The 49,566-nt window shown below is 44.9% G+C and carries 51 protein-coding genes, 1 tRNA gene and 1 riboswitch; of the genes, 29 read left to right on the top strand and 23 right to left on the bottom strand.

Features of this window, described 5'->3' with window-relative positions:
• Positions 1–166 precede the first annotated feature (166 nt).
• Positions 167–251, bottom strand: a tRNA-Leu gene (locus tag A142_RS08425).
• A 194-nt stretch (positions 252–445) separates the two neighbouring features.
• Here A142_RS08425 and A142_RS08420 point away from each other — a divergent pair.
• On the top strand, positions 446–922 hold the full coding sequence (locus A142_RS08420; RefSeq protein WP_017058939.1) for an RDD family protein: 477 nt from the start codon (positions 446–448) through the stop codon (positions 920–922).
• Positions 923–986: 64 nt separating this feature from the next.
• Here A142_RS08420 and lptG read toward each other — a convergent pair whose 3' ends face one another.
• Entirely contained in the window at positions 987–2,057 is a 1,071-nt protein-coding gene (gene lptG / locus A142_RS08415; RefSeq protein ID WP_017058938.1) for an LPS export ABC transporter permease LptG, read from the bottom strand.
• Between the two features lie 3 nt (positions 2,058–2,060).
• The gene (gene lptF / locus A142_RS08410; RefSeq protein ID WP_017058937.1) at positions 2,061–3,161 is read right to left on the bottom strand and encodes an LPS export ABC transporter permease LptF; all 1,101 of its coding nucleotides are present in this window, start codon (positions 3,159–3,161) and stop codon (positions 2,061–2,063) included.
• A gap of 192 nt (positions 3,162–3,353) precedes the next feature.
• On the opposite strand from lptF, the gene pepA reads away from it, so the two are divergent.
• From pepA to A142_RS24265, 5 genes are all read left to right on the top strand, one after another.
• Positions 3,354–4,874 carry a leucyl aminopeptidase gene (pepA, locus tag A142_RS08405; protein WP_017058936.1) on the top strand — a complete coding sequence of 507 codons (1,521 nt, stop codon included), beginning with the start codon at positions 3,354–3,356 and terminating at the stop codon, positions 4,872–4,874.
• A 99-nt stretch (positions 4,875–4,973) separates the two neighbouring features.
• On the top strand, positions 4,974–5,423 hold the full coding sequence (locus A142_RS08400) for a DNA polymerase III subunit chi (RefSeq protein WP_019821491.1): 450 nt from the start codon (positions 4,974–4,976) through the stop codon (positions 5,421–5,423).
• A gap of 102 nt (positions 5,424–5,525) precedes the next feature.
• Positions 5,526–8,399, top strand: a complete 2,874-nt coding sequence (locus A142_RS08395; protein WP_019821489.1) for a valine--tRNA ligase — start codon at positions 5,526–5,528, stop codon at positions 8,397–8,399.
• 229 nt (positions 8,400–8,628) lie between these two features.
• Positions 8,629–9,033, top strand: coding sequence for a DUF2061 domain-containing protein (locus A142_RS08390; protein ID WP_019821487.1), 405 nt, complete (start codon positions 8,629–8,631; stop codon positions 9,031–9,033).
• Positions 9,034–9,166: 133 nt separating this feature from the next.
• Positions 9,167–10,072: a bifunctional helix-turn-helix transcriptional regulator/GNAT family N-acetyltransferase gene (locus tag A142_RS24265; protein ID WP_019821485.1), complete on the top strand. Its 906-nt coding sequence runs from the start codon at positions 9,167–9,169 to the stop codon at positions 10,070–10,072.
• Between the two features lie 49 nt (positions 10,073–10,121).
• Here A142_RS24265 and A142_RS08380 read toward each other — a convergent pair whose 3' ends face one another.
• Positions 10,122–10,916: a glycosyl hydrolase 2 galactose-binding domain-containing protein gene (locus A142_RS08380; protein WP_019821484.1), complete on the bottom strand. Its 795-nt coding sequence runs from the start codon at positions 10,914–10,916 to the stop codon at positions 10,122–10,124.
• Positions 10,917–11,040: 124 nt separating this feature from the next.
• Positions 11,041–11,457: a ribonuclease E inhibitor RraB gene (gene rraB / locus A142_RS08375; RefSeq protein WP_017058930.1), complete on the bottom strand. Its 417-nt coding sequence runs from the start codon at positions 11,455–11,457 to the stop codon at positions 11,041–11,043.
• A gap of 576 nt (positions 11,458–12,033) precedes the next feature.
• Between rraB and arcA the strand changes: the two genes are divergently transcribed.
• The 5 genes from arcA to A142_RS08350 all read left to right on the top strand — a co-directional run bounded on the left by arcA (position 12,034) and on the right by A142_RS08350 (position 16,611).
• On the top strand, positions 12,034–13,254 hold the full coding sequence (gene arcA / locus A142_RS08370; RefSeq protein ID WP_019821481.1) for an arginine deiminase: 1,221 nt from the start codon (positions 12,034–12,036) through the stop codon (positions 13,252–13,254).
• A 155-nt stretch (positions 13,255–13,409) separates the two neighbouring features.
• Positions 13,410–14,414 carry an ornithine carbamoyltransferase gene (locus A142_RS08365; RefSeq protein WP_019821479.1) on the top strand — a complete coding sequence of 335 codons (1,005 nt, stop codon included), beginning with the start codon at positions 13,410–13,412 and terminating at the stop codon, positions 14,412–14,414.
• A gap of 266 nt (positions 14,415–14,680) precedes the next feature.
• On the top strand, positions 14,681–15,610 hold the full coding sequence (gene pyrB, locus A142_RS08360; protein ID WP_012604860.1) for an aspartate carbamoyltransferase: 930 nt from the start codon (positions 14,681–14,683) through the stop codon (positions 15,608–15,610).
• 12 nt (positions 15,611–15,622) lie between these two features.
• Entirely contained in the window at positions 15,623–16,084 is a 462-nt protein-coding gene (gene pyrI / locus A142_RS08355) for an aspartate carbamoyltransferase regulatory subunit (RefSeq protein ID WP_017058927.1), read from the top strand.
• A gap of 137 nt (positions 16,085–16,221) precedes the next feature.
• Complete coding sequence (locus A142_RS08350; protein ID WP_004735319.1) at positions 16,222–16,611, top strand: RidA family protein; 390 nt, start codon at positions 16,222–16,224, stop codon at positions 16,609–16,611.
• A 124-nt stretch (positions 16,612–16,735) separates the two neighbouring features.
• On the opposite strand, the gene A142_RS08345 is transcribed toward A142_RS08350, so the two are convergent.
• From A142_RS08345 to mlaF, 8 genes are all read right to left on the bottom strand, one after another.
• On the bottom strand, positions 16,736–17,461 hold the full coding sequence (locus A142_RS08345) for a 1-acylglycerol-3-phosphate O-acyltransferase (RefSeq protein ID WP_029405379.1): 726 nt from the start codon (positions 17,459–17,461) through the stop codon (positions 16,736–16,738).
• A 152-nt stretch (positions 17,462–17,613) separates the two neighbouring features.
• Complete coding sequence (gene murA / locus A142_RS08340) at positions 17,614–18,879, bottom strand: UDP-N-acetylglucosamine 1-carboxyvinyltransferase (RefSeq protein WP_017058925.1); 1,266 nt, start codon at positions 18,877–18,879, stop codon at positions 17,614–17,616.
• A gap of 8 nt (positions 18,880–18,887) precedes the next feature.
• Entirely contained in the window at positions 18,888–19,142 is a 255-nt protein-coding gene (gene ibaG / locus A142_RS08335; RefSeq protein WP_017058924.1) for a BolA family iron metabolism protein IbaG, read from the bottom strand.
• Positions 19,143–19,155: 13 nt separating this feature from the next.
• On the bottom strand, positions 19,156–19,464 hold the full coding sequence (locus tag A142_RS08330) for an STAS domain-containing protein (protein ID WP_019821470.1): 309 nt from the start codon (positions 19,462–19,464) through the stop codon (positions 19,156–19,158).
• A complete protein-coding gene (locus A142_RS08325) occupies positions 19,464–20,066 on the bottom strand; it encodes an MlaC/ttg2D family ABC transporter substrate-binding protein (RefSeq protein WP_198928595.1) in 603 nt (200 codons plus the stop codon). The genes A142_RS08330 and A142_RS08325 overlap by 1 nt, the downstream gene beginning before the upstream one ends.
• Positions 20,067–20,127: 61 nt before the next feature.
• Entirely contained in the window at positions 20,128–20,619 is a 492-nt protein-coding gene (gene mlaD / locus A142_RS08320) for an outer membrane lipid asymmetry maintenance protein MlaD (protein ID WP_019821466.1), read from the bottom strand.
• Positions 20,620–20,621: 2 nt separating this feature from the next.
• Entirely contained in the window at positions 20,622–21,401 is a 780-nt protein-coding gene (mlaE, locus tag A142_RS08315) for a lipid asymmetry maintenance ABC transporter permease subunit MlaE (protein ID WP_008220420.1), read from the bottom strand.
• A gap of 1 nt (position 21,402) precedes the next feature.
• Positions 21,403–22,197: a phospholipid ABC transporter ATP-binding protein MlaF gene (gene mlaF, locus A142_RS08310; RefSeq protein WP_019821464.1), complete on the bottom strand. Its 795-nt coding sequence runs from the start codon at positions 22,195–22,197 to the stop codon at positions 21,403–21,405.
• A gap of 265 nt (positions 22,198–22,462) precedes the next feature.
• Here mlaF and A142_RS08305 point away from each other — a divergent pair, with 265 nt between their 5' ends.
• The 12 genes from A142_RS08305 (at position 22,463) to mgtE (ending at position 31,735) form a co-directional block, all read left to right on the top strand.
• Positions 22,463–23,428: a calcium/sodium antiporter gene (locus tag A142_RS08305; RefSeq protein WP_019821462.1), complete on the top strand. Its 966-nt coding sequence runs from the start codon at positions 22,463–22,465 to the stop codon at positions 23,426–23,428.
• Positions 23,429–23,462: 34 nt separating this feature from the next.
• Complete coding sequence (gene kdsD, locus A142_RS08300) at positions 23,463–24,434, top strand: arabinose-5-phosphate isomerase KdsD (RefSeq protein WP_017063736.1); 972 nt, start codon at positions 23,463–23,465, stop codon at positions 24,432–24,434.
• Positions 24,434–24,991 (top strand): 3-deoxy-manno-octulosonate-8-phosphatase KdsC, encoded by a 558-nt coding sequence (kdsC, locus tag A142_RS08295; protein ID WP_019821458.1) that lies wholly within the window; start codon positions 24,434–24,436, stop codon positions 24,989–24,991. Before kdsD ends, kdsC begins: the two co-directional genes overlap by 1 nt.
• Complete coding sequence (gene lptC, locus A142_RS08290; protein ID WP_019821456.1) at positions 24,988–25,551, top strand: LPS export ABC transporter periplasmic protein LptC; 564 nt, start codon at positions 24,988–24,990, stop codon at positions 25,549–25,551. The genes kdsC and lptC overlap by 4 nt, the downstream gene beginning before the upstream one ends.
• Complete coding sequence (lptA, locus tag A142_RS08285; protein ID WP_017058914.1) at positions 25,532–26,026, top strand: lipopolysaccharide transport periplasmic protein LptA; 495 nt, start codon at positions 25,532–25,534, stop codon at positions 26,024–26,026. The genes lptC and lptA overlap by 20 nt, the downstream gene beginning before the upstream one ends.
• Positions 26,027–26,028: 2 nt before the next feature.
• Positions 26,029–26,754, top strand: a complete 726-nt coding sequence (gene lptB / locus A142_RS08280; protein WP_004735304.1) for an LPS export ABC transporter ATP-binding protein — start codon at positions 26,029–26,031, stop codon at positions 26,752–26,754.
• A 54-nt stretch (positions 26,755–26,808) separates the two neighbouring features.
• Positions 26,809–28,269, top strand: a complete 1,461-nt coding sequence (locus tag A142_RS08275; RefSeq protein ID WP_019821454.1) for an RNA polymerase factor sigma-54 — start codon at positions 26,809–26,811, stop codon at positions 28,267–28,269.
• A gap of 62 nt (positions 28,270–28,331) precedes the next feature.
• Positions 28,332–28,619, top strand: coding sequence for a ribosome hibernation promoting factor (gene hpf, locus A142_RS08270; protein WP_009847742.1), 288 nt, complete (start codon positions 28,332–28,334; stop codon positions 28,617–28,619).
• Between the two features lies 1 nt (position 28,620).
• Positions 28,621–29,082: a PTS IIA-like nitrogen regulatory protein PtsN gene (gene ptsN / locus A142_RS08265; protein WP_004738707.1), complete on the top strand. Its 462-nt coding sequence runs from the start codon at positions 28,621–28,623 to the stop codon at positions 29,080–29,082.
• A 1-nt stretch (position 29,083) separates the two neighbouring features.
• Positions 29,084–29,953 (top strand): RNase adapter RapZ, encoded by an 870-nt coding sequence (gene rapZ / locus A142_RS08260; protein ID WP_019821448.1) that lies wholly within the window; start codon positions 29,084–29,086, stop codon positions 29,951–29,953.
• 2 nt (positions 29,954–29,955) lie between these two features.
• Complete coding sequence (locus A142_RS08255) at positions 29,956–30,231, top strand: HPr family phosphocarrier protein (protein WP_017066670.1); 276 nt, start codon at positions 29,956–29,958, stop codon at positions 30,229–30,231.
• A gap of 148 nt (positions 30,232–30,379) precedes the next feature.
• Complete coding sequence (mgtE, locus tag A142_RS08250; protein WP_017632278.1) at positions 30,380–31,735, top strand: magnesium transporter; 1,356 nt, start codon at positions 30,380–30,382, stop codon at positions 31,733–31,735.
• A 105-nt stretch (positions 31,736–31,840) separates the two neighbouring features.
• Here mgtE and pmbA read toward each other — a convergent pair whose 3' ends face one another.
• Complete coding sequence (pmbA, locus tag A142_RS08245; RefSeq protein ID WP_017058910.1) at positions 31,841–33,184, bottom strand: metalloprotease PmbA; 1,344 nt, start codon at positions 33,182–33,184, stop codon at positions 31,841–31,843.
• A 118-nt stretch (positions 33,185–33,302) separates the two neighbouring features.
• Between pmbA and yjgA the strand changes: the two genes are divergently transcribed.
• Positions 33,303–33,827 (top strand): ribosome biogenesis factor YjgA, encoded by a 525-nt coding sequence (gene yjgA, locus A142_RS08240; protein WP_017058909.1) that lies wholly within the window; start codon positions 33,303–33,305, stop codon positions 33,825–33,827.
• A gap of 108 nt (positions 33,828–33,935) precedes the next feature.
• Here the strand turns inward: yjgA and thiQ are convergent, their stop codons facing one another.
• The 5 genes from thiQ to mpl all read right to left on the bottom strand — a co-directional run bounded on the left by thiQ (position 33,936) and on the right by mpl (position 39,566).
• A complete protein-coding gene (thiQ, locus tag A142_RS08235) occupies positions 33,936–34,640 on the bottom strand; it encodes a thiamine ABC transporter ATP-binding protein (protein WP_020628668.1) in 705 nt (234 codons plus the stop codon).
• Positions 34,640–36,253, bottom strand: a complete 1,614-nt coding sequence (gene thiP / locus A142_RS08230) for a thiamine/thiamine pyrophosphate ABC transporter permease ThiP (RefSeq protein ID WP_019821439.1) — start codon at positions 36,251–36,253, stop codon at positions 34,640–34,642. Before thiP ends, thiQ begins: the two co-directional genes overlap by 1 nt.
• An 83-nt stretch (positions 36,254–36,336) precedes the next feature.
• On the bottom strand, positions 36,337–37,329 hold the full coding sequence (thiB, locus tag A142_RS08225) for a thiamine ABC transporter substrate binding subunit (protein WP_019821437.1): 993 nt from the start codon (positions 37,327–37,329) through the stop codon (positions 36,337–36,339).
• 53 nt (positions 37,330–37,382) lie between these two features.
• A riboswitch (TPP riboswitch) is annotated at positions 37,383–37,502 on the bottom strand.
• Positions 37,503–37,545: 43 nt separating this feature from the next.
• Positions 37,546–38,169, bottom strand: coding sequence for a flavin prenyltransferase UbiX (locus A142_RS08220; RefSeq protein WP_019821434.1), 624 nt, complete (start codon positions 38,167–38,169; stop codon positions 37,546–37,548).
• Positions 38,170–38,207: 38 nt separating this feature from the next.
• Entirely contained in the window at positions 38,208–39,566 is a 1,359-nt protein-coding gene (gene mpl / locus A142_RS08215; RefSeq protein WP_019821433.1) for a UDP-N-acetylmuramate:L-alanyl-gamma-D-glutamyl-meso-diaminopimelate ligase, read from the bottom strand.
• A 270-nt stretch (positions 39,567–39,836) separates the two neighbouring features.
• On the opposite strand from mpl, the gene fbp reads away from it, so the two are divergent.
• Entirely contained in the window at positions 39,837–40,847 is a 1,011-nt protein-coding gene (gene fbp, locus A142_RS08210) for a class 1 fructose-bisphosphatase (RefSeq protein WP_017097551.1), read from the top strand.
• Between the two features lie 89 nt (positions 40,848–40,936).
• On the opposite strand, the gene A142_RS08205 is transcribed toward fbp, so the two are convergent.
• The 3 genes from A142_RS08205 to tamA form a co-directional block, all read right to left on the bottom strand.
• Positions 40,937–41,290 (bottom strand): gamma-glutamylcyclotransferase family protein, encoded by a 354-nt coding sequence (locus A142_RS08205; protein WP_019821430.1) that lies wholly within the window; start codon positions 41,288–41,290, stop codon positions 40,937–40,939.
• 67 nt (positions 41,291–41,357) lie between these two features.
• Positions 41,358–45,116, bottom strand: a complete 3,759-nt coding sequence (gene tamB, locus A142_RS08200) for an autotransporter assembly complex protein TamB (RefSeq protein ID WP_019821428.1) — start codon at positions 45,114–45,116, stop codon at positions 41,358–41,360.
• On the bottom strand, positions 45,113–46,825 hold the full coding sequence (tamA, locus tag A142_RS08195) for an autotransporter assembly complex protein TamA (protein WP_019821427.1): 1,713 nt from the start codon (positions 46,823–46,825) through the stop codon (positions 45,113–45,115). Before tamA ends, tamB begins: the two co-directional genes overlap by 4 nt.
• 195 nt (positions 46,826–47,020) lie before the next feature.
• Here tamA and msrA point away from each other — a divergent pair, with 195 nt between their 5' ends.
• Positions 47,021–47,650: a peptide-methionine (S)-S-oxide reductase MsrA gene (msrA, locus tag A142_RS08190; protein ID WP_019821425.1), complete on the top strand. Its 630-nt coding sequence runs from the start codon at positions 47,021–47,023 to the stop codon at positions 47,648–47,650.
• A 110-nt stretch (positions 47,651–47,760) separates the two neighbouring features.
• Here msrA and A142_RS08185 read toward each other — a convergent pair whose 3' ends face one another.
• Positions 47,761–47,961, bottom strand: a complete 201-nt coding sequence (locus tag A142_RS08185; RefSeq protein ID WP_019821424.1) for a DUF1107 family protein — start codon at positions 47,959–47,961, stop codon at positions 47,761–47,763.
• A gap of 253 nt (positions 47,962–48,214) precedes the next feature.
• Between A142_RS08185 and A142_RS08180 the strand changes: the two genes are divergently transcribed.
• The 3 genes from A142_RS08180 to A142_RS08170 all read left to right on the top strand — a co-directional run.
• Complete coding sequence (locus tag A142_RS08180; protein WP_017078800.1) at positions 48,215–48,766, top strand: YtfJ family protein; 552 nt, start codon at positions 48,215–48,217, stop codon at positions 48,764–48,766.
• 90 nt (positions 48,767–48,856) lie between these two features.
• Positions 48,857–49,147, top strand: a complete 291-nt coding sequence (locus tag A142_RS08175; RefSeq protein ID WP_019821420.1) for a DUF2607 domain-containing protein — start codon at positions 48,857–48,859, stop codon at positions 49,145–49,147.
• A 41-nt stretch (positions 49,148–49,188) separates the two neighbouring features.
• On the top strand, positions 49,189–49,566 hold a 378-nt coding region (locus A142_RS08170; protein WP_019821418.1), incomplete at its 3' end, for a ZrgA family zinc uptake protein.

Here is a 49,566-nt window from a genome sequence, read left to right as displayed (position 1 = left end):
TCCAGATACAACAAAGCCCCAACTTTCGTTGAGGCTCTGTCTTAAAATATGGTACCGGTAGGCGGACTGATTGGACAGGCATTCCTGCCGCCACCGCGAAGGCAACGCTTTCCAGACTCCAGATACAACAAAGCCCCAACTTTCGTTGAGGCTCTATCTTAAAATATGGTACCGGTAGGCGGACTTGAACCGCCACGCCCGAAGGCAACGGATTTTGAATCCGTCGTGTATACCAATTTCACCATACCGGCATTATCTTGGGGCATTGCCCTTTCGATGTTTGGCATTATACGTATGCGAACTGATGTGGCAAGTATAAAAACTTGAATTCATGTGTGTTTGCCGATAATTTCGCCACTAAGTCATAAGCTGTGCGTCATGTCTCTTTTCACGCTAAGCCTTAAACTATATTCTGACGCCTCAATTTTTAAAGAAGTAATAACACATGACATCAACAAACACTCTGCCACCAGCAGGAGTCATGCGCCGATTTGGTGCCTTGTTCTACGACGCTCTGATCGTAATCGCTATTGAAATGTTGGCGGCTGGCGTCATTGTCGCTCTACTGCACGCGCTCATGGCTCTCGGCATTTTTAACCACAGCGGATATGCCGATGTTAGTGACTTCTTAACCAACCATCCGATTTGGAGCCCTGCATATACCTTTTACTTAGTGGCCGTTTGGGTATATTTCTTCGTGTTCTTCTGGACTAGAGCTGGTCAAACTCTCGGTATGAGGGCTTGGAAGCTGCGCGTTCAAAACAAAGATGGCTCAGCTATCACTGTAACTCAGGCGCTGATTCGTTTAGGTACTTCAGGTTTTGGATTGGCAAACCTATGTGTTCCATTCGATCCTGAAAAACGTGGCTTTCACGATATCTGGGCAAAGACCGAAGTCGTTGTGTTACCACAAGCACGATAATGTGATTTAAGTTAGCTCCAATCAAGATCAAAAAAGGAAGGCGTTATGCCTTCCTTTTTTCTATTTACAGTTTCCGCCTCAAGAGCATGATGGCAATTCCAAGGAACACCACGCTCGGGGCTATTGCGCCAAAGGCGGGCGGTATTTGATAAACCAAACTCACCGGGCCAAAGAACTCACTGGATATATAGAAGGTAAAGCCGGCAATAACACCTGACAGAATCCTCGCACCCATGGTCACACTACGCAAAGGACCAAAGATAAACGACAGTGCCATCAACATCATAACCGCGATCGAAATTGGCTGGGTTATCTTTCTCCACAGCGCCAATTCATAGCGTGATGCGTCTTGCTCTGACGCCTTCAGATAAGAAACATAATCATACAACCCACTTAACGACAGCTCTTCTGGCTTAACCGTTACTATCGCCAACTTATCTGGAGCTAATGATGTTTCCCAGGAGTAAGTTGGTAGGCTTTCTTTGGTAATTTGAAGTTCGTTTTCAAAAGACGTGATCTCCACATCCTTCATCGTCCAAACGTTGTCTCCAACGTAATCAACTTCGTCAGAATAAATAGCGGTCTTAAGTGCCTTGTTTTCATCAAAGCGCCACATGTTCATTCCATATAGCTTCTGGTCATCGATTTTGACAATGAAGATGAAGTCATTGGCATCACGAGCCCAGACACCACTTTGCGTCGAAATAATATTACCACCAGCAATCGAGATGGTTCTTAAATCACGAGCCATTTTCTGTGCTTGCGGTGCACCCCACTGACCAAGCAACGTCACCACGATCATCAGTGGAATAGCCGTTTTAAGTACCGATAGGCCGATATCTAACTTAGAGAAACCAGCTGCCTGCATAACGACAAGCTCAGAACTTGCAGCAAGCATACCAAGCCCAATCAACGCACCAAGCAATGCAGCCATTGGAAAGAACATTTCGATATCACGAGGGATACTCAGTAAAACAAAGTACAGCGCTTGTAATAGATCGTATGTACCACGGCCAACTTTTCTCAGCTGTTCTACATATTTGATGATCCCAGAGAGACCAACAAACGTCACCAATACCAGTGACGTCGTTGCGATGATGGTTCTGCCTATATATAAATCGAGAATCTTAAACACGGCTTAAGCCAACCTCTTATTCTTGAATTTTTCTTTCAAACGCCTTACTGGCACGCTATCCATAAAGTTTGCACCAATCGCGACAAATAACAATAACGCATTGATTGGCCACATGCCGATTACCGCAGGAATGCTCCCCTCTTCAATTGAAGACTTGGTTGCACTGATTGCTAAGAAATAGGTGAGATAAATCAGTATTGCTGGGCCGATTTTCGCAAAACGACCTTGTCGAGGGTTTACCGCAGACAGTGGCACGACAAGCATGGTCAACAATGGAATACAAAGTACCAAAGAAATACGCCACTGCAACTCTGCTTTCGCACTATTATTTGAGTTACCAATCAGTTCAAGCGTAGGGATCGCTTCCCAGTCTCGACCTTTCTTCTCAACTTCACGCTGACCAATCAGGCCTTCGTATTCTTCAAAGTGCGTCACCCTGTAGTCGAGGCGAGTCGGAATGCCTTCATGACGAGTACCATCGTACATTACGATCACTTGGCGACCATCACTGAGCTCTTTTACATCACCTGACTTCGAGAACATCACACTTGGCAGTACAGAATCACGCGGACGCATTTGAGCAACGAACACATTTTCTAACTTATTACCGTCGATATCATCGATAAACACGACAGAAGAACCATCCGGCGTACCTTCAAACTTACCTTTTGGTAGTAAATCAACGCTGTTCTCTGCGGCTACTTCTTCATACATTTGTTCAACTTTGTCTTGTGACCAAGGAGATAGCCAAAATGAGTTAAAGGCTGCAACAGACGCCGTAATCAAAGCGAGGTAGAGCGCAGATTGGATCAGGAATTTATTACCGATACCGGTGGCGTTCATGACCACTATTTCACTTTCAGCGTAAAGGCGGCCAAAAGTAAGCAAAATACCAATATAGATACTGAGTGGAAGCATCAATAGGCCCATCGCTGGCATATTTAAGCCAACAATCGACAATATAAGACTCGCAGGGATATCACCATCAGAGGCGTCCGCTAAAACACTGATGAATTTTTGGCTGAGAAACACGAGAAAGAGAACAAAAAAGATCGCAAATTGGCTCTTGATTGTCTCGCGGATCAAATATCTAACAATAATCACGCTCAAATTACCTATACAAAACTTGTTTTTTTGATTGAATCACTATAATTTCCCGTTGAACCTTTTATTTTTTTAAATTTTTAGCTAAGTGTTAGCGTTCTTCATTAAGGTTAGTTCCATTATAGGATCCAACAAGTAAGAACCCATTATCTAACATTTAGTTCGATTTGTCTTCAGGATGTAGGAGTACGCATGGAGTTCAGTGTAAAAAGTGGCAGCCCAGAGAAACAGCGCAGCGCATGTATCGTTGTCGGTGTATTCGAACCGCGCCGCCTTTCTCCAGTAGCCGAGCAATTAGATAAGATTAGCGATGGCTACATTAGTTCACTGCTTCGTCGCGGTGATCTAGAGGGTAAACCTGGCCAGATGCTACTACTGCATCAAGTACCTGGTGTACTTTCAGAACGTGTTCTACTGGTAGGCTGTGGTAAAGAACGTGAGCTAGGCGAACGTCAATACAAAGAAATTATCCAAAAAACCATCAGCACACTAAACGAAACAGGTTCTATGGAAGCAGTATGTTTCCTTACAGAACTTCACGTTAAAGGTCGCGACACTTATTGGAAAGTTCGCCAAGCAGTAGAAGCGACTAAAGATGGTCTTTACACATTTGACCAATTCAAGAGCAACAAACCAGAGACTCGTCGCCCACTACGTAAATTGGTATTCAACGTACCAACACGTCGCGAATTGAGCCTGGGTGAGAAAGCAATCTCTCACGGCCTTGCTATTGCTTCAGGTGTAAAAGCGTCTAAAGATCTAGGCAACATGCCACCAAACATCGCAAACCCTGCTTACCTTGCTTCTCAAGCACGTCGTTTAGCCGACGATTACGAGACAGTGAAGACTAAGATCATTGGCGAAGAAGAAATGGAAAAACTGGGTATGACATCATACCTAGCAGTTGGCCGTGGCTCTAAAAATGAATCTATGATGTCTATCATGGAATACAAAGGCGCTCCGGATCCAGATGCGAAGCCGATTGTATTAGTAGGTAAAGGTCTGACTTTCGATTCAGGCGGTATCTCGCTTAAGCCTGGTGAAGGCATGGATGAGATGAAGTACGACATGTGTGGTGCGGCGTCTGTATTCGGTACAATGAAAGCACTGGCTAAGCTTAACCTGCCTATTAACGTGGTTGGTATCCTAGCCGGTTGTGAAAACATGCCGGGCAGCAATGCTTACCGTCCAGGTGATATCCTAACGACAATGTCAGGCCAAACGGTTGAAGTACTCAATACTGATGCTGAAGGTCGCTTGGTTCTATGTGATGCTCTAACTTACGTTGAGCGTTTTGAACCAGATTGTGTTGTCGATGTTGCTACGCTAACTGGCGCATGTGTTATCGCTCTAGGTCATCACATCAGTGGCGTTCTATCGAACCACAACCCACTTTCTCACGAACTTGTTAATGCTTCTGAGCAGGCAAGTGACCGTGCATGGCGTCTACCTATGGCAGACGAGTACCATGAGCAGCTAAACAGCCCATTCGCTGATATGGCGAACATCGGTGGCCGTCCTGGCGGCACAATTACTGCTGGTTGCTTCCTGTCTAAATTCACTAAGAAGTACCACTGGGCACATATCGACAGTGCTGGTACTGCTTGGAAGTCAGGCGCAGCGAAAGGCTCGACAGGTCGTCCTGTCTCAATGCTAGTCCAATTCTTATTGAACCGCAGCGGCCAAGAGACTGAAGAGCAATCTTCAAAATAATAAAAAGGGCCTACGGGCCCTTTTTTAATAAGCGCTATTTGTTAGACCCTGTTAACCAAGTAACATTGATATCCACGATTTTCAGTTCGAGTATTAAGTATGCAGACTGCTACATTTTACATTGTGCCTTCAGACAGCCCGCAAGCCAGCGAAGATGGTTTTGCTCACTATGTGCTGTTTCTTGCTCAGCACTTTGCAAAACAAGGCGCTAAACTTTATCTCAACTGTAATGACAAAGAGCATGCCGAGCGTATTGCTGAAGTTTTCTGGCAAGTCGAACCCTGTGATTTTATTGCGCACAACTTGGTTGGCGAAGGCCCGAAGTATTCAACCAACATCGAAATTGGCTATCAAGGCGTAAAACATAATTGGAATCGTCAGCTAGTAATTAATCTGGCCGATAATCATACAACCTTTGCGAACGCCTTTGCTCAGGTGATAGACTTCGTCCCTTGCGAAGAAAAAGCTAAGCAACTCGCTCGAGAAAGGTATAAAATTTACCGTCAGGCTGGATATCAGCTACAAACTATCAAGATTCAACATCCATAGTCAAACCTCATAGTTAAAGCTATCTTTGGATTTAGATTCAAGAAGCTTCACTTATGAAGTTTGACCACGATTAACCATTCACAGTATCCGTTTAAGAGCACTATGGAAAAGACATACAACCCAACATCAATCGAACAAGCTCTGTATAAGACTTGGGAAGAGAAAGGCTACTTTAAGCCACACGGTGACACATCAAAAGAAGCTTACAGCATCATGATCCCGCCACCGAACGTCACTGGCAGCCTACACATGGGTCACGCGTTCCAAGATACGATCATGGATACGCTTATCCGTGCTCAACGTATGAAAGGCAAAAACACGCTTTGGCAAGTGGGTACTGACCACGCTGGTATCGCAACTCAAATGGTTGTTGAGCGTAAGATTGCTGCTGAAGAAGGCAAAACAAAACACGACTACGGCCGTGAAGCTTTCATCGACAAAATCTGGGAATGGAAAGGCGAATCAGGTGGCACGATCACTCAACAACTTCGTCGTCTTGGTGCATCTGTAGATTGGGATCGTGAACGATTCACTATGGATGACGGCCTATCAGCTGCGACTCAAGAAGTGTTCGTTCGTCTTTACGAAGAAGACCTAATCTACCGTGGTAAACGTCTAGTAAACTGGGATCCTAAACTGCACACTGCAATCTCGGATCTTGAAGTTGAAAACAAAGACAAAAAAGGTTTCATGTGGCACTTCCGCTACCCGCTAGCGAACGGTGTTAAAACGGCAGATGGTAAAGACTACATCGTTGTAGCGACGACGCGTCCAGAAACCATGCTTGGCGATACTGGCGTTGCTGTTAACCCAGAAGATCCTCGTTACAAAGATCTTATCGGTAAAGAAATCCTACTTCCAGTTGTGAACCGTCTTATCCCTATCGTAGGCGATGAGCACGCTGACATGGAAAAAGGCACAGGTTGTGTGAAGATCACACCAGCTCACGACTTTAACGATTACGAAGTTGGTAAACGCAACAACCTACCAATGATCAACATCCTAACGTTCAACGCTGATATCCGTGATGCTGCTGAAGTCTTCACAACCAACGGCGAAGAAAGCGATGTTTACTCAACTGACATCCCTGCTAAATACCAAGGCATGGAGCGTTTTGCTGCACGTAAAGCTATCGTTGCTGAATTCGATGAGCTTGGTCTTCTTGAAGAGATCAAAGATCACGACCTGACTGTCCCTTACGGCGACCGTGGTGGCGTGGTTATTGAACCAATGCTAACCGACCAGTGGTATGTACGCACTGCGCCTCTTGCAGAACCTGCAGTTAAAGCCGTTGAAGATGGTCAGATCCAGTTTGTACCTAAGCAGTACGAAAACATGTACTTCGCGTGGATGCGTGACGTGCAAGACTGGTGTATCTCTCGTCAACTTTGGTGGGGTCACCGTATCCCAGCATGGTACGACAACGATGGTAAAGTTTACGTAGGTCGCACTGAAGAAGAAGTTCGTGAAAAGAACAACCTAGCGCCAGTTGTTGTGCTTAAGCAAGACGACGACGTACTAGACACTTGGTTCTCTTCTGCACTTTGGACGTTCGGCACACAAGGCTGGCCTGAAGATACTGAAGCGCTGAAAACATTCCACCCATCTGAAGTTCTAGTATCCGGTTTTGATATTATCTTCTTCTGGGTTGCACGTATGATCATGATGACCATGCACTTCGTGAAAGATGAAGATGGCAAGGCTCAAGTACCTTTCAAAACGGTTTACATGACGGGTCTTATCCGTGATGAAAACGGCGACAAAATGTCTAAGTCGAAAGGTAACGTACTTGACCCAATCGACATGATTGATGGCATCGGTCTTGAAGAGCTAGTAGAGAAGCGTTGTGGCAACATGATGCAACCTAAACTGGCTGCTAAAATCGAAAAAGCAACACGTAAGACTTTCGAAAACGGTATCGAACCATACGGTACTGACGCACTGCGTTTCACTCTTGCTGCTATGGCTTCAACTGGTCGTGACATCAACTGGGACATGAAGCGTCTTGAAGGTTACCGTAACTTCTGTAACAAGCTATGGAATGCAAGCCGTTACGTACTGATGAACACAGAAGAACACGATTGTGGCATGTCACTGTCTGCTCCAGACCGTGCAAACATGGAATTCTCTCTAGCGGATAAGTGGATTGAATCTCAGTTTGAAGTTGCAGCGAAAGAGTTTAACGCTCACCTAGACAACTACCGTCTAGACATGGCAGCAAACACGCTTTACGAATTCATCTGGAATCAATTCTGTGACTGGTACCTAGAGCTAACTAAACCTGTTCTTTGGAAAGGTACTGAAGCTCAACAACAAGCGACTCGTTACACGCTTATCACGGTTCTTGAGAAGACTCTACGTCTTGCTCACCCTGTTCTTCCTTACATCACTGAATCTATCTGGCAGAGTGTTAAGCCGCTAGTAGACGGTGTTGAAGGCGAGACAATCATGACTCAAGCGCTTCCTCAGTTTAACGAAGATAACTTCAATGCTGAGATCGTTGAAGACATCGAGTGGGTTAAGACTTTCATCACAGCTATCCGTAACCTACGTGCGGAATACGACATTGCACCAAGCCAAGGCTTAGAAGTAATGATCAAAGTGGCTGATGAGAAAGATGCTGCTCGTATCGAAGCGAACAAGATCGTTCTGAACTCTCTAGCTAAGCTAGACGATATTAAAGTTCTAGCAGACGGCGAAGAGACTCCTGCTTGTGCAACTAAACTTGTTGGAAAATCTGAGCTGATGATCCCAATGGCGGGTCTTATCGACAAAGATGCTGAGCTTGCTCGTCTAGATAAAGAAGTAGCGAAGACTCACGGCGAGATTAAGCGTATCGAAGGTAAGCTAGGTAACGAAGGTTTCGTTGCTAAAGCGCCAGAAGCGGTTATCGCGAAAGAGCGTGAAAAACTTGAAGGCTACCAAGAGACTCTTGTGAAGCTTGAAGAGCAAAAAGCAACAATCGCTGCGCTTTAAAACCGAGTGAACGAGAAGCCTTAGAACTTCTCGCTCTAAATAGAAAGGTTGGTTCTTGGTGACCAGCCTTTTTTTATGTCCCTGATTCTAATATTCCAATGCTTTTCACTTTAGCCTCACGGATTGATAGGTTTCATCTATCAAATTAATCTCTACTCCCCATTATACTTAATGATAATAATTCTCAATAATAGACCTATCGAAACAACACAACGATTGAGTAATTATCATGAAAAAGACACTAACCTTTGCTGCATTACATTTTACTATCGCATTTAGTGTCGCTTATGTACTAACAGGCAACATCTTAATTGGTAGCTTAATCGCTATGATTGAGCCCTCTGTGAATACTGTTGCCTTCTATTTTCATGAAAAAGCCTGGGCTCAAGTTCTTGCTCTTAAAGCTCGTCAGTGGATGACCAAATTAAAAACAGCAAGCTTTGCTACCATCCACTTTAGTGTTGCCTTTACTGTTGTCTACTTGTTGACTGGAGATGCTTTCATCGGCGGTGTGATGGCCTTGCTAGAGCCAACTTTAAATACAGTTGCTTACTACTTCCACGAGAAAGTCTGGTTACGAAAAGCTGAAAGCCAAACAGCACAAGCTCCATTTTGCTTACATCAACACGCTTAATCTAAAGCTCACTGAGCGATTGAAATAACCTGCTTCGAATAACAAAATTCAGCTTACCATTGACAAAATTGCGCACCGCAATTAAATTAATTGCGGTGCGCAACTTTATTTCTTAATTCAAAGGTAGGTAGTTATGAATTCTCAACAGTTAAGAGACTATTCTCGTCAAACGGTTCGTTTACTTGGCATGCTTGATAAACAGTGTGGTGATGTCGACCTCACTCCAGTCCAGGCTCATACTCTTGGTGAAATCCAGTTGCAGCCAATCACCATCAACCAATTGGCGCAGCAACTCAACGTAGATAAATCCAATGCTAGCCGCACTGTCACGGGTCTGATCAAGCTTGGTTTAGTTGAGAGCCTAGAGAACCCAACAGACAAGCGTAGCCAATTAGTCGCCCTGACCGCTCAAGGTATTGATGCGTTATCTCAACTCGACCAGCAGCAAAGCATCTTCTTTGAAAAAGTAATCTCGACACTCAATGACAACGAACAACAACTGCTTAAGCAAGGACTTGAGAGCTATTTAAAAGGGCTAACGAAAGTATGCCAAGCGGATGAGTTTGTATTGCGTCCACTCACAGAGTCAGACAACCAACAATTAGCCGAAGTCATTCGCCAAGTTTCGGCTGAGCATGGACTCACAGAAGATAAAGGTTATGGCGTGGCCGATCCAACACTCGATGATATGTACTCTGTCTATAGCCAAGCGAATGCAATGTACTGGGTTATCGAACACAACGGAAAGATCGTCGGAGGCGGTGGCTTTGCCCCTCTAGCAGGTAAACCCAATGTGTGTGAGCTACAAAAGATGTACTTCTTACCGCAAACTCGAGGGCATGGCCTAGCCAAGCGAATTGTCGCTTTGAGCTTAAAGCAAGCCAAGCAACTTGGGTATCAACACATGTATTTAGAAACGACGGAGTGCTTGGGTGCTGCGGTCAAACTCTATGAGAAGTTTGGGTTTGAGCATCTCGAGTCAGCTTGGGGAGAAACAGGCCACGACGCTTGTGAGGTTGTCATGGCCAAGTCGTTATAAGCAGAATGCGTCGCTATAGCGAAAGAAGATAGCGCTAAAATATACGGAGTTAACGTAGAAAGTTACTGACGCAAGAGGTTGGGTTCAAGGCAACAAAAGAACTCTCTTCTTGCCCATCAAGTACCACTTCTAATGGGTATAGATGCTTAGGGTTAGGGTTCTCAATATCAAAAATGATAGGCGCCTCAACCTGGAACACGACGCCAGTATGTTCTGCGCGCACATCGATCGGCATTACGAGTGTCATACCATTAAACTTGATGGATGCCGATACTAACCCCGCCTTTAGCGTTTGATAGATAACATCCACTTTAAACTCACAGCCACCACCGTGGTGCCAAATCTGCTCTGTAACAACTTGCTCTAGCTTGACGTTTCGAACGAATTGCAGGTATGGCGCTTGCCAAATCCCGATACGTGAATCAGATTTAGCGATAGCCTGTGAAGAGATAGACGGATCCATATCCTCTTCAAGTAACAGGCTCTCCTCTTCTTCAAGGAAAAGGATCTCGAAACGGTTTCGGCCGGACTGCATATAAGGACGGATATCTTTACGGTATTCAGCTTGGCTACCATCACAATCAAACACAGCCACACCATTAAGTCGAACTTCAGCAAAGTAATCGACTCCTGCCATCACTAACTCAACAAATGGACACGCCAACATAGCGTCATCTACTTCGATGTCGTGCATCAGGTGCCACTCTTGCTCTACAATTTCATTTTCACTCAAGCTATCAGGTAGCTTTGAGCTTAACGGAGCCGGAAAAGTGATGTCATCTTGTGGGATAGAGAGATCCGTCAGTGGCGAAATTTGCCAAAGACCATCGAGAAGCAACCGCATACCATTCCTTGAGCTAGATCAATTTTGACCGCATTATAATGAATGAATGCATATAAAGACATTTATTTTTCTGAGGGTAAAAAATGCCAGCTCGAGGCTGGCATCTTTTAAAACTGGGAAAGAATTACTCTTCGCCTTCATCATCTTCGTCTGGGTAGATAGCATCTTCACCTTCGTAGTAAGTGCCCCAACCGTCGTAGATAATGTCAAACTTCTCTGCAAGGTTTACAAGCTTCTCAACTTGCTCATCAATCGCTTCTGCATTCAGAGTACATTGCATCGTTGCATCACAACAAAGTAGCTTATTGCCATCTTCGTCTTCTGTCTCTTCAGCTTCAAGCACTTCAAAGCCCATTTTGAATGCTTCAACAACCGCTTTCTCAAGCACATCGAAATCTTCAGCAAATAGGTGATGCTCGATATCGTATAGAGCTTCAGGATCGCTACCATCTTCAATTAATGCTGTAATGATGTCGCGAGTCTCTTCCTTTTGAAATTCAATTAATTCCGCTACTGATAGATATTCATCTTCGTGAGACATGTGTCTGCTCCAGAGTGTTGACTATGAAAAGATCAAATTTGATTGCCACGAAATATGGCACGGATCGTCCAGAAAAGCCACCCAGATCAGGCCTAGAAAGGTAAGTTTATCGCGAGATCGCAGAGCCAATATCAATTCAAAAGTGAAATCAAAATCACAGAAACAAATTTTCAACATTTTATTAACTGCGCCGTATTTTAGCATTTCGTTTTTATGACCACTTTAGATCTTATTGAATAAAACTTGCGTGATTAGTCACGTTAGGTGCATACGCTAAACCGCTTTTGGGGTGCATAAATCCTCAGCTTGTTATCAAAAAGTGCATAATAGTGAATAAAAAATCACGATTAATAAGCAAAATTAAATTCTAACAAGCCACGAATTGAGCATAGATCCTCAAAAACGTTGTTCCGCTCGATAGTCAGTTAGTTGGAATTTAATCTGTATAAACTTAAAAATTACAGGTTTTATGACCAATTATTAGCCAAATACCTTGTATTAACTCAATCTACAAAACTTGCATATTACGGACAAGCTTGTCATAAATAGACGCTGGATTAATAGTAAGGATGCAAAATGAGTAAGCTGTACGTTGGCTCCGAAGTCGGTCAATTGAGACGAGTTCTCCTAAATAGACCTGAAAGAGCACTCACCCACCTCACCCCTTCAAACTGTCATGATCTTCTATTTGATGATGTACTTGCCGTTGAAGCCGCTGGTGAAGAACATGATGCCTTTGCAGAAACGCTGCGCAGCCAAGACGTAGAAGTGCTACTGCTGCACGACCTTCTAGTAGAAACGCTTGCCGTATCTCAGGCTCGTGAGTGGTTGCTGAATACTCAAATCTCAGATTTCCGTTATGGGCCGACTTTCGCCCGTGACTTAAGAAACTACCTTGCTCAAATGGACAATGAGCATCTAGCAACGATCTTACTCGGTGGTCTGGCTTACTCTGAGCTTCCTATCAAATCATCATCGATGCTGCCTAAAATGCATCGACCACTCGATTTCGTTATCGAGCCACTGCCTAACCACCTATTTACGCGAGATACTTCTTGCTGGGTTTACGGCGGTGTATCGCTTAACCCGATGATGAAACCGGCACGTCAACGTGAAACGAATCACCTGCGTGCTATCTACCGCTGGCACCCAGTGTTCGCAGGTCAAGATTTCATTAAGTACTTTGGTGATGAAGACCTTCACTACGACAACGCTAACATTGAAGGCGGTGACGTACTGGTTATCGGTAAAGGTGCGGTACTGGTTGGTATTTCAGAGCGTACTAAACCACAAGGTGTCGAAAACCTAGCGGCTAGCTTATTTAGATCAGGCCAAGCTACCGAAGTGATTGCGATCGATCTACCAAAACACCGCTCTTGTATGCACCTTGATACGGTGATGACACACATGGATATCGACACGTTCTCTGTCTATCCAGAGATCGTTCGTAAAGACCTCGACACTTGGCGCTTAACGCCAAAAGAAAACGGCGAAATGCGTGTCGAGAAAGCTGAAAACTACCTGTCAGCGATTGAAGGCGCACTAGGCCTTGATCAACTGAAGATCATCACTACCGGCGGTGATAACTACGAAGCTGAGCGTGAACAGTGGAATGACGCTAACAACGTACTGACAGTGAAACCTGGTACCGTGATTGGTTATGAGCGTAATGTTTACACCAATGAGAAATACGACAAAGCGGGTATCGAAGTTCTAACGATTCCTGGCAACGAGCTAGGCCGTGGTCGTGGCGGCGCGCGCTGTATGAGTTGCCCTATCGAAAGAGACGGTATCTAAGCTGATAACTCAATAGAGCAAACACAATCACTTATCTAGGCCAGTACCATTGTACTGGCCTTTTTTATCAATTAAATAAAATAAATATTCACAAATATAGCATTTTTATGTTTAACTGAGTTCTTCATTGATTCTATATATGCAAGGAGCGAGAGATGGCCTTTAATCTTCGCAATCGTAACTTTCTAAAACTTCTCGACTTTACTCCTAAAGAGATTCAGTTTTTACTCGACCTGTCTGCTGACCTAAAAAAAGCTAAGTATGCAGGTACGGAACAGAAGAAACTCAACGGCAAAAACATTGCTTTGATCTTCGAGAAAGCATCAACTCGAACACGATGTGCGTTTGAAGTGGCCGCCTTTGATCAAGGTGCTCAGGTCTCTTACCTTGGCCCTTCTGGTTCTCAAATTGGTCAAAAAGAATCAATGAAAGATACGGCGCGTGTATTGGGACGTATGTACGATGGCATCGAATATCGTGGCTTTGGTCAAAGTATCGTTGAAGACTTAGGCGCTTATGCTGGCGTGCCGGTTTGGAACGGCTTAACCGATGAGTTCCACCCTACTCAGATCTTGGCTGATTTCCTCACTATGCTTGAGCATGGCCGCGGAAAACATCTGCACCAAATCAGCTTTGCTTATCTAGGCGATGCACGCAATAACATGGGTAACTCTCTGTTAGTCGGTGCCGCGAAGATGGGCATGGATATTCGCCTTGTCGCGCCTAAAGCATTCTGGCCAGAAGAGCAACTTGTCGAAGAGTGCCAAGCTATCGCGCAAAGCACAGGTGCTAAAATCACTCTAACGGAAGACGTTGCTGAAGGCGTGAAAGGCTGTGATTTCCTTTATACTGATGTTTGGGTTTCGATGGGCGAAGCACCAGAAGCTTGGGACGAACGTGTTGCAGTTATGACGCCTTACCAAGTGAATATGGATGTTATTAAGCTCACTGGTAACCCTCAAGTGAAATTCATGCACTGCCTGCCCGCTTTCCACAACAATGAAACCGTGATCGGCCAGCAAGTCGCAGATAAGTATGGAATGAACGGTTTAGAAGTCACTGACGAAGTCTTTGAATCGGATTACTCAATTGTGTTTGATGAAGCTGAGAATCGCATGCATACCATCAAAGCGGTAATGGTTGCGACACTAGGCCAATAGCGAATATTGAAAGTAAACAAAAGCTTGATGTAATCGCTTGCGCTCACAAATTGAAAGCGTATAATTCTCGGCAATTTGTCTGAGAGTAGTGAAAATGACGCCAACCAATATTGTGATAACACATAGTAATATTGTGAAAACACCAAATATTGCTCGTAAGCTAAGATGCTTACCAGGCCGTCTATTCTGCTTTTCAGCACTTTTTTAAAGCCTCCCATTATGGGGGGCTTTTTTATGGCCAATACATTATTGTGGGGAAGAAGATCATGGCGAATTCGCTCTATCAAAAGCACATCATCTCAATTCCAGAGCTTTCTCGTGAAGAGCTAGAATTAATTGTTCAAACGGCAGGTCAGCTAAAGGCTGAACCAAACCCAGAACTCATCAAGAACAAAGTTGTTGCCAGCTGCTTCTTCGAACCTTCTACGCGAACTCGTCTCTCTTTTGAAACTGCGATTCAACGCATCGGTGGTGATGTGATTGGTTTCGACAGTGGTGGTAACACTTCTTTGGCAAAGAAAGGCGAAACGTTAGCGGACTCGGTACAGGTTATCTCTTCATACGTTGATGCTTACGTGATGCGTCACCCTCAAGAAGGCGCAGCGCGTCTGGCTTCTGAGTTCTCAAACGGTGTACCTGTTATTAACGCAGGTGACGGCGCAAACCAACACCCAACACAAACGTTATTAGACCTGTTCTCTATCGCTGAGACACAAGGCCGCCTCGACAACCTAAACGTTGCATTCGTTGGTGACCTTAAGTACGGCCGTACGGTTCACTCGTTGACGCAAGCACTAGCGAAATTCGACAACATCTGTTTCTACTTTGTGGCGCCAGAAGCGTTGGCGATGCCAGACTACATTTGTGAAGAACTTGATGAAGCGGGTATCAAGTACCAACTACTGACCGACATGGAAGATGTGATTCCTGAGCTTGATGTCTTGTACATGACTCGAGTTCAAAAGGAGCGCTTCGATGAGTCAGAATACGCGCACATCAAATCCGCATACATCCTGACCGCTTCGATGCTGGAAAATGCACGCGATAACCTGAAGGTTTTGCACCCTCTTCCTCGCGTTGATGAAATTACTGTCGATGTCGATAAAACACCTTACGCTTACTACTTCCAGCAAGCAGAGAATGGTGTTTACGCTCGTGAAGCATTGCTAGCCCTTGTTCTTAACGAAACGCTGTAGAGGAGAGATATCATGTCTAAAGAGACTCAATTAAAAGTTGAAGCAATCAGAAACGGTACTGTTATCGACCATATCCCTGCCAATATCGGGATCAAAGTGCTAAAACTGTTCGACATGCACAACTCTCATCAGCGCGTGACGATTGGCCTAAACCTGCCCTCTTCGGCACTAGGCGGAAAAGACCTGCTCAAGATTGAGAATGTGTTTATCACTGAAGAACAGGCGAGCAAGCTGGCTCTTTACGCACCTCACGCAACCGTGAATCAAATCGAAGATTACGAAGTGGTTAAGAAGCTACCACTAGAACTTCCTGAGCAGATCAACGATGTGTTCGAGTGTCCAAATACAAACTGTATTACTCACAATGAACCGGTTGAAAGCAGCTTTAAGATCTTTGAAAAGAAAGAAGATATTCGATTGAAGTGTAAGTATTGCGAAAAAGTCTTCTCTCGTGAGATCGTGACAGAAAGATAACGTCAATACGGCAAAGAAGACCGAATGTAAAAACTATCAAATACCTCGCCTGTGCGGGGTATTTTACGCTTTACCTATCCAAAGTTTGAAGGCACACTGAAAATTGATTTTTATCTAATAACTGATGGAATAAACCAATGACTAAAGTACTTCACACAGAATCTGCTCCAGCTGCAATCGGCCCATACGTACAAGGCGTTGACCTTGGTAACATGGTACTGACTTCTGGTCAAATCCCAGTAAACCCAGCAACTGGTGAAGTATCTGCTGATATCGCAGAGCAAGCTCGCCAATCTCTAGACAACGTTCAAGCGGTTGTTGAAGCTTCAGGCCTTACTGTAAAAGACATCGTAAAACTAACGGTATTCGTTAAAGACCTAAACGACTTCGGCACAGTAAACGAGGTTTACGGCAAATTCTTCGATGAGCACGGCGTTGCAAACTACCCTGCACGTTCATGTGTTGAAGTAGCTCGTCTACCAAAAGATGTAGGTATCGAGATCGAAGCTATTGCGGTTCGCAAATAGGTTTTTCTCTCTAGAATAAATGGTTTCTAGTAAACGAATTGGCAAAATGCTGGACGTTTATCAGATACAAAAAAGGTTGCCCCGTTGGCAACCTTTTTTATTGTTCATCGTTTCGCTTAGATAATTACTTTTTATTAAGCTCAACCACTTCTTTGTCTAACTCTTCAAGCTTATCAGCCATCTGCTCACGAGCTAGGTTAGCCAGTTCACGAACATTAGACTTGTCGTAGCCTTCAGTGCTGATTGGTGGCAGCATTTCAACAATCACGTGACCATTGTTCCAACGGTTTAGCTTCACGCCACCGGTTGAGCTACATACGATAGGGATGATAGGCAAACCAGCACCAATCGCAGCATGGAATGCACCTGTTTTGAATGGCAGCAGACCACAGCCACGAGAACGAGTGCCCTCAGGGAACATCCAAACTGAAACATCGCTCTCTTTTAGACTCGTCACGACCTGATCAATCGTACCTACCGCTTTGCTGCGGTTAGCACGGTCAATTAGGATGTTACCCGTTAACCAGTAAAGCTGACCAAATAGAGGCATCCACACTAGGCTTTTCTTACCAACCGTCACTACTTTGGGCGTTACCGCTGATGAAATCGTGAATAGATCCCAGCTGTTTTGGTGGTTCGCTACATAAACATGTTGGCCGCGAGAGTAGGCATCTTCTGGGATGCGAAGCTCTAACTTCATGCCGAAGATCTTCGACATTCGACCGAAATAACGGCCAAAGGTAAATACGTGTTTTGGATTGCGTGGACTTAATAGGCAGTAACCACAACCAAATACAAACATAAGAATCGCAAATATCGCCACTGCGAAAATACGTAATATTGCTATCATTTTGTTCCTCACCGACCGCCAAGTTGATTCATCTATTCGCGCAAAAATAAGCAATAGATTTACTCGCGGTAAATACAACTATAAAAAAGCCGAAACCAAGGTTCCGACTTTTATGTTTTCATCTTACTGATTCATGAATCCACTAACCTAGGTTAGTTCGACTCACTAAATCGTGTAATGTTTGCGCCTAAGGCTGACAATTTATCTTCAATCTTATCGTAGCCACGATCGATGTGATAAATACGGTCAACGATGGTTTCGCCTTGAGCAATACAGCCAGCAATAACAAGGCTCGCAGATGCGCGAAGGTCCGTTGCCATTACTTGAGCGCCGCTCAGTTTTTCCGTTTCACCACAGATAGCCGTGTTGCCTTCGATTTCCGCTTTTGCACCCATTCGCTGTAACTCAGGAATGTGCATAAAACGGTTTTCAAAGATAGTCTCAGTGATAACACCACTGCCCTTCGCCATCATGTTAAGCAGAGTAAACTGTGCTTGCATGTCGGTTGGGAAACCAGGGTGAGGTGCCGTTACGATTTTCACCGCTTTCAGCTCACGACCCGTCATATCAAGACTGATCCAGTCTTCGCCCGTTTCAACCTTCGCACCCGCTTCTTCAAGCTTCGCTAAGGCAGCTTCAAGAAGATGAGCGTTGGTGTTGCGACAAACCACTTTACCGCCAGAAACAGCAGCAGCAACCAGGAAAGTACCTGTTTCAATACGGTCAGCAACCACAGAATGTTGGCCACCACCAAGACGTTCAACGCCTTCGATAGTAATCGTATCTGTACCTGCGCCAGAAATTTTAGCACCCAGTTTGTTTAGGAAGTCAGCTGTATCAACAATCTCAGGCTCACGCGCTGAGTTATCGAGTACTGTTGTTCCTTCCGCTAGCGTTGCTGCACACATGATAGTAATGGTGGCACCCACACTTACTTTATCCATCACGATGTGCGCGCCTTTCAGACGGCCATCAACACTTGCTTTCACATAACCATCTTCCAACTTAATGGTCGCACCTAGTTGCTCTAGGCCGTGGATATGTAGATCAACAGGTCGAGCACCAATTGCACAACCGCCTGGAAGTGAAACTTGGCCTTCACCAAAACGAGCCACTAGAGGACCTAAAGCCCAGATAGAAGCACGCATTGTTTTCACTAAATCGTAAGGCGCACAAAATTCATTAATTTCGCTGCCATCAACATGAACACTGCCATTACGTGATACTTTTGCGCCTAAACGCTTAAGCAGTTCCATCGTAGTATCGATGTCACGTAGGTGAGGAACGTTACTTACTTCCACTGGCTCTTCAGCAAGAATTGAAGCAAATAAGATAGGTAGCGCTGCATTTTTTGCGCCTGAGATCGTCACTTCACCGCTTAGCGGCTTATCCGATCCAATAACTCGAAACTTTTCCATCATAAACCTTAAAGTGACATCAGTTTCTTATCACGTTCCCACTCTTCCGGCGTGAAAGCCTTAATGGAAAGAGCATGGATGTCATTGCGTTGAATGTATTCCATTAGTGGGCCGTAGATTAGTTGCTGCTTCTTAACTCGATTCATGCCGTCAAAACATGGATCAACCGCAACAACTTCGTAATGACTGCCTTCCCCTTTCACGAAAATTTCCTGAAGGTTCAGTGCTTCTGCTAATAATTCTTGTACTTTTGTGCTGTCCACAAATAGCTCCTGCCTAATTTTTTATGTGTTCTGCCATCATTGGCTGGATATTGCTCAATTGGAACAACGTTCGTAATTGTTCTGGCACGAAACTGAGCATTATATGACAGTTTTGATTTTTTGCATGCTCTAATAAGTGAATTAGCATCACCATTCCTGCTGAATCGACGCGATTTATATGGCTAAGGTCAATTTCAACGCTCGATTCCGTCGTTTGCCACTTTTCCAATATACGCCAGATTGCAGGGACACTGTCTCGGTCTAGATCACCGAGCAGTTGATACTCTTTAGAGCTTAGTGCTTGCCATTGAGAATGGCTCATTATTTGTTACTCTCAAAACGAATCGGTTGTGCTGCTAATTTCTCTAGTTCGTCAGCAACTTGTAAGATGCCTTCTTGACGAATCTTAGTATTCCACTCCGATTGCTTGCTCGACAACAGGCTAATACCTTCGGCAACCATATCAAATGCTTTCCACTCGCCAGATTTCTTGTCTTTGCGAAGCTTAAATTCAAGCTTAATGTTTGGTCGCGGCGTATCGATGATATCAACCTTGATGCTCGTAATGCGGCTATCCGCTTTGATTTTTGGTTCTGGACCAAATTCAATCGTCTGATCTGTGTATTGAGTCAGCACTTGGGCATAAGAAGAAACCAGGTATTTACGGAATGAATCGATAAACACGCCCACGTCTTTTCTATCCGCGCCTTTCAAGTTTGGCCCAAGTAACTTAAGTGCTGCATATTGCGCATTCACATAAGGCATCAACTCTTCTTCCACAATGACCTTCAATAATTCTGGGTCTTGGTGGATGTTGTCTTGTTCACTCTTCAAACGCTCAAATGCAACTTCTGCTACTTGAGTCATCATCTGGTATGGCTGAGTACGATCAATCGACTCTGCAGCAAAAGCTTGAGCCGACATAAGAAAAGCGACGGCTGTTAGAAACCATACCTTGAATAAGTTATTCGTCTTTAACATGTGTCTACTCCTTAGCTTCGCTATCATCAGAACCACCAACGCTATACAGCACTTGGCCAATCAAATCTTCTAGTACTAATGCTGATTTGGTGTCTTCAATCGAGTCACCATCAACCAACATCTCTTCATCATCAAAAATGAAACCCGGCACCAAGCTGATGTACTGCTCACCGATTAAGCCAGATGTTAAGATTTGAGCACTAGAGGTATCTGGAAATTGTGAGTACTTCCCGTCAATAGACAGTTCCACGACAGGAAGGTAGCTCTCGGTATCAAGTTCAATACTTTTAACTCGTCCAACAACGACGCCACCCACTTTCACTGGAGAACGAACTTTTAGGCTGCCAATGTTGTCAAAGGTCGCTTTTAGATTGTAAGTATGGTTCGAACCTATGCCTTTTACGTCAGCGACTTGAAAGATCATGATTAAGATTGCGCAAATTCCGGCAATAACAAAGGTACCGACCCATAATTCTAATTTTCGAGTTTGTTGCATGATTAATTCCCAAACATCAATGCGGTAAGAACAAAATCTAGCCCTAGTACCGCTAGAGAAGAGTGCACTACAGTGCGTGTGGTTGCCTGACTGATACCTTCAGAAGTCGGTACCGCGTCATAACCATTGAAAAGTGCGATCCAAGTTACGGTGATAGCGAAGACCATACATTTGATCATGCTGTTACCAATATCTCGGCCAAGCTCAACTGAAGACTGCATCGCAGACCAGAAACTGCCGTGATCAATACCTTTCCAATCAACACCCACTAACTGACCGCCCCAAATGCCTACCGCCATAAAGATCATAGCAAGCAATGGCATTGAGATAAGCCCGGCCCAAAGACGTGGTGCAATTATGCGTTTAAGAGGGTCAACGGCCATCATCTCAAGGCTTGAGATCTGCTCTGTTGCCTTCATTAAACCAATCTCTGCCGTGAGTGCTGAACCGGCTCGACCTGCAAATAATAACGCAGTCACCACAGGCCCCAGCTCACGTAACAGTGAAAGCGCGACCATTTGGCCAAGGTTACCCTCAGCGCCGTAGTCAATTAACACGACATAGCCCTGCAGGCTGAGCACCATGCCAATGAACAGACCCGAAACTAAAATAATAGCCAATGACTGAACGCCAACGCTATAAAGTTGTTTTACTAATAAAGGGAAGTTTTTTAGTCGCGGGATGCCAAACAAAGCCCCAAATAACATCAGGCTTGCTCGACCAAATGACTCACAGATCGCAAGTGTGCGCTTACCGACACCCGCAATAGTTTTAGCAATCATATTAAAACAAATCCTTTTCTAAGCTCTTCGCAGGGAATCTAAATGGTACGGGGCCATCAGCTTCGCCTTGCAAAAATTGCTGCACTCTCGGATCGCTATTGTTGTACAACTCATCAGGTGTTCCAGCAGCAATGATCTTGCTATCCGCCATGAGGTAAACCCAATCAGCAATACTCATCACCTCAGGCACGTCGTGAGAAACAACAATCGAGGTTAAGCCCAAGGCTTGATTGAGATTTCGTATCAATTCAACCAATACGCCCATGGTGATGGGGTCTTGGCCAACAAACGGCTCATCGTACATGATAAGTTCTGGATCCAGTGCGATTGCGCGCGCCAGTGCGGCACGCCTAGCCATTCCGCCAGACAACTCACTCGGCATCAATTGCGCAGCACCACGTAATCCCACCGCTTCAAGCTTAAGTAATACGATGGTACGAATGAATTTTTCATTAAGTTCAGTGTGCTCTCGCAGCGGAAACGCCACATTATCAAAGACATTGAGATCCGTAAAAAGCGCACCCGATTGAAATAGCATGCTCATTTTTTTACGTGCTTGATACAGCTTTCGACGTGATAATGCAGGGATATTGTCGCCATCAAACCAAACTTCGCCTTCATCTGGCGGCAATTGCCCACCGATCAAACGCAGTAAAGTCGTTTTGCCGATCCCAGACGGCCCCATGATTGCGGTTATTTTGCCTTGAGGCACCTCTAAACTGATGTCGTCAAAGATAACGCGCTCACCGCGTGAGAAGCTGAGGTTTTTAACTTTCACAAGCTCAGTGTTCAACATATTTTTGTTGTTTCCTTGCTTTAAAAAACGCCAATTATGGCTGCAATAATAATGAGTCTACTTTAGAATTAAAAGCACTGTTCAATTAATTCATATTAAACAGGAATCTATGCAGGGATTTGAAAGCATTAGAAAATTATCTATTGAGCTCTCTTTCTTGCCTGCTAACTGGTAATTAATTTGCCGAGTGACTTCCCTTTTATCTAGCAACAGGTCAAAATTAGCGGTTAATTCTCCGTTTTTTATTAATTTTTTAGGAATCATCATGCTTGAAGCGATTGCGTTTCTTATTATCGGTCTAGGTTTTTTGGTGTGGAGTGCAGATAAGCTGGTTTACGGCGCCGCTGCTCTTGCTCGCAACTTCGGTATCTCACCACTAGTTATCGGTATGACGATCTTAGCAATGGGGTCTTCGGCTCCTGAAATGATGGTTTCAGCTACAGCAGCGCTTGATGGCAAAACCGATACCGCTGTAGGTAACGTATTAGGCTCAAACATCGCCAATATCGCGCTAATTTTAGGTATTACAGCCCTTATCAAGCCGCTATCAATCAGCTCAGGCGTAATTCGTCGTGAACTACCTTTGATGATAGGTGTCACTTTATTAGCTGGCGCACTACTTTGGGATAACCATTTAGGTTTCTACGAAGGCGTGTTGTTATTTGTTCTTTTCGGCGCTTTCTTGTTTGCCATGCTACAAATCAGCCGCAGTGAGAAAAAGAACGGTGATGCCTTCCTTGACGAGCAAGAATCAGAAATCCCAGAGGGCGTAAGCAACCCTAAAGCCGCAATGTGGGTGGTGATTGGTCTGATCATCCTGCCTTTAGCTGCTGATATGCTGGTTGATAATGCGGTAATCATCGCGAAATACTTTGGCATGAGCGACCTTGTGATTGGTCTAACCATCATTGCCGTAGGTACTAGTCTGCCTGAGCTTGCAGCATCACTAGCCGGTGTTATGAAAGGTGAAGATGATATGGCCGTGGGCAATATCATTGGTTCAAACGTATTCAACATCCTTGCTGTTATGGGTATCCCGGGCATCCTAAACCCTTCGATCTTGAGCGAGTTTGCGATGGGTCGCGACTTCTGGGTAATGCTGGGCGTATCGCTACTGCTTGTGGTCATGGCACTAGGGAAATCTCGTAGCGTGAATCGTATTGAAGGCGGCGTGTTAATCGTAACATTCGTTGTCTACCAAAGTTACCTACTAATGAACATGTCGGCTTAATTGTTGATTTAACTTCCCGTACTTGGAGTATTTGATGTCTCAGCCATTTGATTACCGCAGTGTCGCAAAACAAGTTTTGGAAACCGAAGTTGCAGGTCTCACTCAATTAGACCAATATTTTAATGATGATTTTTGTAAAGCTTGCGACCTTATCCTAAACAACAAAGGCAAAGTCGTTGTGATGGGCATGGGTAAATCAGGCCACATTGGCAATAAAATCGCAGCCACATTGGCAAGTACCGGGACATCGGCTTTCTTTGTACACCCAGGAGAAGCTGCACATGGCGACTTAGGCATGATCGAACCTGGTGATATTGTGATCGCAATATCCAACTCAGGCGAATCGGGAGAAATCCTAAGCCTATTCCCAGTATTAAAGCGTTTGAACATTAAGATCATCAGCATGACAGGTAAGCCAGCATCGAACATGGCGACCTTGTCTGATATCCATTTACAAATTTCAGTACCAGAAGAAGCATGTCCACTGGGCTTAGCGCCAACAACTAGCACTACTGCTACTTTGGTGATGGGTGATGCACTAGCCGTTGCACTTTTACAAGCGCGAGGCTTCACCGCTCAAGATTTTGCACTGTCTCATCCAGGTGGCGCTTTAGGTCGTCAACTGTTGTTGAAGCTCGACGACATCATGCACACAGGCGATTCACTTCCTGTTGTAGCACCTGACGCACTAGTAAGAGACGCTCTACTAGAGATATCTCAGAAAGGCTTAGGCATGACGGCCATCGTTGGTGAAGATGGTCAAATGGCCGGTATTTTTACTGATGGTGATTTGCGCCGTATCTTAGACAAACGCGTTGATATCCATAACACGCAGATCGGTGATGTAATGACACTTAATCCGACGGTAGCTGAACCCAACATGCTTGCAGTTGAAGGCCTAAACTTGATGCAAGCTAAGAGCATCAATGGCCTGATGTTGTGCCAAGAAGGTAAACTGGTTGGAGCGCTAAACATGCATGACTTACTGAAAGCAGGAGTAATGTAATGACACAGACAGTCGAAACTCTATACGGCACGGTCGATGCTAATGTATTTGCAGTAGCAAAAGAGATCAAACTCCTAATTTGTGATGTAGACGGCGTATTCTCAGATGGTCGCATCTACATGGGCAACAACGGTGAAGAGCTGAAAACCTTCCACACTCGTGACGGTTACGGTATCAAATCACTGATGAATGCAGGCATTGAAATCGCGATCATCACGGGTCGCAAATCTCAAATTGTTGAGAATCGTATGACCGCTCTAGGCATTAAGCTGATTTATCAAGGTCAAGACGATAAAGTTAAGGCATACCAAGATATTTGCGATAAGCTTTCTGTAAACCCTGAAAATACAGGTTACATCGGAGACGATCTGATTGATTGGCCTGTAATGGAAAAAGTTGGCTTGAAGGTCTGCGTGGCAGATGGGCACCCGCTACTTGCAAAGCGTGCAAACTACGTGACAACCATTAACGGTGGTCATGGTGCGGTACGTGAAGTCTGCGACCTTATTTTACAAGCAAGAAATGAACTCGACGTGCATAAAGGTTTAAGCATATGAGTTTTACTCGTATTATCTATTTAATACTCATATTTATTGCCTCTTGGTCGACCTATTACCTGTACGACAAAGAGCAAACATCAACGATACAAGTGGCTCCCAATTTGGAGCTGCCCGCGTTTAGTGGCAAAAGCCTGAACAACATTAGCTACGACGAAAGCGGTATTCGCAGCTATCAGGTTGAATCGACATATTTAGAACACTACTCAGTGGTTGGCGATACGCACTTTCAAAACCCAGTTCTTTCGGTATTCCGTGAAGGGCACACGATTGAATGGCAAGTCACCGCTGATCGCGCGATTATGGATAAGAATCAAGTTGTCACTTTTTATGACAACGTTGTGGCAAAGAACCTGTTGCCAGAAGCCAGCTTCGATACAATGACCACTGATAAAATGGTTGTTGAGCTGCCTAGCCGAGATTTTTATTCAGATACTCCGGTCCATATGATCGGTACATTTTTTGAAACTGAGGGACAAGCAATGAAAGGTAACTTCGGTACCAACAATGCAACCCTCTTTAATTCTGTTCAAGGTAGATATGAAACTCTTACACCTTAGTTTATTCGCTTTGACCCTTGCGGCACCTAATGTCTATGCTCTGTCTTCGGATAGCGAGCAACCTGTCTACATTGACTCAGACAGCCAGCAATTGGATATGAAAAGTAACCAAGTGACTTTCCTTGGTGATGTGAACCTTAAACAAGGCAGCATCAATATCAATGCCGACAAGGTTATTGTTACTCGTAACGCCGTAAATGGTGAGATTGAAGAGATTCAAGGCTTCGGTAAGCCAGCAACCTTCTCTCAGCTTACTGACGACGGTAAGACACTCTACGGCGAAGCTGATGACCTACATTACCAGCTTGTTGCCGACCGACTGATCATGACCAAAAATGCGATGCTATCTCAAGATGGCAGCATCATTCGCGGTTCTAAGATCACTTACCAGATCGGTTCTCAGAAATTAGTCGCTGACAGTGGTGAAAACAAACGAGTGTCAACGGTTTTACAACCAACGGAAGTGAATAAGTAACGATGGCTGTTCTTAAAGCAAAAAACCTAGCGAAAACCTACAGTAAGCGTAAGGTTGTTACCGATGTAAGCTTACAGGTAGAGTCAGGCCAGATCGTCGGTCTGCTTGGACCTAACGGTGCGGGTAAAACCACGTCTTTCTATATGATTGTTGGTCTGGTTGCGCGTGATGAAGGTACCATCAGCATTGATGACCGAGACATCAGTATCTTGCCAATGCACAGCCGTTCTCGTCTTGGTATCGGTTACCTGCCTCAAGAAGCATCGATTTTCCGTAAGTTGTCTGTAGAGAACAACATCATGGCGGTTTTACAAACCCGTGATGAGATGACCAACGAACAACGCCAAGATAAGCTGGAAGACCTGCTAGAAGAGTTCCACATCCAACATATCCGCACCAGCAATGGTATGGCTCTGTCAGGTGGTGAGCGTCGTCGTGTTGAGATTGCTCGCGCATTGGCAGCAAACCCGCAGTTCATTCTTCTGGATGAACCGTTCGCTGGTGTTGACCCGATCTCGGTTATCGATATCAAAAAAATCATTGTTCACCTGCGCGATCGTGGCTTGGGCGTTTTGATTACCGACCACAACGTTCGTGAAACATTAGACGTGTGTGAAAAAGCTTACATCGTAAGCCAAGGGCACCTGATCGCTGAGGGTACTCCTGAAGATGTTCTCAATAACGAACAAGTTAAACAAGTTTATCTAGGCGAACAATTCCGTCTATGATTATATAGAGAGTATCGAGAGTTCTAAGAATAATAACTAGGTAAGTCACACTGAATGAAACCCTCATTACAACTTAAGCTAGGCCAACAGTTAGCAATGACTCCTCAATTGCAGCAAGCGATTCGTTTGTTGCAATTGTCTACTTTAGATTTGCAACAAGAGATTCAAGAAGCACTTGAATCTAACCCACTACTCGATGTCGAAGAAGGCAATGAAGACACGCCAACATCGGAAGAAAAACCTAGCAGTGACGAAAAAGAAACCGTTGAAGCCACAGAGCAAGACTTACCTGATAGTTCAGACTTAATCGAAAAATCAGAGATTGGCAACGAACTAGAAATCGACACAACTTGGGAAGACGTCTACAGCGCAAACACCGGTAATACAGGTATCGCAGTTGATGACGACATGCCTGTTTACCAAGGTGAAACCACTCAAAGCCTGCACGATTATCTACTTTGGCAACTCGACCTAACGCCATTCACTGACACCGACCGAAGCATAGCTTTTGCATTAATAGATGCTATCGATGACTATGGCTACCTCACTGTAACTTGTGAAGACATCCTTGAAAACTTCGACAATGAAGAGATCGAGCTTGATGAAATTGAAGCCGTACGTAAACGAATTCAACAATTTGACCCGCTAGGTGTCGGTTCAATCAATCTGCAAGATTGCTTATTACTGCAGCTGGCAACCTTTCCTCAAGATACTCCTTGGCTCAACGAAGCTAAGTTAGTACTTACTAGCCATATTGACCAACTTGGTAACCGTGATTACAAATTGGTTATCAAAGAGACCAAGTTGAAAGAAGCAGAACTACGTGAAGTTTTGCAACTGATTCAACAACTGGACCCGCGCCCTGGCAGTAAGATTACTCCGGATGAAACTGAGTATGTGGTTCCGGATGTATCTGTCTTTAAAGACCTTGGCAAATGGTTAGTGACCATAAACCCTGATAGCGTGCCTAAGCTAAAAGTGAATCAGCAGTACGCTGATCTGGGTAGTAAAGGCAACAGCGCCGACAATCAATACATCCGTTCAAATTTGCAAGAAGCAAAGTGGCTAATTAAAAGCCTAGAGAGCCGAAATGAGACGCTACTCAAAGTTGCGCGATGCATTGTTGAACATCAACGTGATTTCTTCGAACATGGCGAAGAAGCGATGAAGCCAATGGTTCTGAATGATGTTGCGTTAGCTGTTGATATGCACGAATCCACGATCTCTCGTGTGACGACTCAAAAATTCATGCACACACCACGTGGAATCTTCGAACTCAAATACTTTTTCTCAAGCCATGTCAGCACTGACAATGGCGGTGAATGTTCATCTACAGCAATTCGCGCACTCATTAAGAAGCTTGTCGCAGCGGAAAACACCGCGAAGCCTCTAAGTGATAGTAAGATTGCTGCTTTACTGGCTGACCAAGGAATTCAGGTAGCTAGACGTACCATAGCGAAATACCGTGAGTCTCTGGGCATTGCCCCATCGAGTCAGCGTAAACGCCTGCTATAAGCTAATTTAGTCGCTATTTACTCAGCAGCTATAATCAGGCAACTAACTGAAAAGGAAAGTCTATGCAAATCAATATTCAAGGCCATCACGTTGATCTTACCGATTCAATGCAAGACTATGTTCACACCAAATTCGACAAACTTGAGCGCTTCTTTGATCATATCAATAGTGTTCAGGTTGTTTTAAAAGTTGAGAAAATCAATCAAATCGCAGAAGCTACCCTGCATATAAATCAGGGGGAAATCCATGCGACAGCAACAGATGAAAGCATGTATGCCGCGATTGATTCATTGGTTGATAAACTCGTCCGCCAACTCAACAAGCACAAAGAAAAGCTAAGTAGTCACTAACATGCAATTAAGCGAAGTACTTTCATTGGACTGCACCAAAAGTGCAGTCCAATGCACAAGCAAAAAAAGAGCCCTTGAGCTCATCAGTCAGATCGCAGCAGAAAGCTGTGGTCAAGATTCAACAGAACTGTTTGAGTGCATGTTGAGCCGTGAAAAAATGGGCAGTACAGGTATTGGTAATGGCATTGCTATTCCCCACGCTCGTATGAATGTCAGTGATAAAGCGATTGCTGTATTACTGCAATGCCAAGATCCCATCGAATTTGATGCGATTGATAACCGTCCTGTCGACCTACTATTTGCCCTGCTTGTTCCAAGTGAACAATGTAAGGAGCATCTAAAAACCCTTTCTTGTATGGCAGAGCGACTAAACGATAAGCAGACTCTGAAACAGTTGCGTAATGCTCAAAGCGATCAAGAGCTTTACGACATCATGATTCAAGTGCCAACTTGCGAGCAATAACATGCGGTTAATCGTTGTTAGTGGCCAATCAGGGGCCGGTAAAAGTGTTGCGCTACGAGTCCTTGAAGACTTGGGGTATTACTGTGTCGATAACCTGCCAGTAAACCTGCTCAACGACTTTGTCGAATCGGTACGTGAGATAAATCAAAACGTCGCGGTTAGCATTGATATTCGTAACCTACCGAAAGAGCCTCAATTAGTTACAGAGATGCTAGAACAGCTAGAGTCTGCCACTAATATTGATGTGAACGTCTTGTTCCTAGATGCGAGCAAGCAGACGTTACTCAAGCGCTACAGCGAAACACGTAGAATTCACCCTTTATCGATCGGCCAAGAAAAGCTCTCTCTTGAGCAAGCGATTGATTTAGAGAAGACACTCCTGACACCTCTCGCAGAGCAAGCATGCATTGTGATTGACAGTAGCGACTGCAACCTCTACGAATTGAGTGAAAAGGTTCGATTTAAAGTTGAAGGTCAAGAGAAGCAAGAGCTGATTATTGTCTTTCAATCTTTCGGTTTTAAGTATGGCCTGCCAAGTGATGCCGACTATGTGTTCGACGTTCGCTTTTTGCCTAACCCTCACTGGGAACCAGCACTACGGCCTTTAACAGGTCTTGATGCACCAATTCACTCTTTTCTAGAAAAACACGCAGAAGTTCTTGAGCTCAAGCAACAGATCCAAGGCTTTGTTGAACAGTGGTTGCCAATGTTAGAGAAGAATAATCGCAGTTACCTAACGGTCGCGATTGGTTGTACTGGCGGTAAACACCGCTCGGTTTATCTAACTCAAAAAATTGGTGAGTACTTTGAGCAACTTGGCCATCAAGTTCAAATCAGACACGCCTCCCTAGAGAAGCACCAACAGGGCTAACCATGGAATTAACTCGAACTGTACTGATCCAAAATCGCTTGGGTCTTCACGCTAGAGCAGCCGTAAAGTTGGTTGAGCTTGCACAAAGCTTTGATGCAACCATCACTATCCATAGCGAAGAAGATAAAACAGCAACAGCAGACAGCGTTATGGGGCTACTTATGCTGGAATCAGCGCAAGGGCAACATATTACGATTCAAGCTGCAGGTACCGATTCACAGCAAGCACTGGATGCCGTCTGTCATCTCATTGAAGACAAGTTTGATGAGGGGGAGTAGCGAAAACGCTTCACTCACAACGCCTAAGACTCAAACAACGAACCAACCAATATTAAATCTTATTTCTATCTAAGTTTATGATTTAAATAAGCCCCAGAATTAAGTTACTATTCCAACCATTGTTAGAATAATGAGATAGGAGGAAAATATGGCAGAGCAATTAGAATTCGACCAAGCTCACCAAACCCTCCAAGAAGTCAGCGAAGCCCTAGAAAACGGCCGATTTGTTCACGTACGCCGACAACTTCAGGACATGGAGCCTGAAGATATTGCACACCTTTTAGAAGCCTCCCCTCGCAAAAGTCGTGACGTACTCTGGCAACTCACCGATCCTGAAGACTACGGTGAAATTCTTGATGAACTAAACGAAGACGTCAAAGATGCTCTTGTGTCGAAAATGGCACCTGAGACCTTGGCAGAAGCAACCGAAGGTATGGAAACCGATGACGTCGCGTACGTACTTCGAAGCCTACCCGACGATGTTTCTCGCGAAGTCCTTTCTCAAATGGACTCCGTCGATCGTGCATTAGTTGAAACTGCCCTGTCGTACCCTGAAGATTCAGCGGGTGCGATCATGAACACCGACGTAATCACGATTCGTGGTGATGTCGATGTTGACGTTGTATTGCGCTACATGCGTATGCGTGGCGAACTGCCAGATGCAACTGATGCTCTGTATGTTATTGATGAAGAAGAACGTCTTATCGGTAACCTATCACTTACCACGCTAGTAACGACTCAACCTGATGTCCCTGTTTCAGAAGTGATGGATGATGCCGACGAAGCGATCGCGGTTGAAACCAGCGCTTCCGACATTGCGAGCCTGTTCGAACGTCGTAATTGGGTTTCAGCGCCAGTAGTCGATAGTAATCAACACCTTGTTGGTCGTATCACTATCGATGACGTGGTTGATGTTATCCGTGAAGATGCCGAGCACTCAATGATGAGTATGGCGGGTATGGACGATGACGAAGATACCTTCGCACCAGTCGTAAAATCCGCTCGTCGTCGTAGTGTGTGGCTTGGTGCTAACGTACTCGCTGCGCTGGCTGCCGCATCAGTATCGAATATGTTTGAAGCAACGCTCGATCAAATGGCAGCGATTGCGGTTCTGATGACTATCGTGCCTTCGATGGGCGGGGTTGCTGGTAACCAAACCGTTGCACTGGTGATTCGTGGTTTAGCACTTGGTCATATCGGTGACAGTAACAAACGCGAACTGCTACTCAAAGAGGCAGCCATCGGCTTCCTAAACGGCGTTCTATGGGCCGTTATCATTGGTGGTATCGTGGTGGCTTGGAAAGGTAACTGGATACTGGGAGGCATCATCTCAGCGGCGATGATGACTAACTTGATTGTCGCAGGTATCGCCGGTGTAACCATCCCGGTAATGCTGAAAAAGATGAATATCGATCCAGCCCTTGCTGGCGGTATGGCACTGACCACAGTAACCGATGTTATTGGCCTATCGGTGTTCTTAGGCTTAGCAACCATACTTATCTAGCTTGATTAGCGACTCGGTAAATACAAAAAGGGAGCCATTGGCTCCCTTTTTTAATGCATCAGATTTAAATCTCATGTTTAAACTTGGAGTTTAAACTGAAGCAAATTACTCACCCGCGACTTTCATCGACTCAAGCAGGATAGAACCCGTTTGAATTTGCGAACGTGTTTCTACGTCGTTACCCACAGCAACAATCTGAGTAAACATGTCTTTTAGGTTACCGGCGATTGTTACTTCTGATACTGGGTATTGGATCTCTCCGTTTTCAACCCAGAAACCCGCAGCGCCACGAGAGTAATCACCCGTTACAGTATTAACGCCTTGGCCCATCACTTCAGTCACTAGGAAACCCGTACCCAACTCTTTTAGCATCTGCTCAAAGTTTTGGCCGGTCGATTTAACGAACCAGTTATGAATACCGCCCGCATGACCGGTTGGTGTCATGTCCATTTTACGTGCTGCGTAACTCGTCAGTAGATAAGTCGCCAGAACACCATCAGTGATGATTTCGCGATCTTGAGTGAACACACCTTCACTATCGAATGGGCTTGAAGCCAAACCACGCAAGATATGTGGTCGCTCAGAAATGTTAAACCAGTCAGGTAGGATTTTCTGACCGAGATGATCCAATAGGAATGACGACTTGCGGTAAAGGTTACCGCCACTGATCGCCATCACAAGGTGACCAATCAAGCCAGTAGCAACATCGTTAGCGAACATAATTGGGTATTGGCCTGTTGGTAGCTTTTTCGCATCCAAACGGCTAATGGTCTTTTCTGCTGCTTCTTGACCTACGCGCTCAGGCGTCCATAGCTCATCACGGTGACGTGCAACGGTATAGCTGTAGTCTCGCTCCATCTCACCGTTGGCGCCTTGTCCAATCACACAGCAGCTGGTGCTATGACGGCTTGAAGCGTAGCTTGCTAGTAGGCCATGGCTATTACCATAAACCTTAACGCCATAGTGGCTGTCGTAGCTTGCGCCATCACTCTGTTTGATCTTGTCGCTATAAGCTAACGCCTGCTTCTCAGCAGCAATCGCAATCTCAGCAGCATAATCAGGATTTGGTTCATCAGGGTGGAAAAGATCCAAGTCTGGAATTTCTTTTACCATGTATTCTTTTGCTGCAGGACCTGCAAATGGGTCTTCAGACGTGTACTGAGCGATATCAAGTGCAGCCGCGACGGTTTGAGCAATCGCCTTTTCACTCAGATCAGATGTAGATGCGCTGCCTTTTTTCTGGCCGCGATAAACAGTAATACCTAGCGCACCATCACTATTAAATTCAACGTTTTCCACTTCACACATACGTGTTGAAACACTTAAACCCGTTGACTTAGTAATAGCGACCTCAGCTGCGTCTGCACTCACTGATGCCATATCCAACGCTTTAGCTACTGCGGCTTCTAGCTCAACTCTTTGCTGGGCGACTTGCTGTTTTACATCCATATCTATTCTAATTTTTTAGGTCAATATTACGTAGGATAACAAGAATTTCGCTTTCTCCCCAAGATTCTTGCTAAAATAGGCAATATATTCGTTTGAGATAGTGACATAGGCAGAAAAGATGGCTCGCAAAAACCAAAAAGCCCCATGGGAACCAGAAGAAGAAATCATCTGGGTAAGTAAGACAGAAATGAAAACGGACATGGATGCCCTGCAAAAGCTGGGAGAAGAGCTTGTTGGTCTAAAGCCTTCTGTATTAGACAAATTTCCGCTGTCTGAAGATTTGGCACAAGCGATTAAAGATGCACAACGCTTTAAAAATGAAGCGAAGCGTCGTCAACTTCAATACATTGGTAAAGTAATGCGTAATGTCGATCCTGAGCCAATTCAAGCGGCTTTGGATAAAGTACGTAACAAACACTCACAAGCAACAGCTGAGCTACATAAGCTTGAGCAACTGCGTGATCGTGTTGTTGCTGAAGGTGATGCGGCTATTTCAGAAGTAATGGAAATGTACCCTGAAGCAGACCGTCAGCGTCTTCGTCAGCTAGCTCGCCAAGCTAACAAAGAGAAATCAGCGAACAAGCCTGCAAAGTCTTCTCGTGAGATCTTCCAAATCTTAAAAGAGCTAAAGCTAGAAGACTAATCGTTATCTCGCTTTACTCATAGAGTGAATAAAAGACCTAGCACATGCTAGGTCTTTTTGTTTTCTACGTACTCAATATCAGGGAGATTAAACAGGAGTGATGAGTCGTCACTCACCCGCTTTAACAAATGAGCTTAATTCTGTCTGTGGATGATCCGCCGTCAGTGCCTCTATCGAGTCTTCCACCAACACCTTGCCTAGCGCCACAAACACAAACTTATTCGCGATACTGCGTGCGTCACCTAAATGGTGAGTCACCATCAAGACCGTAATATTTCGCTCTGCCGCTAATCGCTTCACTAAGCTAAGCATCTCTTCACGCAGCAAAGGATCAAGCGCAGAGAAAGGCTCATCAAGCAGCCAAATATCATGAGGTTGGACAAAACAACGCGCTAGTGCGACACGCTGGCGTTGACCGCCGGATAAGTGCTCAGGCAATCTATCCAAATACTCAGCGACGCCAACTTGCGCTGCAGCTTGTTCCACAGATTGCTTTTGGGTTGCGGTAAGCTTTAACCCCGGATGTAAGCCTAATCCAATATTTTCACGCACCGTGAGATGGGCAAATAGGTTGTGCTCTTGAAACAACATCGCCAACGGGCGTTGATGTGCCTCTTTACCAATCAGCGACTGCCCAGCCACTGAGATCTCACCCGATGTAGGCTCGATAAATCCAGCAACTAGCGCCAACAGTGTTGATTTGCCCGCACCACTTGGTCCCATCAGAGCAACAATATCGCCCTGCTCTGCTTGGAAATCAAAACTAAACAACTCTTGGTGATAGTGGTAATCCACATCTTTCATCACTAACATCATCGGTTCCTTAACTTTTTAGCATTGAGATTTGAGGTTCGAGTAAATAAAAATTCAATGAAGCTAAAACTGCCCACACTCAATAGCAGCAGACTAACCGAAACAACGGCTGCGGCTTCCATCTGATAGCTGCCTAGCAGTTGGAATAGGTACAAAGGCAGTGTTCTAAAGTCTTGGCTACCAAATAAGGCAATCGCACTTAAGTCGCCCATCGCCAGCATAAAGCTGATCGAGAAGGCTTGCGCCATCGGCTTACGTAATGCGCGCCACTCCACCAACCTAAAGCGAGTGAATCCTGTCATTCCTAAGCTTGCACACACATACTGGTACTGCTGAGACAAATGCAGCATAGGTTGAGCTAAGGTTTTAATTACGTAAGGCAGTGCCATTAAACTGTTGACGGCAATCACGATAAAGAAAGCCAAGCTGAACACATCGGTAAATGAGCGTAATAGTAGGAAGATACCCGTACTGATCACTAGCCCCGGAGTGACTAAGATAATAGTGCCAATCAGCTCGATTTTATCGGCTCGAAAGTTCTTATTCTGTAAGCGCCATGCTCTGCTGGTCAGTAGTATCGCGATACCAATACCAACCGCGATAACACTTGCTAATGACGCGACTTTAACCGAGGTCATTAATGCCGCCCAAAACGGCTCACTGCTGAGTACTGTCAGTGCTTGCGAGTTAATACCACTGACGATAACCATAGCTAATGGCGGCAATACCAGCATTGAGACTATGATGATCCAGAAGCTGTCCCAAGCTTTTGACCACCAGCTGTCCTTAACCAAATATTTCTCTTCCGCCAACTGGCTAGCCGTCACAGAAATAGGTTTCGATAGGCGTTGAATGCTGACCGCGAGCACTCCACACAGCAGCATTTGCCATATCGCGAGCAAGGCACCAGCCTGCAGGTCAAAGTCGAATTTAATCGCTTGATAAATAGCGAGTTCGATAGTGGTCGATTTCGGACCTCCACCTAGCGCCATCACGGTAGCAAAGCTAGTAAAGCACAACATGAAGACTAAGCCACATACATGAGGCAGTTGTTGTCTCAATCGCGGCCATTCGACCCACCTGAATTTGTTCCAATGACTCATACCCAAATGAGCACACAGCTTATGTTGCTCGGCAGGCACGGTATCTAAGGCTTGTAAAAGTAAGCGACTGGCATAAGGCAAGTTAAAGAAAACGTGTGCCAGCAAAATACCATTCAATCCGTATATGGAGAATGGCAGTTCAATATCGAAGTTCGCCAAAAATTTAGCTAACCAACCACTATTGCCATAGATCGCAAGTAAGCCAAATACACCGACTAACACCGGCAGGACTAAGGTCGACGCGAACAGCCTTAACAATAAAGCGCGTCCAAAAAATTGTCTACGACACAGCGCATGAGCAATAGGTATAGCAAAGCCAACACTCAGCACCGTTGAGAGTGTCGCCTGATAAAAACTGAATTTCGTTACATGCCAATAGTAGGGATCGGACCATACTTGGCTGATATCAAGAGAAGGGGCATTGCTAAGCAATGCCCCAACTGCTGAAACCACGAAGGCGGTAATGAGTATCGCAACCCAGATACCTACCTTAGGTGTTTTCTTTATCATAAATTGATTTTTACCGTAAACAGTTCACTCAAAGTATATCGAACGAACTTTTAAATACAGAAAGCCTATTTCTTTAAAGTAAGTTAGAAAGTAAGTGCACTCTGCCATTCACGAATCCAAGGCTTACGCTTCTCGGCGATCTCTTCTGAGCTAAAGCTCAGCGCTTTCTGAGGAACCGTAAGTTGCTCAAACCCTTTTGGTAACTCAACATCCGTCACTGGGTACATCCAGTTACCTGTTGGCATCGCCGATTGGAATTCATCACTTAGGATAAACGCCATAAACTCATCAGCAAGTTTCTCGTTCTTACTGCCTTTAACTTTAGCGGCCACTTCCACTTGAGTGTAATGCCCTTCTTCGAAGCTTGCTGCTGCATACTTAGAATCGCTCTCAGCAATAATGTGGTAAGCCGGAGACGTTGTGTAAGACAAGACTAAATCTGACTCGCCTTCTAGGAACATAGAGTAAGCTTCAGACCAACCTTTGGTTACAGTCACTGTTTTCTGGGCAAGCTTCTTCCATGCTGTAGTTGCTTCATCACCGTATACCGACTTCATCCAAAGCATCATGCCTTGGCCAGGTGTTGATGTACGTGGGTCTTGGTAGATAACCTTAAGATCATCACGCTGCTCAACCAACTCTTTAAGGCTCTTCGGTGGGTTTGCTAACTTCTCTTTGTTGTAAACAAAAGCAAAGTAACCAAAGTCATAGGGAACAAAAGTGCTGTCGTTCCAACCATTAGGAAGCGTTACTGATGAAGTATCAACATTATGCTCAGCCAATAAGCCCGTCGCTTTCGCTTCAGCCATCAGGTTGTTGTCGAGACCTAGCAAGATATCGGCTTTGCTGTTTTCGCCTTCAAGACGTAAACGGTTCAGGATAGAGACGCCATCTTCTAGAGCGACAAAATTCACATCACAACCACACTTCTCTTCGAATGCTTTTTCAACGGCAGGACGAGGGCCCCAATCCGCAGCAAAAGAGTCATAGGTGTATACAGTCAAAGTGTTCTCTGCAGCAAAGGCAGAAAAAGAAATAGCTGTAGTAACAGCAAGGGTAGTTAATATGAATTTCACTGGACGCTCTCCATGGTCTGAGCGGCACAGGTTTGAGGGAGGAGAACGGTTGAGGTTGTTCCTAACTCAATTCCTACGCCAGCATTATCTGGTTCAGGTTTACGGGTCCCAAGCATCTGCTTGATCTCAGCTCGCATTCATTATTTGAATGGTTTGCTCCCCGATGAGTGTTCAGGATTGTAATTTGATTTTTAACAATAAGCTATCAAGTTTGGATCAATTACGTTGATCGTAGCCCCAACGTGGCATTAAACCTTGTTCTATACCTAAGTGATCAAGGATACGCGCCACCATAAAGTCGACCAAATCTTCAATTGACTTAGGTTGATGATAAAAACCCGGGGCTGCAGGCATGATCGTCACACCCATGGTCGAAAGCTTGTGCATGTTTTCGAGATGAAGCGTCGAAAATGGCGTCTCACGAACCACTAACAACAGCTGGCCTCGCTCTTTCATGACCACATCGGCTGCTCGCTCAATCAGGTTATCCGATAGACCATGAGCAATCGAAGCCAAGCTTCCCGCGGAACATGGGCAAACGACCATCTGCTTCGGCGCTGCTGAACCAGAGGCAACCGGCGAGAACCAATCATCTTTGCCACACACCACCAGCTTTTGAGGGTCGCAGCCAAGGTGTTTAACTAAAGCTTGTTTCGCCGCATCTGGCCCAGCAGGTAACTTAAGTTCATGCTCGGTCGCCAATACCACTCGCGCTGCCGATGAAATCAGCAAGTAGACCTGATAATCGGCTGCCAAAAGGCATTCAAGTAAACGCAGGCCATAAGGCGCACCGGATGCGCCAGTGAAAGCAAGAGTTATCGCTTTATCGTGTTTTGTCATGTTCTCAATTACTTCAAATTATAAGGTCGTGGATGCCGTTAGCCTTTGAGTGCCAATCCATCCAACAATTTTTGGTGAATGCCACCAAAGCCACCATTACTCATTACCAAGATTTGGTCGCCCGCTTGTGCCTCTGAGACAATTTTAGCAACGAATGCATCCATGTCATCACTCACGTGTGCAGGTTGATGGCACGCATCGGCAACATCTTGAACTGACCAATCAATGTTATCCGGTTGGAATAAGTAGGTAGAATCCGCCTGCTTCAACGAATCAGCCAGGGTTTCTTTGTGCACACCACGTTTCATGGTGGCAGAACGAGGTTCTAAAACGGCAATGATTTTCTTAGTGTCGACCTTATTACGTAATCCGCCCAGAGTAAGTTCAATCGCCGTTGGGTGATGAGCAAAATCGTCATAAACAGAAACACCTGCCACCTCGCCTTTAAACTCTAAGCGACGCTTGGTATTAATGAAAGTCGCCAGTGATTCACATCCTAAGTCGGGTGTCACACCGACATGTCTTGCCGCCGCAATCGCCATCAAGGCATTACTTACGTTATGATCACCAACCAAATCCCAGTCTACGGTTCCAACACATTCATTTTGGAAGTAAACCTCAAATTGAGAGCCATCTTTGACCAGTTTTTTGGCATCCCAATCGCCTTGCTCGCCACTCGATTCAGTTTCGCTCCAGCAACCGCGAGCTAAAACATCTTGAATAGCGATATCCTGCTTAGGTGAGAAAATGCGACCATTGCTTGGCACAGTACGCACCAAATGATGGAATTGTCGCTTAATCGCTTCAAGATCGTCAAAGATGTCCGCATGATCGAACTCTAGGTTATTCATCACTAAGGTTCTTGGGTGGTAATGAACGAACTTAGATCGTTTATCGAAAAAAGCACTATCGTATTCGTCGGCTTCTACCACGAAGAACATACTTTCACCAAGGCGCGCAGAGATACCAAAGTTACCCAACACACCGCCAACTAAGAAGCCCGGTGCATAGCCACAATCTTCCAAGATCCAAGCCAACATGCTTGATGTCGTGGTCTTACCGTGCGTTCCAGATACCGCTAACACCCAACGGTCATGCAGCAGGAACTCTTGCAACCACTGAGGACCAGAGGTGTATCTAAGGTTGTTATCCAACACATACTCAACACACGGATTACCGCGGCTCATTGCGTTACCGATAACCACGAGATCCGGCCTTGGCTCTAATTGGCTAGGGTCGAACCCTTCAATAATTTCAATCCCTTGTGATTCCAACAAGGTGCTCATTGGTGGGTAAACATTCGCGTCGCTACCCGTAACCTTGTGACCTAATTGACGAGCCAATACCGCAGCCCCCCCCATGAAGGTGCCACAAATTCCTAAGATATGAATATGCATAAATTACTTCCAAACGCTTGGCTAAATAAACGATGCCTAATTAAAACGGCTTGCACTCATTATCATTAAATGGCGATTAAAAGCGAGCGGCAATGCAAAACAAATTTAGTCGACATAGTAAGTGAGATCTGTGTCGCTTAGTTCATTACCATTAAAAAGATCTAACCTTTAGAATTTAGGTAAGCGTCTAGATGAATAAAGCCCACTCAAGAGGCCGAATCTACAGTGCTCAAATCCCCCCTAATATTGAGAGAAGTTTAAGGAAATAACATGTCTGAGATGCGCACCCTTGGTGAGTTCATTGTTGAGAAACAGAGTGACTTCCCCCATGCAAGCGGTGATCTATCATCCCTTTTGTCGTCTATTCGACTTGCTGCAAAAATTGTTAACCGTGAGATCAACAAGGCTGGCCTAGTCGACATCACTGGCGCTGTTGGTACAGACAACGTGCAAGGTGAAGAGCAGCAAAAGCTAGACCTTTACGCGAACGACAAATTTAAAGCGGCTCTAGAAGCTCGTGACCAAGTTTGTGGTGTTGCAAGTGAAGAAGAAGACGAAGCTGTCGCCTTCAATAAAGAGCTCAACAAAAACGCAAAATACGTTGTACTGATGGATCCACTTGATGGCTCTTCAAACATCGACGTGAATGTATCGGTTGGTACAATTTTCTCTATCTACCGTCGAGTATCACCGATCGGTACGCCACCAACACAAGAAGATTTCCTACAGCCAGGACACAAGCAAGTAGCCGCGGGTTACGTGATTTACGGTTCTTCAACCATGCTTGTATACACAACAGGTGCTGGCGTAAATGGCTTCACCTACGACCCATCACTGGGTACCTTCTGCCTATCTCATGAAAACATGATGATTCCAGACGAAGGTAAGATTTACTCAATCAACGAAGGTAACTACATCCGCTTCCCTACGGGTGTGAAAAAGTACATTAAGTACTGCCAAGAGAATGAGCCAAGCGACAACCGTCCTTACACATCACGTTACATCGGTTCTCTAGTTTCAGATTTCCACCGTAACCTGCTGAAAGGCGGCATCTACTTGTACCCAAGCACGCAAAGTCACCCTCAAGGTAAACTGCGCCTGCTTTATGAGTGCAACCCAATCGCTTTCCTTATGGAACAAGCGGGCGGCATCGCTTCAGACGGTGCTCAACGTATCATGGATATCAAACCAACTGAGCTACACCAACGTGTACCTTTCTTTGTTGGCTCAACAGACATGGTTCGTAAAGTAGAAGAGTTTCTTGAGTTGAACCGAGACTAAACCCCTCGTTCATTTCTCAAAATAGCGTCATTAAAAAAGCCAGCATTCACATGCTGGCTTTTTGTTTGGTAACTCAGAATATATAGCGACTAAGCGTTATTCCGCTTACACCAGTTACCCGAAAGTATTTCTTTATTAGCTGTTAGATCAAGCTGATACAAATATACCCATGCTAATCCAAATATAGTCTCTATTTGCTCGCGACGATACTCAACAGGAACATCTTCTAGCCGATCGAGCGACTCTAAAATTTCGTCGTTAATGATATAGACCTCGCCAGCGACACTTTTCTTTCCCAAAATCATCGCCGGATAGGTACCTAAATCAAAAAGCGCGTATTCCTTAGGTGTATCAAACTTCCCTAATAAATCACAGCCCTTCAAATAATGGTGATTCGATTGGCCTTGTCTCAAGGTTCCATAGACGAACACAAGATGTTGCATAAACCCTCCATAAGCCGTTCATCTCTGCAATTCGATGAATGGCTAAACACTCTCGACCTAAACCGCTCTACTCGAACTCAAATTGATAGAGAAGATCCACAGCACTGTCTAGGCCAGAAACAGCTTCAACATAGAGATCCTGCATCAATCGATAACGAACCGTAAATTCACCGAGCGAGTTAAAGATGCCCACACCATACTTCACCTGTAAACCAGGTAGGATGTAGCCACTTACCGTCACCTGAGAATCATCGCCAGATCCTGCGGTATCCAGTTGCAAGTCCTGTACACCAAAGGCTTCACCGATTTCGCCGACAACCTTACCACTCTTCGCTAAACTCAAACCGATTAAGGTCGTTGTCATCGAACCGCTCGACTCACCGTCGATATCTTGGCCACGCAAAATATAAGACAGCGCGTTAGCTTGTGGCATCGCGGGGTCAGAATAAATCTCGATGGTCGGCTCTGTCGCAGGGCCTGTCACTCGAATACCGGCAGTCACATCATCCTGAGTATTATCAGGGTTACGAATCGCGTTGATGGCTACGTATGGCTGATCCGGTGGTCCATTCATTAGGATCTTACCCTCTTCGATCAACAGGTCTTGCCCGAATGATTGATAAGTACCATCGACGATGTTCACTTCACCTGTAATAAATGGACCTTGGTCTTTTTGAGCCACGTTGAGCTTACCGACCAAATCACCTTCAAGACCGAAAGCAGACAATTTAAAGTCATCACCAATGGAGATATTAATGTTGGTCATGACATTAAATGGAATCGTATCTTCGTTTTCTGGCTCTAGATCTTTATTCAAGATAACTTGATCAGAAGAGACACCAACCGCTGACGGTGGTAAGTCTTCTACAACAATGCGTCCCCATGGTAATGCAATATCACCGGTAATTTTTGCCAGTTCTGGTGTGACATCAATGGTCATATCAGGCACGACCTTGACCTTAACCATCGGTGGGATATCAACCATCAACTCATCCGCGAAAACTCTAACGTTAGAGTGCCATGCTTTAAGATCTTGCCAATCTCCGGTTCCCTCAATATCAAGGTGACCATCAGGCGTTTCGACATTCGCATCCAGTTTTGCACTATAACCATCAAAGTCGAGGTCGATGCGGCCATCTTTCACATCAACAGGCGTAACATCGCCTTTGACTTGAATACCATCAACAGAGAATTGGCCAAAGACTTGAGGGTGCATCAGAGAGCCTTTAACTTGAAGATCACTCTCAAGGTCGGCTTTCAATAAGCTGTATTCACCTAGAATTGGTTGTAAGAAATCAAGATGGAACGTGGTCAGCTTAATTGCCGCATCGACCATTTTGTCTTCGGCAAGAATATCCGGTAACGACACCGTGCCAGACAGGTCACCATTGTCGGAAACATCCAACTTAAAATCGGCATCCAGTTTGTTGTCTTTCAGTTGGGCATTCAATGCAACGCTTTCCCAACCCAGTGTGATTGGCTCACCCACTTGTTGAACAACCTGACCTTTCGGCATATCAACGCTTACCGTGACTTCAGGCTCATCTTGTTCAGACCACTTTGCATGAGCAGTCGCATTGACTAAGCCCTGTAATTGCGTCTCTTTAGGCACAAAGGCTTTAATCTGCTCGAAATCGAATTGATTGATGGCTACCTTGGCCTCACCCGATTTTCCGACACGAACGTCTTCATCCAAACACACGCTCGAACCCGATTGTTTCCAACAGTGCGCTTGAACATCGGCAAACTGTTTATCAACATCCGCCTTTATCGCGACAGGTTGGTCTAATACCCAAGGACCTTGCTGAGTGGTGATTTTGACTCTGTCTAACGACCCATCCCAAATGATAGAAGGCTTTTGAATCAACTCTCCGGAAATAGCTAAGCTTGTAGACACGATGTCGGATATCACATCAAGTGTCACTGTGTGTTTCTTCTCACCACCACTCACCGTGAGATCAATGCTTTTTACGCTCTGATCTTGATAGGTTAGGTTGTTAGCTTTTAATTCAAGATCAGCTTGAGCTTCAGGCAATGGCAGAGGAACCACAGAACCATTAAGCGACAAGGATTCTAGTGTTGCTTCGTTATTCCAATCTACCTTATCCACATTTAGAGCTAGATCGACTTCAGGCTTTTTCGTTGGACCACTGAGCTGGATGTTACCAATCACTTTACCTTTCAAATCAGGGACGCTTTTTACAAGCTCAGGGAAGTCAATCTCAACACCCATGTCCCATTTCTTATCAAGCTCACCCTGAGCCTTAATCGAGTTAACACCGTGAGCTAAGCTCAAACCACTGGTTTTCAGTTTTGGTTCACCGCTCGCGCTGCGATCCGACGCTGACAACTGACCTTCGATATCCAGAGGGTATTCTCGCAAGATCCCTTCAATATCCAATTTAGGCAGTTCAATCGCCCAGCCGCCCGCTTCCGTCAACTCACCAGAGGTGACGATGTTTCCACTAATGTTGCCCTCAGCTTCTGGCCACTGCAGACCCGGTTGAATATCTTTGAGTGTCACGTCAGCTTGCCAGTTAACGAGACTCTTCCAGTTCGCTTTAACGACACCGTTAAGTTCACCGCCTAGCGTGTTCAGTTTTAAGCGCTCAAGTTCAATCTGTTCTGTGGTGCCCTTTCCCTGTAGATCGATGGTTAAAGCAGGTATCTCCTTACCATCAGCTTCACCTTTAAGCTGCACATTAAAGCCATCTAATGAGCCATCGGCTTTGAATTGCTCAATAGTCGCTTGGTAATCGCTTTTCCCGGTAAGGGGCCACTGCGCTTGCCCGCCTTCTAAGAGAAGGTCAAATGGCAGAGTCGGCTCTAAGGGTTGAATATCCCCAGACAGCTTTGCCTCAATCAGCTCAGAAAATTGGGAGTCTAGGTTTAGCTTAGCCACGCTGCCTTGTACTTTCAGAGACAACTTCTGCCCAGCAAGGTCGGTTTCTTTCACTAACGCATCCAAAGAAAGCTCTAACGGATAACCGCCCTTAAGCTCAACCTTCGTCGTTAGATTTGCGCTTGCTTGTGGCATATCGAGTTCGAGAGTGGAAACATCAACCGTGTGTTTACCCGCGCGAGCCTCAAGCCCAAGGTGGTTCACCACAATCGGTGTTTCTTGTTCTAAGGTAAAGCGGTTGAGGTCAAAACGCTCCAACACAACCTGTAAAGGAATCCAGACTTCCGGCAATTCGATAGCAGTTTTAACAGCAGCTTCTGGCTCAACCTTTTCTGCTTGCGGTTCTTCTGTCGATTCCGCGAGTTTAACCTTAAGATCATTGAATAAGGTTGGCGATACCGTCAGCTTTTCACCTTGCATACTCAAAGCCGTAGAGAACAGACTCCATTCAATTTCATGCCCTAAGATATTCAACTTAATATCAGACAAAGCGATACGGTTGATTACGATTGGCAACGGTGTTTTTACCGATGTTACGGGCGGAGTAGGTTCTGTTTCTTCTGTAGAGGCAGGAGGCAGTTCAGTAAATGCGAAGTCCAACCCTTGAATCGCTAAACGATCGACACACAGCTTAGGGTCGAGCAGGCAGCGAGGATTAATAGCCAAGTTCAACTTTTGAACTTTGGTATCGATATGTAGACTGTCATCTTTAAACTGAACATTATTAAGCGTAAAGCTCGGAAACAGAGCCCCTTTAGTGCTTTCCACTTTAAGCTGTGGCAATGCTTTTTCAGCGCCCCACAGCACAGTGTTCAACCCTGGGTTGGTAAACAAAACAAAACCTAGCAGGGCTATCAACAACAGCAAAATAGACGTCAATGAGATCGACGTCCACTTAATGAATTTTCCCATCACTTTGATCATAATTCTGGCCCTAAACTAAAGTGTAACTGGAACTCATCACCTTTTTCTGCATCTAGACCCCAAGCAAAATCTAAACTCACTGGACCAACAGGTGACGCCCAACGAACACCGACACCAGTGCCGTGTTTCCATTCAGGTTTATCATTAAATGCATCACCAATGTCGTAGAATGCCGCTCCCCACCAGTTTCCAACCAAGCGGTATTGGTATTCAAACGAACTGGTTGCCATGAATTTTGCACCCGTTAGTGCACCACTTTCATCTCGAGGAGAGATCGATTCATAACCATAACCACGAATGCTATTGTCACCACCAGCAAAGAATCTTAGGGAGGGAGATAGCTTATCAAACTCGTCGGCAAAGTTGCCGCCAAATTGAAGTCGAGTTAAGCCTCGGTGATTGTTACCAATGCTTCGAATCCAAGCGGTTTGACCTTGAAAACGAACAACCTTAGTTTCAGATAACAAGGTATCGTCAGCCGCTTCAACCATGATGGTTTGTTTGTCACCCCACATTGGCATCGAGCCACCACGAGTTCGAGTGCGTGAGAAAGAGATACCCGGCAGTACGAATTGTGCCAGGTCATCTTGTAAACCTTGTTCGTAGTTTTCGACCAAGTATCGAATGAACACAGTACGTTGCCAGCCATTATCCAAACGCCAATATCTTTCTAAGGCAAGGTTTGATTCCAAACTCTTGGTATCACGATTATCCAAATTTTTCATACCGTACTTAACTTGGTAGTAGTCATTAAGTACGTCATCCAATGGGATTTTATAAGCAGCCGTGATCGTCTGCTCAGGCTTCGAGATCGACAAGCTACTATTGAAGCTATGGCCTCGATCATTAACCCAAGGTTTTTTCCATTTGAGAGTGCCTTTCACACCAAGGTCGGTTGAGACACCGATACCCGTTTCGATTTGGTTACGAGCTTGCGGAGCAAGGCTAACCTTCATCGGGATCTCTCGGCCTTCGCCTAACTGGCTTAAATCTGGTTCAACAAATACCGAGGAGAACCAATCCGTATTGGACAGGTTTTGGTTGTACTCACCGACTTTGGTGATTGAGTAAGGTTCGCCATCCTCAAATGGTTTAAGTGACTGCACCTTATCTTCTTCTATCTGGCTACCAGTAACCTGAGTAGTACCAAAGTGATAGCGGATACCACTGTTATAATGAAGACGAACATAAGCGCGGTTCAATTCAGGAGCGACTTCTAGTTTACTGAGGTCATAAGCACCATCGAAGTAGCCTTTCGCTAAGCCAAGGTTGCGGATCGACGATTTCAAAGAGTCATAATTACCATGATTCAGAGTCGAACCTTTAGACAAGCTACTCCTCGCTATCAAGGCTAAAAAGTCTGGGTCATCTTTGGCTTCACCCGTCAGAACGATATCTGAAGTATAAATAACAACAGGCTCTCCCGGCTCAACCGTAACGGTCATTTCGGTATCATCTTCGGAGTGAGTAAATGTGATTTTAGGGTGGTAGTAGCCTAACGCATTCAGGGCTTCTTTAATCATAGATTCCAAACGAGATTGGAACCTTAGTGAAACCGAATACTCTTCTTCAGGGATCGCACTCAGATAAGCATCAACATTATCCTCAAGCGCTCCATCCAGCCCTTTAATTTCAAGGGAAACGTCAGCGAAAGCGAGCGTCGATGACAGTAGAGTGCCAATCAGAACTGGTAAAGTTTTTCTTATCATGTTTAATTGGTGAAGAAGTTATCAATACGTTAATAAGTGAAAAGAAATAATACCGCTAAATAGGCATTGAGTCTGTAATAAATCCTGGAATAACACGGTCTAATTTAAAGACTTATTCAATATTGACCAACAGTTAATATGAACCCACGTTAAATAAAAGCCAGCGCGGTAAACGTATGCGAAAAGGAATATATCATGCTAAACAAACAACAACTGGTTTCTGCAGCAACCGCACTACCGGGAAATGCTGACCCAATTCGAATCACTGAGCGCCATTTCGTCAATCAAACCGACCTGCTCGATGCACCCACGGACTCTCAACAAGAAGTCCTGTTTGGTATGGGATGCTTCTGGGGAGCTGAGCGTTTGTTTTGGCAATTGGATGGCGTTATTTCAACATCCGTTGGTTACGCTGGCGGATACACAGTTAATCCCACTTATGAACAAGTATGTACTGGGCAAACCGGCCATACCGAGGTCGTTCGTGTCATATTTGATAGTGAACAAACCTCTCTAGCTCGAATACTTGAAACCTTTTGGGAGCGTCATGACCCAACTCAAGGGATGCGCCAAGGCAACGATTTAGGGACTCAGTACCGTTCTGCGATTTACACCTTCAGTGAAGAACAACAATCTATCGCTGAGCACTCTAAACGTGAATATCAACGAGCAATGACTGAATCTTTAGGCAACGAGATCACGACGGAAGTTCTGCCTGCTGGAAAATATTTTTTCGCAGAAACCTACCACCAGCAATACCTAGCTAAAAATCCGAATGGGTATTGCGGGTTGGGTGGAACAGGTGTGTGCTTCCCTCCACAATAAAGTGCCATTCGACATACCATCGTGAACGACACGCATTAAAAAAGGGCTTCCATCAGGAAGCCCTTTTCATTGTTAATCTATTAGGTGCAAGACAAATCGATAAAGCTCAGTTACACCGGCAACGCTGCAATGGTGCCGTTAACTTCTTTAAAAATAGTGAGCTTTTGTTTGTCTGAAACTTCAGGAAGTAGCACCTTGCCTTGGTCGAAGCGAAACTCTCCAACACCTTCAATAGCAAATTGGCCTTTGAACAGGACTTTAACGAAACGCGCCACCTGATGTGGACGGTAAGTAGAAAATTTTCTTAACATAATACAACCTCAATTCCATTTGAGTACTACAGTCACATACCTGAACAGCGTCGCTGTTCAAAGCACATTTAATCGCTAATTCCTTTAGCAAACAGCAAGATAATCTATTGTTTACCCTGATACTGTCGCATTATACCTTTTAGTAACAAGCTCGCAACTTATTTCTACACCGTACGATAAAAAAGTTAAAGAGGCATTTTTCAAATTTCATATTATACTTCCAGAGCAAACCAATAAGCGGAACAAAAATATAATGAAAAACAAAACTCTACTGGCTTTTTTAGCCGCAGCCTCTCCACTCTTCGCCAATGCTCACAACCTATCTGTAGGTACAACTCTGCCTGCTGTCGATGTTAGCAACTATGGTGAAATCGTACTAAACGACGGAAATACCGGATATCAAGCTTGGGCAACCAATGATCTTCTAGGTAAAGTTCGCGTCGTTCAAGCTATTGCAGGCCGTAGCAGCTCGAAAGAGCTCAACGCACCACTGATGGCAGCAATTACAGCATCGAAATTCTCAGAAGACAGCTACCAAACCACGACCATCATCAACCAAGATGATGCGATTTGGGGTACTGGGTCTTTTGTTAAATCGTCAGCAGAAAGTAGCAAAGAAGAATTTCCATGGTCTTCTATGGTGCTAGATGAAGACGGCACGGTAGCGTCATCATGGGCTTTAAAAGAAGAAAGCTCTGCGATTATCGTTCAAGACAAGCAAGGTAAAATATTGTTTGTTAAAGAGGGGGCATTAAACGAATCAGAAGTCACTCAAGTCATTGAGTTGATTAAAGCGAGCCTTTAATAAGATATTCGCGTCTTTTTCGAGACCTGACCAAAGGATATTGTTATATTATAACAGTATCCTTTTTTAATTCTGTGGTTAATCATCCTGATGTGGAAAAACACACCTAACAATGTGAAACGTAAAACAGGCTTCTTGCTTGGGCTGATGCTTATGTTAAGCGTGTTAGCCGCGACACACATCGTAGATATCTCACCAGAACACCACACTTCACACCATTGTGAGCTGTTTTCGATAAATCAGTTCATTACAGGGCACTCACTGCCACAAGTTCCAGAGTTCCATTCAGAATTTACTGTCGCTATCACAGAGTCAGTCATTTCGTTACAGCGCCTGTATTTTGCCTATTTAGCACGTTCACCTCCTGTAAAGATTGCTTAATTTCCACTACTTTTTAACTAACCTTTATCCAGGAAAAAAACATGAAACCTACTATTTTAGCCGTTGTTATCGGCATGACTGTCTCAACGAATGTTCTAGCTAACGAAGAATTCCGCTCTCACGAAGCACACGTGCACGGTAAAGTTGAAGTGAACATCGCTCAAGATGGGCAAGAGCTGCTTATCGAAGTAACAGCTCCCGGCGCTGATGTGGTTGGCTTTGAACATGCTCCAGAAACTGCCGAGCAAAAGAAAGTGTTTGAACAAGCTATCGCGCAACTGAACAAGCCAGAAGAACTATTTGGTTTCAACAATGCAAGCTGTACTTTGAAGTTCAAGTCAGTGACGAACACCTTGGAAGGCGATCATGATGACCATGAAGGCCATGACCACGCAGAACACGATCATGACGACCACAAA

It is taken from the genome of Vibrio splendidus 12E03 (assembly GCF_000272105.2).
GTDB lineage: Bacteria > Pseudomonadota > Gammaproteobacteria > Enterobacterales > Vibrionaceae > Vibrio > Vibrio splendidus_I.
The sequence above is the reverse complement of the archived record's forward strand: the minus strand, read 5'-3'. Positions and strand labels throughout refer to the sequence as shown.

What these genes read in the sequence shown, in the direction of transcription:
- A142_RS08420 (WP_017058939.1), top strand. Translation starts at nt 446, where the DNA reads ATGACATCAACAAACACTCTGCCACCAGCAGGAGTCATGCGCCGATTT.
- pepA (WP_017058936.1), top strand. Translation starts at nt 3,354, where the DNA reads ATGGAGTTCAGTGTAAAAAGTGGCAGCCCAGAGAAACAGCGCAGCGCA.
- A142_RS08400 (WP_019821491.1), top strand. Translation starts at nt 4,974, where the DNA reads ATGCAGACTGCTACATTTTACATTGTGCCTTCAGACAGCCCGCAAGCC.
- A142_RS08395 (WP_019821489.1), top strand. Translation starts at nt 5,526, where the DNA reads ATGGAAAAGACATACAACCCAACATCAATCGAACAAGCTCTGTATAAG.
- A142_RS08390 (WP_019821487.1), top strand. Translation starts at nt 8,629, where the DNA reads ATGAAAAAGACACTAACCTTTGCTGCATTACATTTTACTATCGCATTT.
- A142_RS24265 (WP_019821485.1), top strand. Translation starts at nt 9,167, where the DNA reads ATGAATTCTCAACAGTTAAGAGACTATTCTCGTCAAACGGTTCGTTTA.
- A142_RS08380 (WP_019821484.1), bottom strand. Translation starts at nt 10,916, where the DNA reads ATGCGGTTGCTTCTCGATGGTCTTTGGCAAATTTCGCCACTGACGGAT.
- rraB (WP_017058930.1), bottom strand. Translation starts at nt 11,457, where the DNA reads ATGTCTCACGAAGATGAATATCTATCAGTAGCGGAATTAATTGAATTT.
- arcA (WP_019821481.1), top strand. Translation starts at nt 12,034, where the DNA reads ATGAGTAAGCTGTACGTTGGCTCCGAAGTCGGTCAATTGAGACGAGTT.
- A142_RS08365 (WP_019821479.1), top strand. Translation starts at nt 13,410, where the DNA reads ATGGCCTTTAATCTTCGCAATCGTAACTTTCTAAAACTTCTCGACTTT.
- pyrB (WP_012604860.1), top strand. Translation starts at nt 14,681, where the DNA reads ATGGCGAATTCGCTCTATCAAAAGCACATCATCTCAATTCCAGAGCTT.
- pyrI (WP_017058927.1), top strand. Translation starts at nt 15,623, where the DNA reads ATGTCTAAAGAGACTCAATTAAAAGTTGAAGCAATCAGAAACGGTACT.
- A142_RS08350 (WP_004735319.1), top strand. Translation starts at nt 16,222, where the DNA reads ATGACTAAAGTACTTCACACAGAATCTGCTCCAGCTGCAATCGGCCCA.
- A142_RS08345 (WP_029405379.1), bottom strand. Translation starts at nt 17,461, where the DNA reads ATGATAGCAATATTACGTATTTTCGCAGTGGCGATATTTGCGATTCTT.
- murA (WP_017058925.1), bottom strand. Translation starts at nt 18,879, where the DNA reads ATGGAAAAGTTTCGAGTTATTGGATCGGATAAGCCGCTAAGCGGTGAA.
- A142_RS08330 (WP_019821470.1), bottom strand. Translation starts at nt 19,464, where the DNA reads ATGAGCCATTCTCAATGGCAAGCACTAAGCTCTAAAGAGTATCAACTG.
- A142_RS08325 (WP_198928595.1), bottom strand. Translation starts at nt 20,066, where the DNA reads ATGTCGGCTCAAGCTTTTGCTGCAGAGTCGATTGATCGTACTCAGCCA.
- mlaD (WP_019821466.1), bottom strand. Translation starts at nt 20,619, where the DNA reads ATGCAACAAACTCGAAAATTAGAATTATGGGTCGGTACCTTTGTTATT.
- mlaE (WP_008220420.1), bottom strand. Translation starts at nt 21,401, where the DNA reads ATGATTGCTAAAACTATTGCGGGTGTCGGTAAGCGCACACTTGCGATC.
- mlaF (WP_019821464.1), bottom strand. Translation starts at nt 22,197, where the DNA reads ATGTTGAACACTGAGCTTGTGAAAGTTAAAAACCTCAGCTTCTCACGC.
- A142_RS08305 (WP_019821462.1), top strand. Translation starts at nt 22,463, where the DNA reads ATGCTTGAAGCGATTGCGTTTCTTATTATCGGTCTAGGTTTTTTGGTG.
- kdsD (WP_017063736.1), top strand. Translation starts at nt 23,463, where the DNA reads ATGTCTCAGCCATTTGATTACCGCAGTGTCGCAAAACAAGTTTTGGAA.
- kdsC (WP_019821458.1), top strand. Translation starts at nt 24,434, where the DNA reads ATGACACAGACAGTCGAAACTCTATACGGCACGGTCGATGCTAATGTA.
- lptC (WP_019821456.1), top strand. Translation starts at nt 24,988, where the DNA reads ATGAGTTTTACTCGTATTATCTATTTAATACTCATATTTATTGCCTCT.
- lptA (WP_017058914.1), top strand. Translation starts at nt 25,532, where the DNA reads ATGAAACTCTTACACCTTAGTTTATTCGCTTTGACCCTTGCGGCACCT.
- lptB (WP_004735304.1), top strand. Translation starts at nt 26,029, where the DNA reads ATGGCTGTTCTTAAAGCAAAAAACCTAGCGAAAACCTACAGTAAGCGT.
- A142_RS08275 (WP_019821454.1), top strand. Translation starts at nt 26,809, where the DNA reads ATGAAACCCTCATTACAACTTAAGCTAGGCCAACAGTTAGCAATGACT.
- hpf (WP_009847742.1), top strand. Translation starts at nt 28,332, where the DNA reads ATGCAAATCAATATTCAAGGCCATCACGTTGATCTTACCGATTCAATG.
- ptsN (WP_004738707.1), top strand. Translation starts at nt 28,621, where the DNA reads ATGCAATTAAGCGAAGTACTTTCATTGGACTGCACCAAAAGTGCAGTC.
- rapZ (WP_019821448.1), top strand. Translation starts at nt 29,084, where the DNA reads ATGCGGTTAATCGTTGTTAGTGGCCAATCAGGGGCCGGTAAAAGTGTT.
- A142_RS08255 (WP_017066670.1), top strand. Translation starts at nt 29,956, where the DNA reads ATGGAATTAACTCGAACTGTACTGATCCAAAATCGCTTGGGTCTTCAC.
- mgtE (WP_017632278.1), top strand. Translation starts at nt 30,380, where the DNA reads ATGGCAGAGCAATTAGAATTCGACCAAGCTCACCAAACCCTCCAAGAA.
- pmbA (WP_017058910.1), bottom strand. Translation starts at nt 33,184, where the DNA reads ATGGATGTAAAACAGCAAGTCGCCCAGCAAAGAGTTGAGCTAGAAGCC.
- yjgA (WP_017058909.1), top strand. Translation starts at nt 33,303, where the DNA reads ATGGCTCGCAAAAACCAAAAAGCCCCATGGGAACCAGAAGAAGAAATC.
- thiQ (WP_020628668.1), bottom strand. Translation starts at nt 34,640, where the DNA reads ATGTTAGTGATGAAAGATGTGGATTACCACTATCACCAAGAGTTGTTT.
- thiP (WP_019821439.1), bottom strand. Translation starts at nt 36,253, where the DNA reads ATGATAAAGAAAACACCTAAGGTAGGTATCTGGGTTGCGATACTCATT.
- A142_RS08220 (WP_019821434.1), bottom strand. Translation starts at nt 38,169, where the DNA reads ATGACAAAACACGATAAAGCGATAACTCTTGCTTTCACTGGCGCATCC.
- mpl (WP_019821433.1), bottom strand. Translation starts at nt 39,566, where the DNA reads ATGCATATTCATATCTTAGGAATTTGTGGCACCTTCATGGGGGGGGCT.
- fbp (WP_017097551.1), top strand. Translation starts at nt 39,837, where the DNA reads ATGTCTGAGATGCGCACCCTTGGTGAGTTCATTGTTGAGAAACAGAGT.
- A142_RS08205 (WP_019821430.1), bottom strand. Translation starts at nt 41,290, where the DNA reads ATGCAACATCTTGTGTTCGTCTATGGAACCTTGAGACAAGGCCAATCG.
- tamB (WP_019821428.1), bottom strand. Translation starts at nt 45,116, where the DNA reads ATGATCAAAGTGATGGGAAAATTCATTAAGTGGACGTCGATCTCATTG.
- tamA (WP_019821427.1), bottom strand. Translation starts at nt 46,825, where the DNA reads ATGATAAGAAAAACTTTACCAGTTCTGATTGGCACTCTACTGTCATCG.
- msrA (WP_019821425.1), top strand. Translation starts at nt 47,021, where the DNA reads ATGCTAAACAAACAACAACTGGTTTCTGCAGCAACCGCACTACCGGGA.
- A142_RS08185 (WP_019821424.1), bottom strand. Translation starts at nt 47,961, where the DNA reads ATGTTAAGAAAATTTTCTACTTACCGTCCACATCAGGTGGCGCGTTTC.
- A142_RS08180 (WP_017078800.1), top strand. Translation starts at nt 48,215, where the DNA reads ATGAAAAACAAAACTCTACTGGCTTTTTTAGCCGCAGCCTCTCCACTC.
- A142_RS08175 (WP_019821420.1), top strand. Translation starts at nt 48,857, where the DNA reads ATGTGGAAAAACACACCTAACAATGTGAAACGTAAAACAGGCTTCTTG.